The organism is Lysinibacillus sp. NPDC092081 (assembly GCF_044755845.1).
Classification (GTDB): Bacteria; Bacillota; Bacilli; order Bacillales_A; family Planococcaceae; genus Lysinibacillus.
The window spans coordinates 1-57,671 of sequence record NZ_JBIVRU010000020.1 but is presented as its reverse complement, the minus strand read 5'-3'; the positions used below and the strand labels follow the sequence as shown (position 1 = coordinate 57,671).

Sequence of the window (57,671 nt, the reverse complement as noted above, 5' to 3'; positions counted from 1 at the left end):
CGGAAAATACGCTTTTATGTGCGCGATTGCTAATCTACGAAACTGGGTAACTTGCTTTTTAGCTTGCCATTGCATTACTTCAATTAGTTTTCCTTTAACAGCATTGGCTGGACGATTACCGACTCCTGCAATTTGAGCCTCATAGCCCATTGCTCCAACCACCTTAATAAATGCTTGATTTTTAATATATTCGAGGAATGGTGTAAGTGTCTCAAGTGAATGGAGCGAAGAGCGTTTTGTTCCAAAATAAAGTAGCTTAAAATCATTGGATACATTAATATCAATACATACTTGCACACGAACACCTAGCTCTTGCCCTAGGTCCGCCAAAAATTTGACATGTTCCCGCTTATCCACCATAAAAGTAACAGTTTTTCCCGCCTTTACGAAGTGTAATATCTGACGAACAGCAGCTTCTTCCATCACCGGATATCCTAACAGTAAATCATCAATATGCTGTTGCAGTAAAAATATTGTTTCTGCCGCTGTGAACGTCATATATCCCATCACATTGGGTAGATTTTTTTGTAAATAACGTAATATCTCCACTGAACGAACTGATTTCGTCGCGATACGTATATTTTTCTCTCCACAAGAGTTGTGTACTGCTAAAATATTGTGATCCAATGCATCAAAGTCTAACCAAGCAAATGGACGTTCTAGTTCATGAAACAAGTGATCAAATCTAGTGGTCATGCTATCATTCCTTTGTCTTTGATATTCATTATAAAAATTCCTTTTAGTAAAAAAATATTTAGACAATAAAAAACAACCGTGGACATAAAATCAAATTTGCCTTCACGGTTGTTTTAATAATGGACAAGCATTTAACTCACCTTTCTATTATTTTAAGAGATTACGAGGAAAATATGAAATCCGCTGCTAAATTTAACAATACTAGCAGATGTAAGCCTGCAATCAGTAATCCTTGGCGATTTAAACGTTTCATAGATGTTTTATTCATATAGACCACTCTCCTTTTTTTCACATTATACTCTCAGAAAAATCAATTTTCAAACTATTCGTAATATTAAAATCGAATCATTTTTCTGACAAACTGGCCCAAATATGGCATGATAAAAGTGAAATTATACCTATAGGGAGAGTGAAAAGGTTGAAAAAGGCTTTATTAGTAATTGATTATACGTATGATTTTGTCGCTTCTGATGGAAAACTAACTTGTGGAGAGCCCGGTCAAGCATTAGATAAAAAAATTTCATCCTTAATTCAAAAATTTATTATTGAAAACGAATTTGTCGTTTTTGCGAATGATCTACATGAGGAAGATGATCCGTTCCATCCTGAAACAAAGCTATTTCCCCCTCATAATATTCGTGACACTAAAGGACGTCATTTATACGGGCAAGTTGGCAAAATTTATAACCTTCACAAGGATAAAGTTTTGTGGCTCGATAAAACTCGCTATAGCGCATTTGCCGGAACCAATTTATCGATTTTATTGAATGAGCGAGGTATCAAAGAAATTCATTTAGTTGGCGTTTGTACTGATATTTGTATTTTACATACAGCAGTTGATGCTTATAATTTGGGTATTTCAACGGTTGTTTATACAGATGGTGTTGCAAGTTTTGATGCTGCAGGTCATGAATGGGCATTACGTCATTTTGAACATACATTAGGCGCAACAGTTGTTAAGTAATTAATTTCGCCTTCCACCTTCAGAGGCGGGAATCTTCTGTACGTGTCGCTACGCATTCGGTAAAAAAATAATGCTGAATGAAAAACATTATCGTGAATTTGTAATAATTACTAAAGAAGCGAGACGCGTTTAAACTACTCCATTCAGGGCATAACTAAGCAATCGCCATTATATCTTAATTTTAAGGAGATGAAAAAAATGATTAGCTTCATTTGGTATTTAATCATCGGCGGAGTATTAGGTTGGTTAGCTGGCGTAATTTTAGGTAAAGATGTACCTGGCGGCATTATTGGAAATATTGTTGCAGGGGTTGTCGGTTCGTGGATCGGTAGTATGGTTCTTGGCAACTGGGGTTGGAGAGTTAGTAACTTTTACGTATTCCCAGCATTAATCGGTGCTGTCGTGCTGATATTCATCGTAAGCCTTATTTTAAAAAGTATGCGTAAAGCGACCTAAATATGTAATAAAGAGCCATCAATTTTGATGGCTCTTTACTTATATTTTTGAAAATAAAATGATCAAGGGAATATTTTAATGTGAACGCTTTACATGAGTGTGTCGAGTCCTTTTCGCACGTAAAAATCTATTACTTTATTTTTAAAGAGCATCTTTGTGATGGTACTTTACTTTTCTTTATTTAAAACAACTGCTTCCTTTAGCTCATCATGATGCTCATTATACACATTGAAATAATGTAACACTTTTTTAACATATTCATCACTATGATTGTACTTAAAAATAGCTTCCTCTATATGACCATCTGCTGCGCCATTTTTCGATAAATAATTCGCGGCACTAAAAATAGCGTCCTCAATATCAAATGGGTCTGCTATGCCGTCCCCATTAGCATCTACGCCATATCCACCATATTTTTTTATGATTTCTGGATCCATTAACTCAGCCTTCGGTATATCCCCTTTTCCTAACCCCGAGCAGGAAGAATGTTTCCAACCGACAAATGTACAAGGCATAAATTGCATAGGACCTTCTGCGCCAACTGGTGAAACGAGCGATTTCATTGAGGAGAATCGTGTTTCAACTCGATGATGGGCTGCAAGCAAAGTCCAAGGTACGCCGTATTTCTCTTCTGCTGCTACATAGATAGGAATATATTGCTCAGGAATTTTCATATCGAAATATTGCTGAATTTCTTCCAGTGCTTTTACCCGAGCTAATTTTTCAAATATAGGTGATGTTTGTAGCTCCTTCCATGCAAAAAATACGAAAACACAAACAGTTATCGCTATTGGTATTAATAAAGCGATCATGCCTAATTGAGTGGAAGGCGATAGCTTCGGCTTTTTCTTCTTTTTTTCCGTCATAAGTCACACCTAATCTTTTATTTTATTTCTATATTACCAAAATTTTAGATGATAGAGCAGATAGATTTTTCAGTATATATTTACCACTACTTTAATAGTTGAAAAGAAAGAGAAAAATATAGTAAAATATAATTCGATTATTTTATATGGATAAAAATAGGGAGGAATTTGTTTTGTGGAAAGACTTTAAAGAGTTTGCTATGAAAGGCAATATTGTCGATTTAGCAGTGGCAGTAGTAATTGGTGGTGCTTTCGGTAAAATTGTTACCTCCTTAGTTGCAAATATCATAATGCCATTAGTCGGTGTCTTAACTGGTGGTATTGATTTAACAGAGAGCTTTGTGTTTGGCTCAGGAGATGCGAAAGTTAAATTAGGTGAATTTTTACAGTCGATCATTGACTTTTTAATAATTGCATTTGCAATTTTCATGGCATTACGAATTATGACCAAGCTATCTCGAAAAAAAGAAGAGGCTGTTGTGGAAGAACCAGCACCAGAATTGGATGCTAAAGAAGAGCTTCTAAAAGAAATTCGAGATTTATTAAAAAAAGAACAAGCTTAAATTAAAGTTAAAAAGAATCTGTCTAATTACTTCGACTTATCCGAGGTAATAGGCAGATTCTTTTTCCTTTAAGGACGTAAATTCCATTGTTCAAATACTCCCACATGTTTTTCCGGTATTTCTTGTTCTATTGCATCAATAATTCCTTGTGCAATTTCACTATTCGTTAGCCATCTTGAAGAGTTGTTGTCTTCTATGATAAATCCAAGTTTCACCTCTCGATAAATTATATTAGAAGGGATATAACATTTTGTACGGTCATTGTTTAAGTAAGAGCTACTTCCTTTTATATGGTAAATAATTATATTTTTTGTAGTAGGGATTGCTTCTAAAAGCGACTCCCAAACTTTTTTATCAGAGCCATGAATCCAAGAAATAATACAATCAAACGACCCATTAGTTTGTTGAGACTCTATTAATGCCGTTTTAAAGCTGTTGTAATTCGTATAATCAACTAATAAAGGCGTCAAATTTGAAGCATTTTTTGCTTCATTTATCAATCTTTGCATTTTATTTTGCTGTCTCCCAATAACGGTTACATGATTACCTCCCTGTATAAGCCATACAGAAACTTCCTTTAGCATTCCTGTTCCACCTATTACTAGCCAATGTTTCATTTACTTTTCTCCCTTCTTTATCTCCTACTATTCCTAGATGATTTAATATAAATAATCTCGCTAATTTTCTGAAATTATCTTGTTCTTCTTTAGTATACATGTTAAATTGGTAACAATTATTGAGAATATGGGGAAAACAAGGTCTAATAGACTCCCCCTTTATTAAGATGAAGAAAAGAGTGACGACATGACAAACAGCAGAAGTATTGAAACAAAACTTGTACAACTTGGGAATTTAAGTGATCCGATAACAGGTGCTGTCAGCCCACCAATCCATTTATCGACAGCTTACAAACATACAGGTATCGGTGAATCCACTGGTTTTGATTATGCACGTACAAAAAATCCAACTCGTGCTCTATTAGAAGCAGGAATTGCAGATTTAGAGGGCGGAGATGAGGGCTTTGCCTGTAGCTCTGGGATGGCTGCTATTCAACTAGTTCTATCATTGTTTAAGCCTGGTGATGAATTAGTGGTGCCTGATGATTTATATGGTGGTACATATCGACTTTTTAATTTCTTTAAAGAAACATATAATATTAAGCCTGTCTACTCAAAATTTGAATCAGTTGAACAGGTAGAAGCATTAATCAACGACAATACGCGTGCTCTATTTATTGAAACACCAACAAATCCGCTTATGCAGGAATTTGATTTGCAAGTATATGCAGAATTAGCTCACAAGCATGGGGCATGGTTAATTGTCGATAATACGTTCTATACACCATATTTCCAACGTCCAATCGAATTAGGTGCAGACATTGTCATTCATTCGGCAACTAAATATATTGGCGGACATAATGATGTGTTAGCTGGTTTAGTTGTCGCAAAGGGTGCTGAATTAGCCGAACGCATTGGCTTTATTCATAATGGTAGCGGTATGGTATTAGGTGCGATGGATTCCTGGTTACTTATTCGCGGATTAAAAACAATGCATCTTCGATTAAAGCAGCACGATGCGAACGCCAAAGCAATTGCCGCATATTTAGAGGAAGAAGAGCTTGTAACAGACGTGCTATACACAGGAAAAGGTGGCATGCTTTCATTCCGCTTGGAAAAGGCTGAGTGGATTGACCCATTCCTTCGAAACTTAAAGCTAATTACTTTTGCTGAAAGCCTTGGTGGTGTTGAAAGCTTCATTACGTATCCTGCTACTCAAACTCACGCAGATATGCCTTATGAGGAGCGTATTGAACGTGGTGTTTGTGACCGACTACTCCGCTTCTCTATTGGTGTTGAAGAGGCTGAAGATTTAATTGCAGACTTAAAACAAGTATTCGATATCCTTAGAAAAGAGGTTAAAAATGAAGCAGCATATTGAAACAAGCCTAATTCACGCAGGTGTCCGTGACGGCTATGAAAATAAAAAAGGTGCAGTCAATGTGCCTATGTATTTATCATCTACTTTTCATCAGGAAAGTATCGATGAATTCGGCGAATATGATTATGCACGTTCTGGCAACCCTACGCGGGATGCATTAGAAAAAGCAATAGCTGAGCTTGAAGGCGGAGTACGAGCTCATGCATTTTCTTCTGGGATTGCCGCTGTATCTGCAGCATTAATGCTATTATCTCAGGGTGATCATATTGTCATTACAGAGGATGTTTATGGAGGAACATACCGCTTCGTCTCCAAGGTTTTACCACGCTTCGGTATTTCCCATACTTTCGTTGATTACACAGATTTAGCGGCAGTAGAAGCAGCCATTACACCAGCTACAAAGTTACTCTATATGGAAACACCGTCAAATCCAACACTTGGCATCACAGATATTCGTGGAGTAGCAGCACTTGCCAAGCAGCATAATTGCTTAACGTTTTTAGACAATACGTTTATGACACCTTTACACCAACGTCCACTTGAACTAGGTGTCGATGTTGTCATTCATAGTGCTACAAAGTTTTTATCTGGGCACTCTGATATTATCGCGGGATTGACAGTGACTGCTGACGAAAAGCTTGGTCAGGAGCTATACTTTATCCAAAATTCATTCGGCAATATATTAGGTGTACAGGACTGCTTTACTTTATTGCAAAATATTAAAACAACAGATGTACGTTTTACTCGTTCTACAGAATCGGCACAAAAGATTGCGGAGTTTTTAGCTACAAATTCCCTTGTCGAGCAAGTATATTACCCTGGGCTTGCAGCACATCCTGGCTACGAGATTCATCATAGCCAGTCCACGAGTGCAGGTGCAGTACTATCCTTCCGCCTACCAAGCTATGAAGCTGCAAAAGCGCTAGTAGAAGCGATGAAAATTCCAGTTTTCGCTGTCTCACTTGGTGGCGTTGAATCGATTTTATCCTACCCTGCTAAAATGAGCCATGCAGCAATGGAGCCTGAGGAGCGTGCAAAACGTGGTATTACTGATGGGCTATTACGATTCTCAGTGGGACTAGAGCATGTTGACGATCTGATCGCCGATTTCGCTCAGGCATTAGAGATGGTTGCTGCAAAGGCTATATAGCAAGACAAGGCTGGGGCATAAACTGGTCAAAACCTTAAAAGCGCGAGAAATCAATTTTAAAAACGTTGATTTCTCGCGCTTTTCTGATGTGACCCAGCCTCTTGTTCTTAAATGTACACTCAAAATGTTTAAAAATCAGTTGTTCACACGAGCTAACACTCTATATAAATAATCTCCATGTCCCTTTGCCAAAGTTACTTCTTGTTCATCTGTTATCCAGTAATATGAAAATTCTAAGCCTGCCTCATTTACACCTGTCGGACAATGCTTCCATGAATCTGATTTTTCATTTGTTGTTAAATGATAAAAATAGCGTTTTTGTAATAGCCCTGAATGATGATTAAAATAATCCTGGGCAATTAAACCCTTCACTACTAAACAGGATAAACCTGTCTCCTCAAACATCTCCCGTCTTACTGCCTCTAGCGGTGTTTCCCCTTCCTCTACTGTGCCTTTAGGAATTTGAATTCCTGCTCCTTCTGTATTTTGCTCAAATACTAGCACTTGTAACTGACCCTCATGCTCCCTCGTAATATAACCAAATGCCTTTCCAACAACTTGCATGAAGTCATCCCCTTTCGCGCGATTTGATGTTACAATAAATAGAAAAATTTGGATTTTCGAGTGAAAAGTATTGAGTTCAATTATACGACACATGCAAAAGAATGACATCATTTTTGTGTAAGAAATTGCTAAAAATAGTTGGCATCAAACATACAAAGGAATTATCCCAAATGACATTCAAAACCGTTTTTTACAAACTGATTATAGTAGTGATCGATTACTAAGTCGTTTAGAAAATAGTTTGTTTTTAGTTGCTATACTTGAAAAATCAATAGTAGGCTTTGCAAATTTTTCAAATGTTGTGATGGTGAGGCAGAACTTTACTCCATATATTTACTTTATGTAGAAAAGGAAAATACGATTGGCATGAACTTTTATCAAGCGAAGGGCTTCAAGAAAATGGAGGAGTTTGATGAGTTATTTGATGGTCACTTATTGAAAACAGTTAAACTAGGCCTAAAGATAACTTAGTGTAACGGAGTTATAGCTTACTCCGTTACACATTTTATATGTAATCTATGCAAGATTGATTTGCTCGGATTGAATAACAAGTGCTGTTAAGCCTGAATCACTTCCAGATTCATGTGCCTCTCCAGTTTGCCAAAGAACACCTTCCCCTGTCTTTATGATTACTTTTTCTTGATCTTCACCGCAAACCCTGAATCACAATAAATAACTGTGGGACAGGCGCCTCATGCATCCCAACAACACCACCAGGCTCTATATAAATAAAGCCAATATTTGCAGGCTCAACCGTTTTCATGATTTTCGTATAAAAAGCATCTATCGATTGATAATTATTAATTTGATTGGCCAATTCTTGTGTGAAATTATATTTTTTCATGTAAGCATATTTCCTTTCAAATTTTTACTACCATCTTATACATTAGAACATCATCTATATATTCATTGTCATGTAACTTAACTTCATTGATTTTTCTTCCTTCTTCAATAAATCCCATCTTTTTATAGAGCGCAATAGCCCTTTCGTTTGTTGAAAATACGCCAAGACTAATTTTTTCAATATAAGGGTTGTGCTCTGCCCATTCTAGTAGCTTTTCAATTAAGAGTTTGCCAATTCCTAGACCACGATATTCATTAAGCACCATCATGCCAAAGGTACCTGTATGTGCTAATCGTTTTCTTTGTGGTGATTGAAATACAAGCCAGCCAACTATTTTCCCTTGATATTGTGCGATAAAAATTGTTTCACGTTCATTTGTTATTTTCGCTTGTATCCATTCTCTTTGCTCATCAATTGTTCTCTGAAATTCATCTATTGTAGTGATTAAATAATCTTTTTCTGCTAAAACTCCTTTCTGGATTTCCAACAAGGTTTTAGCATCCTCTTCATTGGCAACTCTAATTTTGATTTTTTCTGTCAAAATCCTCACTCCTTTCAACTATTCATTAAGTCTCCTTGATGATTATCTTTAGTTAAGTATTCGTAGATTGAAGAAAATTTATCGTATGAGTATAGGACGTTATCTTCAAAATAAAATTGTCTCCATCTTTAATTTGCGTTATAGACTATATCGGATTTTACAAATAATTGAAGATAAAATAATAATTGGTCAATTTTACAATTCCGTAAAATAAAAAAACCCAGAATAATTTCTGGGCTTGATGACACTTACTTTTCTAGCATGATTAAAACTGTCGGGCTTTTGCTTCACTTCTCAAGATACGGTTATGGAGAGTAATCTCCGTTTCACCATTTACTTGAGATTTTGAACGCTTAATCCTTGACCAGTTGCGGTGGATTTTTTGAGATTTTGGGTCTAGTTGTTCGAACCTACTCATTCGTGCCATCCTCCTCATCAATATAGATTTCATAAGTGAAACCTTTTTTAGTATAACCTTACAATGAAAAATTATTCAGTTTTCTATCTCCATTAACCCCACACTTCTTGCAATGTATGTCTAAATAACGCATCTAATTTTTGTGTAGGATCATCGACTTTAACATGAAGATTTTTGCAATATGTCTCAATATGCACTATTTCTTTATCTAAATACTCATTAATACTTTCAATTTGCGACTCCATATTAAGTTCATCACCAGCCATCTTTCTCTGCAAAAGTTGCTGAATTTCCGTTTTTAAAGGACCCTCAGAAATGATTTCATTTAACAATTCCTGAAAATCAATTGGTGGAACCGTATTTTTTTGTTCTATCCATTTACATGCTAAGATTGGTCTGAGGACATAGAAATATTTTTTTATTTTTACTTCTGAGCCCTGTAAATACTCACGATAATTGTTTTTTGCCATATTTAAATAATGATATAAGCTTGCATTTGGATAAAATACTTCTTTTTCTAATGATCGTACATTGTCAATAAATGAATATTGTTGGTCATAAATAATATTGCTTCGTAACCATTCTAAAAGAGGTGGATTACTTTTGCGAAAAAGCCTTAATGCTTTTGTTATTTCCCAACCACTAATATCTAATAAATCATTAATAGGCACTTCAATAACATCCCTCTTCGCACCAATTCCTTGAGGGTCAATTGAAAGATACCATTGAGGTTGATGAATATATATGAAACGAACATCATAATCACTATCCTTAGAAGGAAATCCCCAAGCACGACTACCCGATTCTACAGCGTATAAAATTTTTACTTGATACTCACTTTCAATTTCTTTTAATTTACTAAGTATTATTTCTTTCATATAAAAAACCACTTTCCAAATTTATTCTTATCAACTATGCCTCGGCATAATTGATTAGTTCATAAAATTTATTGCAATAAAATTTGGAGAATTGTAATAAATACAGCCGCGACAATAGGCACTATTTTCAAAGAGGTGTAGCCGATTGAAGATGTACATATTGGCTCTAACGGATCCTTTGTTGGTGAGGCTAAATACTGAAGAAAACGTTGCCAGCGACTTTTCTTGTATGTCATTAGTTGCTGGGGAATCTCCACTTTATCATCATCTAAGCGGTCTTTCAGCCATTGCTCCTTTTGAAATTCATCCTTAAGCATCGAAATCCTCCTTTAGCTCTTCCTTCAAAGCCTTTATCGCATTATGTAGCCTCGATTTAACGGTACCAAGGGGAATGGACAAAATTTGTGCAATATCCTCCAGTGGCAAATCATGATAGTAAACAAGCAAAATAACAGCTCGTTGCTTTTCGGGTAATTGAAGTATCGCTTCTTGTATCGTTAATTTCTCGTCAGCAGATATGCGATGACTTGACGTCGGTACTAAAAACGGGAACAGTGTGCGCCATTTTTTCCGCCGATTCAATTTATTAATCATTAAGCGATACGCAATTTGAAATAAAAATGCTTTCACCGTTCCTTTTTGTTGATCAAAATCCTCTTTAATATATTGTAAACGCTCAAAGGTATCTTGCACAATATCAATGCTTAGCTGATCTTCCCGAGTATAGCGAAATAAAAAGCAGTACAATGGCTCATACAAACGACTATAGAGCTGTTCAAAGCCCTCGACATCGCCGTTTTTATAGGCCTCCATCCACTCTTCATTACTCATCATCTAGCTCATCCCCCAAATGAGCCTTAATAGCCTTCAAGGTCATAGAAAGACGAGATACCAAATAGCCTACTATTACAATGACCCATGCTTGCGATTGATTTGTAAAAAACTGTACATATGGATTTTCGATTGTTTGACTGCAAAATAAGAGTATGTTTAATGTCTGTACACAAAGTATTGTATATATGGCTAAAACGAGCGTTAACGTATCAAATACATTCCAACGTAAATAAATTGTTGTTTTTTTATAATTAATTTTTCCATTTTCGCGAACAACATATTTTTTATCCATCGGGATTGTAATTCCCAAAATAATAATAGTCCAAACTCCAATTGCAATTAAAGATACAATAAATCCAATTCCCATAAAATCACCTACTGACTGATATATACTTTTTTAGCGATGGCTGCTAACACCAAGCTAACAACTGCTAAAATTATACAATATTGATATTGCGGAAGCCATGTTTCATTGATTAAATTTAAGTACATTTGCAAGCTATCATTTAAATAAAGCATTGGATTCCAGCTTAGAAAAATATAATAATCATGTGGGTTTTTCTCCGCAAGCGTTAAAAACATCGTTGTCATCGTTACTGAAAACATGAATAAAATCATAATTGGCACTAACATGCTTTGAGCAACTTTCTCGTTTTTAAATAGACCCGCCAATATAAAACTCAATGGATATAATGCCAGTAAAACAAAATTACTAATCAAAATAATCATAAAATAAGATGAAAGTGAAATATCAATGCTGAAGGAATAACCAATGAGTAGTAGCACTAAAAATACATTTAATAATGTAAAGACACCTATTCCCATACCAATATAGTAAGTGTGTGGCTTAACGCCTGTTCGTTGTACCCATTGGAGGGTTTTATTGGCCTTCATATCTGCCAAATATATAGTAGCGCTAGAAAATGCAAATGAGAAAATTAACATTAAAATTGAAAATGGTAAAAACTGACCTTTAATCATAAAATCTATCACATCTTCAGTCACTATATTTTTACAAATCACTGAAGTAATCATAAATATAAAGGATGGTAGTAAATTTCCAATAGTCATTCCTGGATTGCGAATACTTTCTAACATATACATTTTTGCAATTTGTTTAATCATCCCGCTTTTCCTCCTAAAATTTGACCTGTTACTTCATAGTAGAGACCTTCGATTCCTGGCAATTTCGCGTCTGTGTATTTTCTATAGAGCTCATCCTGTGTGCTATTTTCAATGAGCTTCCCGTCTTTTAAGATCACTACATAATCAAATAAAGGTTCTAACCCTGCCACTTCATGACTAATAATAATAATCATTTTGTTACGTTGATGAATTTCATCTCGTAAGTAAAACATCAATTGCTTTTTCTTTGTTAAATCTAAATCAGCAAACGGCTCATCTAAAATGATGATCGGTTTATTTAATAAAAATGAAAGGAAGATGGATATTGCTTTTCGTTGACCGCCTGATGCATTTTTCAACAATATATGGTCATAAGTCGGTAATCCTAATATTTCATATAGCTCTCCCAAATCATTCTTATTGTTCGTCAATGTAGTAAAAAGAGCCATCACTTCACGAATTTTAAGATGTTGATAACTCGAGAAAAATTGGTACTGCAATGCAACTTGCTCTTGTACATATTGGGATGAATCATTGAATAGAATGGAACCACCATCAGGTTTTACATCTCCAGCTATGCATTTTGATAATGTAGATTTACCCGCTCCATTCTGACCTAATAATAAATAACAGTACCCCATTTTAAATGTGGCCGACACACCATCTAAAACGTTCACACCATTATATTTTTTCACAATATCCTTCACAATAAGCTCCAAAATAAGCCCTCCCTTTTTATATGTTCACTGACTATACAAACGGGGATTGCAAAAGGTTCATTTTATTTTAAAAAAATGAAATAAAAATATATGTTTCTATAAAATGTTTTTTTATGTAAAATAAATAATTGTTGGTAATTAAGTAAAAATAAAGGGATTTCATCCTGACACGATGAGTGGTTAGGCCAAATTTTTTATTGTTTTTACTTCACAATTAATAGAATACTAATTTAAAGGGAGTTACCGAAGTGAGCGATTTTGAAGAACTTAAGTATTTTTTAGGACCACATTTTGGTCCAGAGATAGACTGGGAGCTAATCGAATACGCTGTTATTGATCATCGACAATTAAGTAAAAAAGTACGATCCAAATTCAAAGAAGAGCTCCTTTATATGAAGCAACTGTTAGAACAAAATCAATATGAAAAAATACAGCAGATTATCAAGAAGCATGATTTAGAAGATACAAAGCTATACGATATTGAAAAAATACAAAGATTTATTGATGAGGTTTTACCTATTATTGAGAAATATGAGTATAAGAAAGGAATCCCTTATGTCCCTTTTAAAGCTTTAAACTATTTGTTTGATAAAATTATTATACCTACTAAAACATTTTTATCTTTTGACTTTATTGCTTTAGATATCAAAAGAGAAGGGGATACATTTATACATCATATCTTGCAAGATTTACAATATGTAGAAAAAGCCTTTATGGAGCACGATGAAGCAAAGATTCAAAAGTTACAACATCTTTCCAGAGAAAAAGGGGTTACTATTTTTGAATCACAATATCGAGATGAATTTATCCAAGTAGTAACGAACGAATTAAGTTAATAAACAAGATAAAGAGAATTAACTACGAATAATAGCCACTAAATAGCCCGTTCAGTCCTCATAATATATTTCACCCATAAAGTAAATTTTTTCTACTTATTAAAAATTGAACCAATCAGACTTTTACGCTTTTGTTAATGTCAACACCGAGCGATCGGTGCGAATTTAGCGAGTGCGTGTTCGTTATCTTTCTCTTTTTAACTGTCGGACACCGTGATTGCTGTACATACAAAAAGACCTCTCAAATACTTATCTTAGGGTGACAACCTTCAAACGTATATAAATAAATGAGGTTGGGACATAACTAAATGGTTCCTTCATAAAGCCGAATAATCTCTAAATTAACAAAACACGATAAAAAGAAAAACCGAACTATTCCGAAACACTTCATGAGCGTTTCATTGGATAGTTCGGTATTTTTGTTTGCTGAAACACTTTTGTCCCAGCCTCATTTTTATGATTTTATCTTGTCTTACTCAACTAACGGAGCAGGTTAGTTGAATAAAAGAATTGTTAGAATTTGTTATAAATACAAAGATATATAGGGGGTATAAATTTGAATTTAAAGTCATTGGCGTCAGAAATTTCTAAAATTTATATGCAAAATTCTAAGGTTGAGGCTGTACTGCTTGGGGGGTCTATTTCACGTAATTGGCACGATGAATATTCTGATATAGAGTTATTTATATTTTGGAAAGATAGTCCAACGGAAGAGGTTAGACAAGCTTCTATTAAAACTGTTAATGGAAGCAGTAAGTAAATGAAAGAAAGCCAACTAAAAATAAAGTGTACCCTTTTGTAAAGGACATTTTGAAAAAAAGCTAAGCAACCTTTTGAAGCTGCTGTCTGTATTTTGCGAGAGCACTGAAAAACTTGAGCTTTTTAAGGGTTCAGTAGTTTTTCAAATAAAATTAAGACACTTTCTGTACATTTTGAACAGAAAGTGTCTTATTTTATTGTCTATTACTTAATCTTTTTCGTTTAGCAGTTTCAATATTCGTTTGAGATTTACCGCAAATATCGTTGTGGCCCCTTGTATTTCCATGCCAAATAAACCCGCTGATTTGGCCGTATGGAACCCGTGCGGATTTTTAATTTCATTATTTTTGGCTTCGATTTTATATCTTTTTTTTGAAAGCTCTTTGAAAATTTCAGTTTCTTGAAAGGCTTCTTGCTCTTTGTGGTCGGTGGATTTTATTGAAATACTATAAGTTTTCATTTTTCCACCTTCTTTATAACAGCCTTCACGCAATGGACATACCTTACACTTTTCTATATCGAAATAAAACTTTAATCGCTGACTTTTTTTGTCATTCTTCTTTCCTGTGCGTGCTTTCCGGATAGCCATATGCCCAGCTGGACAAACAAACATACCTGCATCTTTATTAAAATCAAATTCCGTTTTTCGTTGACCGTTACCGTTTGTAATTGATGGATTCAACTTTGAAATTAATTGAAGGTTCTCTGAATTTGCATATTGTAAATTATCTTTTCCTGAATAAGCTGTATCACCAATCACTGTATTAATTACCATACTTGTATCTTTACTTTTTTCAATTAGCTCTTGAAGATAATTCCCATCACTTTTTTCACCTGTAGTCACAATCGCTGCTGTAATAATTCGTTCATCACTCATCGCAACATGCGTTTTGAAACCAAAGAAAGAAGAGTCCGCAGATTTATGTCCGACACGTGCGTCCGGATCAGTTGAATAGCTCAGTTGTAAATCGTAATCATCAATGACTTCTTTTAACACATTTAACTTTTCTTTCACAACGGGGATTTGAGAAATTTTTGTCTGTGTTTCCACAATTTTGACCACTTGACGGCAGTAATCCAATTCCTCTGCAACTTCATTTGACGTTGATTTTGCAGGGAATTTCCCTTTCATATTTTCATCGAATTGATAGACAGCTTTACGAACATTTTTAGATTTTTCCTGTAAAAATTCTTTCGGTGATTTTTGATTATAACGTGCTTTTGTATGAGTCGCATCGACGATAATCGTTTTACTTGTAATAATGCCTCTTTCTAATGCAATTTCAACCGTCTTTCCGATAAGTAAATCTAATAAATTCATGTCTTGTAGGCGTAGACGGCGAAACTTAGTAAGAGAACTCGAATCAATCACATCATCTTCAGGTGCCATATCTAAAAAATATTTAAAGGACATATCGTATTTAGAACGCTCGACAAGGTCAGCATCGGATAAGTCATGAATCGCTTTTAAGAGTAAATATTTGAACATACGAATTGGTGGGATCGCATTACGACCATTATCCAAACAATATTTTGATTTTAGTTCGTCTAAGATAAATAAAAAATCAACGACCTCATTTATTTGGCGAAGCATATTATCTTTTGGAATAATTAAATCGTACAACGCCATATAAGGACTTAAATTGAAAGTTTCTTGTTTGGAAATCATGGTCGCACCACCTCTAGTTAGTTTTATTTATTATACTATGGTAAGAGAATGGAAAGAAAAGAAAAAACGATTGTGGGAACGGATTTCCGTTCCCACAATCACTTTCGATATTTATTGGACTTTTTCAGTGCCCTCGTATTTTGCAGGCGGCAGCTTTTTCAAGTTCCATTGCCCTCGATAATGGTTGTAATACATCATATAACTTTTCACTTCTCGTTTTACTTCTTCCAATGTTTCGCACGCTTTCAGATTGGTTTCATCTTTAAAATGACCGAAGAAGGATTCTTGAGGGGCGTTATCCCAACAGTTTCCTCGACGTGACATAGATTGCCCTAGTCCCATTTCCTTCACAAGTTTCTGGAATTTTGGATTCGTATAATGGAATCCTTGATCTGAATGAATAAATGCATCTTTCGTTAAATGGTGGTGATTTCGCTTCAATTTACGAAGAGTATTAAGCGCGATATCCATACTTAATGAAGCAGATACTTCATACGCTAAAATTTCGTTTGTCTCAGCGCCCTTAATCGTTGATAAATAAGCACGTTTGCCGTTTCCATACGTCAAATACGTGATATCTGTTAATAATACTTTTCCTGCTACACCTTGTTTAAAGTTACACTGTAATTCATTTGGACATGTACGATGTTCTTTTGTTGCTTTGGCCATTCTACGTGCCGGATTCGCTTTTCGAATTGGGCATATAATCTCAAATTTCTCATAATGCGGCGAATACGTTTTAAGTTATATGTAATTCCATATTGATTTTCTAACGTCATTTTAATTTGACGTGCACCTTTTCTACGTCCTCGGAAATGATACGCTTTTAAAATGATTTCTTTGGTTGCTTCATCTGCTAATTCATATGCTGCACGCTTTTGCATTGATTTCTCTGTGAAATAATTATAGTAACCTGAACGTGATACGCCCATGATTTCACTTAGATAGCTTACTAAACGTTTTAGTTTATATTTTTGAATCGTTTTACTGATTAATTCAAACTTTAGTTCCGTTGCGATTGTTATTTCTTCTTTAACATCTGCCTTTCGAGTAGATCGAGCTTTTTTAAAAGTTCATTCTCCGCTTGTAATAATCTATTTTTCGCTTCTAATCGTGCAATTTTTTCTTCTAAACTTAATTCCCGTTCTGATGGACGACCTGAATTCGTTTTACGTGTATCTTGTAGACCAGCTACTCCAGTTGTACGATAAGCTGCACGCCAACGCTTTCCCGCTGAACTAATGCGCTTCAAACCAATAAGTTCAACATCTAAACCAGCCTCTTCAAAAATCGTTCTTGGGAGTTTTCCTTTTTCATTTTCTGCAATAAAATGGCGTTTAAATTCCTCAGTATAAGTAATCGCTTTATCACTAATAGCCTGGACATTAGGATTACATTTTAGTTGTTCTTGCTCTTTTTTAGTAAATAATCTTTTCGTCATTTATTCCGCTCCGACATCTTTTTTCTCATTATAAACAAAAGTACCCTATAGGATAGACTTTTTTCAAAGTGTCTATCTTATAGGGTACAGTTTAAAAGTCGAAACCGAATCAATATTAAACAATATATGTTAGGGCTACCATTTATCACTCAATCCTGTTAAATGAAAGAAACATTGAATATTACCACTATCCCAAATATTGGGTTTATGATAACATATATCTGAATCTTTTAACTTTAGAAAATATGAAAGGAAGTGTAATATTCAGATATGAAAAAGATATTGAAACCATTGATTAGTGTTATTGCCATTGGTGCCCTCTCTCTATCTATAAATATAGATAAAAATGTATTAGCTAGTAATATTGCAAATACATGTGATTATAATTCGGCATCGAAAGTAAACCCTGATTTTTCCACAATGAACTGTTTGTTAACCGAAACAGCACTGATTTATGATGTTCCTCCTGAAATTGTGAAGGCAATTGCGGAAGGTGAAAGTGGAAATTGGCGTCATTTCGATGTGAATGGTGAAGCGATTGTGACAGCTGATAAGGGGATTGGCATTATGCAAATTACAAATCAAGCCGGCTACAATCAAGATAGACTAAAAAGCGATATTGTCTATAATATTCAAGCTGGTGTAGAGACTCTAGATAATATGTTTAAGCGGAAGGATTTACCTAGCATCAACGGTGGGGAAAGAGATGTACTGGAACATTGGTACTTCGCTATCATGGCTTATAACGGTACTAAGCCAGTAAATAGTCCTTTTGTCCAAGCAACTGGTGAAAGAAATGCAAATGCCTATCAAGAAAGAATTCTCCAAATTATCAAGAAATTGGAATTAATAGACTTAACAGAGCTGCCTTTTTCACGTGAACATTTTCAATATGACTCTAACAGCAGGGAAAATATTAAATTTTCAACGATGAACTATGATTTTGATTTACCATTAACAAAATCTAAGTATTTTTTTGAAACAAATCAAAAAGTTAGTGCAATAACTAATGTAACATTTAGGACAAGACCTACTACGGATAGTCCTTCTTTGGGTACTTTACGTGAAGGTGAAATTATTACCATTACGGGTCCTTTTGAATATGAAAAAGTATCAACGAAGAAAAACCATTTTGTTTGGTATCCTGTGAAAAGAAGTGACGGGACAGAGGGGTATGTAGCATCAAGTTATTTAAACTACTCAGCTTCAACACCTCCAGTAACACCGCCCACAACGGGCAACGTTGATGTATCAAAGTTTGCTGATTACAATGCAAACCAATACTGGGCTGAGGATTTTAAGTGGGCAGTCAACATCGGTATCATCAGTGGATACCCAAACGTGAAAAACCCATCAACAGGTAAGTACGAAAACTTACTTAAACCGTACACTAACTTAACGGAAAACCAAATGTTATCTATCCTATTACGTTACTTCAAACCATCAGAACTAGCTTCAACGATAGCTAATACTTCATGGTATGGAGACGTAAACTACCAACTGGCTACAAAATACTCTCTACCAGTTCTAGGTGCAAACACAGCATCCAAACAAGCCATTGCAGGTAAGGATATCACACGGGGTAACTTCGCTCGTATCTTAGCTTCAATGCATTATGGTAAGACTGTATCTCAGTCAGAAGCTATTAAATTCCTTCGTGATAATGGTTTAACAACTACTAAAACAAATGAAGAGTTTAAACCAAATGATTCTCTAGCAAGAGCGCACACAGTGGCATTCTTCCACCGTTACGAACAAATATTCAATAACTAAATTGCTACTTACAAGTGAAAAGGTAACTATAAAAGTCATCTTTTCTTTTTTATGTTTAATAAATCCTTTCTTGACACTCCTCGAACCTTTCATAACTAAATTCATTGACACAGATTGCTTGATGGGAGCTACAAAGTCTTGTGTTAAGCTACTGGAGTGATTGAGAAAGCATAACAAAAGGACTTGCATATATGAGATTCAATCATACACGCAAGCCCTTTTCTTATTAACCTACCGCTCTCGTTAGTTAAACAACCCTTGCTCTTTCCACTTGTTAAAATATTTGATAACTCATTTCCTCTGCTGTCATAGTGTTTGCGTATCTTCCCATTTAAAAGTATGAGAACCCGACAATGCCTCGTAGCTTGGATTCCCTTTTACATCCCCAAAAAGCGTTTCAAATGTATTTACATCCACTGAATTTGTTGTTCCATTCTCGTCAGTTTCAAGATGAATGAAATCAACCTCTCCCTGTTATGAATTCCCCTTAAACATCAAACCTGCTTTATTTAAAGATAAATATAATTGATTCATACTCAATTTCTACTCTCCTTTAAAATTCGTTAGCTTAATCAACTAAACTGCCCCGTTAGTTAAATAACAACAGTTTTTAAAACAGCAGAGTCACTCAAATATATTCTTTTCATAAGATTTAGTGAACGGCATAAAATTTTGAAAACCCCACAAAATAAAACATAGTTAAAATCAAAAATGGAGGAGGTGTTATTTTGAAGCTCCTTATAAAAACAGTTTTATCCTTGTTTTTAATTTCTATTTGTTCGAATTCCCCCAAAATTGCTCAAGCAAAAGATAGTCATTTAGATGAAATAGCTACAAGTGAAGGTGAAGTGGTTTACCAATTTCAATATAAATATGATGAAATTTATAAACTATTGGGTTTAACTGCTAAAGAGTATGACGTATATTGGAAAAAAGGTCTTTCTATTGCAGAGATGGCTGAAAAACAAGGAATTGGAAGGGAAAAATTGTATGAGTATTTTGTAACTTTACATTATAATGAAATGGAGAAATGGAAATCTAAAGGTATTTTGGTAGGTCATCTTTACTTCACTCAGGTTTATACCTTGAAGGAAGAAATAGATGATTTTCTTGACAGGAATCCTGTATACAAAAAATAATCTTTCTCTTGTAAATCAGAACGTTGGTGTACTTTTAATATAGTTTGATTAAAAATTTATATAAGCCTACTTTTTATCAAGGGCTGTTTTCTCTAAAACAAAAAGGCAGATTTACTCAAAACGTGTAGAATAAATTCTGTCTTTTTATTTTTGATATTTCGCGAATCGAAAATTTAACTAAAGCCCTCGTTACTTTAAGTGCAATATTTCACAAAGTTAGTAAAGAAAAATTAATAAAAGTAATCCTATTCTACTGTTGATAATGGTACTTTTTGTATATTATACTGGAGGTGAATTACTATTTAATAATGAAGGGAGATTTACCATGGAGGTAACATTTACAGTAAGCAGATGGGATGAAAAGCCAGTAGATGACACTAGAAAAGAATTCCCTATTAATATTGCCCATGTCGAATATGATTTAGAGGGTGAATTAACAGGAAAAGCTTTTGTTGAATATTTGTTATATTATGTTGAATCTAATATAGATGATAGTCACTTAGCCACTGCTAAAATTTCCGGATTTCTGCATTTTGAAGGAACTTACAAGGGAAAACAGGGGACATTTACAGCTATAGAGCAAGGAATATTTGATAAAGGAAATCTAGATTCTCCAGCAACAATCATCAAAGCTACCGGTGACTTAGAAAGCTTGAAAGGGTCTTATAACTATAAGTTTACAGGTGAAACCAGTAAGATGATTCTAGATTTTAAATTCTAACAAAACAGTAAAAAAGGGCATTTCTGTACTACCAGGAATGCCCTTTTCGTCGAAAGATCTTCTTCAACTATCCTGCTCCGTTAGTTGAAGAAGAAAAAGAGGCACTTATTCCATAATCGCGCCCGATAATGGAATAAGTCTTCATAAGAATAACGATAATTTTCTCTATTTACTAAATAACTTAATTCCAGAGTTTAAATTAATAATTGCAAGTAGAGCTATACGTAACCATGCCATATAAAGCCAGAAGTCGCTACCATATTACAGCAGTTGGAGAGGTACCAAAATCATCAACATAAATCGCAATGTTCAAAAATAGTTTAAAAGTAATGACTATGGCTTAATTTTACTTGATGTAATTCTTTCTACAATAACCATATCCAACCACTAATCCAACCTTCTTCTTTTATTTTATTGAAAAAGGGACAATTCCTCTTAAGAATTGTCCCCTTTAATTGAATTACTATTAACTGGTGGTGTTCAATACTTTAAAATAACCTTCATCGCTTTATCAATGCAGATAATTCGCCCTCAAAAACTTTTTCTTCCTTATCATTGAAAGTAGATAACAATACCGTTAGGATACCCGTTTCATTCATTGTTGCTTTCTTATCTATAACCTTTACAATGATATGTAGTTCATCATCTGGATACACCGGCTTTATAAATCTAATATTATTCATTCTTGTTCCTGCAATAACATCCTCACCATATTTACCTTCTTCAACCCATAGCTTAAATGAAATAGCTAGTGTATGTATCCCAGAAGCAATAATTCCATTAAATATTCCCTGATTTGCTTTTTCCTCATCTAAATGCATATATTGGGGGTCGAACTCACCTGCAAACCTCATAATATCCTCTTTTGTTAATTTGTATGGTTTAGTTTCGAACACATCTCCAATTGTAAATTCATCTAACTTCATAAAAACACCTCTTAAATATTAATTAACGCGATTACTTAATTTATTCTAACACCTACTATTAATGGTTAGTATTACTTTTTCCTACTTCAAGAAACCTGATCGTTGACTTAAGTACATCTTCACAAGCTTTCATAAATCTACTTAAACATCTATTTTCTTTTAATGTGTTATTCAATTAAATGGCCCGATTATTGAACACAAGTTAAACAACACTCTTAAACTATCCTGCTCCGTAACTTCAATAAGAAAAAGCCAATCCTCTTCTTGGAGAATAGCACCCGTTTAATAAGATTTTCTTACTTACATTAAAAATCTTGTTAGCTAAATAGTCCATTCTATAAGTAATCCTGCCTGTGCCAAGCCACCACCAAAACCAAATAATAAAATCTTATTTCCATTTTTTATTTTACCTTCTCGTACCGCTATATCTAAAGATAAAGCGATTGAAGCTGCAGATGTATTTCCGTAATTGACTAAGCTATATAGAGTTCGCTCTATTGGAAAACCACTTTTTTCGCATATAGACTCAATCATCCTTAAATTTGCACTGTGAGGAACAAACCAATCGACATTTTTCAACTCAATTGAAGTGTTTTTCATAACGGATTGTATTCCTTTTGGCACAGTTGTAACCGCCCACTTATAAACCTCCCGCCCATTTTGAACAATGCAACCATTTCCGACCAAATCTTTTCCATTCATTGTGTTAGATAAATTGGTACTATATAAACTATTTCCTTTCTCGCCTTCTGAACATAAATGTGATGAAATAAAACTCGGTTGTTTTTCATCATATTCAACAAGAACTGCCCCTCCACCATCTCCAAAAAGGATGCAGGTTGTTCTATCTGTATAATCGGTTACTTTAGATAGCGTTTCAGCTCCAATAACCAAAACCTTCTTGTTTAAGCCCGAAGTAATTAATCCGTTTGCCACATATAATCCATATGTAAATCCTGCACAAGCAACGTTTAAATCCATCGCTCCAGTATTCCTAATACCTAATTTTGCTTGGATATACGAAGCAACACTTGGAGTTTTAAAATCAGGAGTAAGTGTGCAAACGATAATCATATCAACATCATCAACTGATTTGTCATAACGTTCCATCAAATTCTTTACAGCTTTATAACTTATATCGCTTGTAAATTCATTTTCATTTGCAACACTTCGTTCTTTAATACCCGTACGTTGGACAATCCATTCGTCATTCGTTTCGACCATTTTTTCTAAATCATCATTTGTTAATCTTCTTTCAGGAACATAAGAGCCTATTGCAGTAATACGTGCTTTAGATTTAATCATAAAAGTTCACCCTCATTTCTATAGTTTTTAAAATTATATCACTTATTACTATGACTTGGTACTAATATGAAGTAAAAAATCCCTTTCTTTAACTATCCTGCACCGTTAGTTCAATAAAGAAAAAAAGAGCTGCATATGCAACTCAATGATCTTCAAGAAAAGCACCCGTTAGTTCAATAAGGACGCTTCTTCAACAATCGCGCCCGATTGTTGAATACCTATAAAATTATTTCAACTATTTACTTTACTTTGTCACCTACGCATCGGTTAGTTTAATAAAAACTAAGTGCTGCTTTTTATAACTTTACCAACACCAAAAGTGACTAATAGGATTAACATTACAGAAAAGACTAAAGCCCATATATTTCCTTTTCCGAATAATGCAGTTAATACCACATCACCCGAAGGAACTCCCAACGTATACAGTAATGGTAATCCGAAAATTACTGAAGCAAAACTGATTACGAAAGTTAATATAAGATTCCTTTTCTTTCTTTCCACAATTTTCACCCCCTCCCTAACTACCTTAACATAAATTTCAGAATTATCAGTAAAATCAAGCGGTTAATATAGACTTATTTTTAAACAGGAGGTAAGTCGAATAATATTGTTACCGAAGCGAAGTTTGGTACTTTTCTAAAAAAACTGTTATTCCACAATATGGCCCGATTGTTGAATAAGCTAATAATTTTTTCTTCAACTAAACTGCTCCGTTAGTGGAAGAATAAAGTTTGATTTCAATTTTATATCATCTTCACTTCATCTTTACATGCTGCGTTTATATTAGTACTTGTAACACCCAATAAAACAATGAAAAGAGGTTTTAAAATGTTAAATCCTAAGACAAAATTATTCACTGCACTTGGAATGTCAACAGCATTATTAGTAGGTGTTGGCAGTGCCTATGCTACTCAAAAAAAAGAAATAAATGAGTCGGTAGAAACTGTAAATTCTATTAAAGCACCAACCCCTGAAGAAATCCAAAAAGTATTAGAAGGTGAACCTACACCTTCTAATATTAAAGTCGAAGGTTTATTTTCTTTAAATGGTAAACCTGATTATACTGCAGACTTTTATTTGAACGATAAAAATTTATTGTCTTTATTAAAAATAAACGCACAAGAATTAAAACAAGAATTGGCAACAGGAAAATCTGTAGTGGAGATTGCAGCTTCTAAAAACGTTACTAAACAACAAGTAATTGACGTCATTGCAAAAACACAGACTGATGTACAATTTAAGGGTGAAAATAATGTCGATAGTAAACAATACGAGGAAATGTTAAAAAATATTGAACCAATAGTAATACAAGTCATCGAGCATAAAACTGAAACTCAATGGTAGAAATAAATTAACCAATCAGTAATAAAACAATGGTTCTTTCCTTTTAATCTTTCCTCTTACAATTTCATGATTTTCTTAACTAACTTGCGCCGTTCGTATTATAAGGTCAACCGGAGAAATCTGGTTGACTATTTTTTATTCAATTTATAGATTGATAGTAGCCGGAGTAGAACGGACCTGCCCGTGGGACTTGATCCCGACAACTAAACTGTTCGCCCTCTACTTGTTAACACATGATTAGGCTGGTTGGGACAAAGGGATCCCGTATAACAAGCGAACGGCTATGTCCTTTATTAAACTATCCTGCACCGTTAGTTGAGTAAGGCAAGATAAAATCATAAAAATAGACCAAACATATTTTAAATATATAATATGTTTAGTCTATTTATTTATATACGTTTGAAGGTTGTCACCCTAAGATAAGTATTTGAAAGGTCTTTTTGTTGTTTAAGATTTCATTATTCTTCCGCGGGTATTTCCCCTGCTTCACACGGGTATCTACCTATTTCGCTCGATTCACCTTATATAGAAACTTATTTTTTAAAGCGATTACGTGTGTTGGCATAGACAACTACGAAAATTGTAAGACCTATAAAGAGAACGAGCCCGATGATAAATAGCCATCTCGTTTTGAATAGCTCGTTCAGTCCCCATAATAGTAAACAAAAACAATAGCCGTACATCACTTTGCCCACAAATTTAGCGAGTGCTTTTTCGTTATATTTCTCTTTCTCACTGTCAGACATCGTATTGTAGCCCGCTATTAAAAATGCGCCTTTGCCTTGTGATAAAACAATCGCAAAGATTAGGAACGGAATCATAATGATCAACCAAACAATGGCATCCATGTTGCTTAGTCTTTACTTTCATTCATAATAAACTGCTGAATGGCTGGCAGTAATTCTTTATGAAGTGGTAATGATGGGTCTGAATATGTTGCTAAATTCTTCGTACGATCTGCCGGAGCATTTTTTAACACATGATTCATTCCGTCCATATATACCAGCTTGGCATCTGGTTTACCTTTCTTTAACACTTCCGCATCAGTCGCAACTACTTGTAAGTCAGTTGTACCTTGAAGAATTAAAACTCGGCTATTCACTTTTGCTAACTCACTTGCAGGGTTATATTTTAACCATGAAATCATATACGGTTGAACGGAAGAACGGAAGAGTGATTGTAAATCTGGAGAAACGTTTTTCACTAGCTCTCCTTTTTTCAAGGTTGCAAGAGCATCTGTTGATTCTTTTAGAAGCTCTGGCGATAATTGACCTTTTAATTGCTCTAACAAAATTTCATCTGCTGGTCTTCCAGCACCTGCTATGGAAACAAAGGACTCTACATTTGCTTTTTGTGCTGCTAGCAAACCAATCAGTGAGCCTTCGCTATGTCCAATAATATGAACACTCGAATACGCTTTATCGGCTAAAAGAGCATTAATCACTTGTACTGTGTCATCTACGTATTGGTCAATCGTGATATCCTCTTCCTTAGTTAAAAGGGATTGATTATCGCCAAGTCCACGTTTATCATAGCGAACAGTTGCAATACCCTCATTAGCTAACCCTTCCGCAATCATTTTTAAGCTATTATTTTTACCAGCTATTGCTGAATTTCCATCCTTATCAGTTGGTCCAGAGCCTGCTATAATAAGTGCCACTGGAGATGGCTCCTTGCTAGCCTTTTGAAGAGCGATTGTTAACTCACCATCTTTAACAGGAATCTTTAACGTTTCATACGTAACTGGTTGTTCTGGTTGTTCTGGTTGTTCTTTGAATGGTTTTAAGACAAGTGGGAATTTACCACCATTTTGTTGAAACGTTGCTTCAATTTGCCCATCTTTTAATGTTCCGTTAATTTCAACTGCCGAGCCATTTAAATTGATCGAAACACTCACTTGATCACCATTGTATTTAATGCTTTTAAATGGATAATTGGATAATCCTTGTGCCGGTACTGATAATGTCCCACTATCTTTCTGCAAATCAACGATAATTGGAAGTGCTCCGTTTGGCGTTTCAATATTCCCTTCCCATTTACCTACTAACTGTTCATTCATTTTATTGTCCTCCTTTGTCTCTTTACCTTTTGTATTGTCTTCCTTTTGGGCGCATGCTGCTAATAATAAGAGCGCACAACATAAAAACAAAAGTTTTTTCATAAAATCTCTCCTTCTATATGAAGATGACTAATAAGATTGGCAAAAATATTACAAGTAAAATGATATAACTCCATTTATTCGCTAAATTCACAGTCCAACCAACACCGTATTTCTTTTGTACTAATAGTGAAGGATCATTTTTATTGATGTAAACAATACCCCATTTCCAATATCGATCATCGGCTGCAGCTGTTTCGTTTGTATGTAAATCATCAAAGCGCTCATTACTTTTACTTAACTTCCAAATTAAGAGGATAAGTCCCCCTAAAGAAACGATCATAAAAACGATAAAAAGTGGAAAGAAGTAAGGAGCAGTTTGATTTTCTAAAATCACTGTCGTGTAATGTAAAACAACAAGAAGAATGGTCAGACTATAATTAATTGCTGCGAGGTACCAGCTGCCATATTTACGCTGTGTAAGCTCTCTATTGGCTGAAGCTTCTTTCGCCTGTGCACTCAATTGTATTTTGGCACTTTTCATACCTATGCTCATGATGAAAAAGCTAATTTGTGTCCCTAGTAAAATAAGCGGCATTACAATAACTGATAGCCAAGTTTTTTCTGTCCAACCGTCTACCTCACCTGCTGCATTCCAATGGGTAGCAAATACATCCGGGATGGCATTGTAATTCATATAAGTAAAGGTAATCAATGCTAACGTGATAATAATTGGTAATGTAAAAAATGTAGGTGAAAGTACTTCATCTCGATCTCGAATAGATAAATCCATCACATAAACAGTTTTTACATGCACTTCCCAATTTTCTTGCTTTTTTAGTTTTTTTGTTTTTATATGATAAAACATATAAAGTCCAGCTGATATAAGAAGCACGACATAAAGCAAGATAAAGGATAATAAAACAAATTGCTCTTCTTGAATGGACGTAAACAGTAGCAAAATTTGGCCTAAAAGAAAGGCAACTGCTATGCTCCCGACCATCATGCTGTAGTGCTTTTTAAATATACGTAATTGCTGATGTTTCACATAAGGTTCTGGAATTGAAACACCAAACACAGTTGTTTTTCTCGCAAAATATGGTGTTAAAGTTTCCAGTACTCCTACAAAGATAAAGATGCTTAATATAAAAAGCATATTTCCCCTACTTCCATTGTTTTAAAATTCGATGAAACAAACTTGTCATCTGATCTTTTTCGAGACCACGTGCAATGGCCTCTGCCATAATTGGTTTTAATGCATTTTCTACTTTTTCAACTTCCGTCTCTTCCAGTTCTTTTTTTTGACCACCGATAATGATAGCCTTTGCTTTCGGCTTTAATTCGATTAACCCTTTTTCTTCAAGTTCATGATAGCTCCTACTAACTGTACTGACATTGATACCTAAATCCGAAGCCATTGAACGAACTGAAGGTAATGTATCACCATTTTTTAGCTTTCCCTTAGCAATTAACTCAATCAATTGATTCGCTAACTGCTTATAGAGCTGTAATTCATTGCTTGGATCTAAATGAATATGCATCTTACCCCTCCCATCTGTACCGCTCTTCACCAAACAGAAATCTGTCGCACTTAGAGTAATACAGTATTCTAAAAATGTAAAATTCTATATAAAGCGGAAAATAATCAATTGGGATCTTCTTCCCTCTGAGGTTTTTAGGTCAATTAATGCGAAATAAAAAAGGACCCAGAAAGATTCTGGGTCCAAGAACACTTATTTCTATTTGATTTGATCTGTATCGGTTATTGCTTCTTCTTAAGATACAGCAAAACAGACTATCCTCTGCCTCACCGATTCCTTAAGATTTTAGAAGCTCACCCTATACAGTTGTGGCGGACTTTCCTGAGATTCCTGGTCTTTGGGTGTTTGACTACTCATTCTACATCCTCCTCATCATATAAGATTAATAAGTGATTCCTCTCTTAATATGAACCGTTTCACAAGTGTTTATTCATGTGATGAGCATTTTTATTAAAAGTGCCTTGATGTAGAATAAAACTCCACGGAAATGCAGAGTTTTCATTTTAGGCGTCTTCTTTAAAGACCTGTTGTGTAATGGATCAATTATGCCTCGGCATAATTGCGTCCGGAATCGGCTTTGTGATTGCACAAAGAACTCCTTTCCGATTCCGTGAGTGGAAAACCTATGTAAGGCACTAATTGTAATAGTGCTTCCACAATTTCTGTCTGTGTCAAACCTGCATGCAAACCACATTTAATATGTGTTTTTGTTTGTGAGGCAGCACCTTGAGTTACTACTGCTGTGATGACAACAAGTGCACGGCTTTTTGCATCTAGCCCTGGTCGTGAATACACATCACCATAGGCAAATTCAATAATCATTTTGCGTAAATCTGGTGCTACATCAGCTAGTGCATCTGCCTCAGAGGACTGATGGATACATCCGCAGGTGTGTTTTTACCTTACTGCACTAACGTAGTTCATCGTGCTATTTCTGTTGCCAGAAACTACACTCACCATAGCTTGAAAGCACATCAACAATTACGAAAAATTAATAAATATCACACAATTTTATTAGATTTTTTTAACTGTTTCAGAGCTCCCATTGTTATTTCTTTTCACAAAAACCCCAATTCCGCGTCTCCAGAATTGGGGATTGTCCTTCACTTATGTAAGGGTCTCATTTTCGTTTCACCCACTGGCTCTAACGAAAAAGGAAATGGTTTTTCATAGTGCCTCTCTGGACAGCTTTAATGAATATCTATGCAAAAGTCACAAGGACATGCACGCTAAGGAAATTGATCAATTATGCCTCGGCATAATTGCGTCCGGATTCGGCTTTGTGCTTAGGCCTGCGTGAGGGCCGATACGATGTCGGTCATTTCGGTAATGCCACAGGACGTGGCGTTCTTAGACTGAGTTCCTCTATTTCAGCGGATGTTTGTACACCCGCTGAAATAAGTTAAACAAGACAAGCTTTTGCCTTTTCGATTTGGATGGTTACTTGATCAAATCCTGTACCACCTAAAGAATGGCGACGACGAACGGCTGCTTCAGGCGCTAATACATCGTAAATATCCGCTTCGATAAGCTCACTTTCTTTTTTCATGTCTTCAAGCGGTAAATCTAATAAGTAGATACCCTGTTGAATACATGTGAATACAAGTTTTCCTGTGACTTCATGTGCTTCACGGAAAGGCATGCCTTTTGTTGCTAGATAATCTGCAAGTTCCGTAGCATTGGAGAAGTCAGAGTGTACTGCCTGATGCAAACGCTCTGTATTGACAGTCATCGTGCGAATCATACCTTCAAAGATTTTTAGTGAACCAAGAATTGTATGGACTGTATCGAACATACCTTCTTTATCTTCCTGCATATCTTTGTTGTATGTTAACGGTGTTCCTTTTAAAACTGTTAATAAGCCCATTAAGTTACCGTAAACACGCCCCGTTTTTCCACGGATTAACTCCGCCATATCAGGATTTTTCTTTTGTGGCATAATAGATGAGCCCGTTGAGAAGGCATCATCTAATTCGATAAATTTGAATTCATCTGTCGACCACAATATAATTTCTTCTGCAAAACGAGATAAATGCGCCATTAATAATGATGAATTGCTTAAAAATTCAACGATAAAATCACGGTCACTTACTGCATCCATAGAGTTTGCATAAACCTCGCTGAAGCCTAAAAGCTCAGCGGATTTTAAGCGGTCGATTGGGAAAGTTGTACCTGCCATGGCACCTGCACCTAAAGGCAGAATATCGATACGCTTAAGCGATTCCGTAAAACGTTGTTTATCACGCTCTAACATCCAGAAATAGGCCATTAAGTGATGGGCAAATGAGATTGGTTGAGCACGTTGTAAATGTGTATAGCCAGGAGCAATTGTTTCTACATGCTCCTCAGCCTTTTCTAGCAATGTCTTTTGGAATGTCTCAATTAAACCGATTGCTTCCTTCACACGTTTTTTCAAGAAAATATGCATATCCGTTGCTACTTGATCATTTCGGCTACGGCCTGTGTGAAGCTTACCTCCTACAGGACCAATTAAATCAATCAGCATTTTTTCCAGATTTAAGTGAATATCTTCATTGGCAACTGTAAATTCAAGCTCACCTGTAATTGCTTTTTCTTGTAATTGTGCAAGTCCACCGAGAATTATCTCTACGTCAGCTGCTGGTAAAATTCCTGTTGCGCCAAGCATCGTAACATGTGCTACGCTACCTTCAAGGTCTTCCAGAACAAGCTGTTGGTCAAAGCCAATCGATGCGCCGAACTCGTCCACCCATGCTTCTGCTGATTTTTGGAAACGTCCGCCCCAAAGTTTTGTCATAACAGCTCACCTTTTCCTTCGTATCTTTTCGAAAAGATGCAGCATAGCGCAATGCTACACTACACCTCGCTTGTCAAATTAGTTTTTATTTACTGAAGAGTTAACCACTGTTGGTAGACCCCATAATTCGATGAAACCTACTGCTGAAGCATGGTTGAATTGGTCTTCTTTAGAATATGTTGCTAGCTTTTCGCTATAAAGTGAATTTGGAGATTTACGTCCTTCCACAATTGCATGACCTTTGTAAAGCTTCACGCGCACAGTTCCGTTCACAAACTTTTGTGATTCAGCAAGGAATGACTCCAGTGCTACACGTAATGGAGAGAACCATAAACCATCATAAATTAATTCAGATAATTTTTTCTCAATGACTGGCTTGAAGTGTGCTAACTCTTTTACAAGCGTTAAGTCTTCAAGCTCTTTATGAGCCGTTAATAGCACTTTTGCTCCTGGAATTTCATACACTTCACGAGATTTAATACCAACTAATCGATTTTCTACGTGATCGATACGACCAACACCGTGTGCTCCAGCTACTGCATTTAGCTCTTGGATTAAATCAGCAAGCTTCATTTCTTTACCATTTAAAGATACTGGCTTACCAGCTACAAATTCAATTTCTACGTATTCCGCTTCATCTGGAGCATTTTCCACGGAAACTGTTAAACCGTATGCTTCTTCTGGTGGAGATACCCATGGATCTTCCATTATGCCCGCTTCATTTGCACGGCCCCATAAGTTTTGGTCGATTGAGAATGGTGAATCTAACGTTGCAGGAATCGGTACATCATGTTTCATTGCATATTCGATTTCCTCATCACGGCTCCAGCCCCACTCACGTACAGGTGCTAATACCTCTAAATCTGGATTTAACGCTTTGATTGAAACTTCGAAACGAACTTGGTCATTACCTTTACCTGTGCAACCGTGAGCTACTGCATCCGCACCTACTTGGTTTGCAATTTCCACTAATTTTTTAGAAATTAATGGACGAGAAAGTGCCGATACTAGTGGGTATTTTTGTTCGTACCAAGTATGAGCTTGTAATGAAATTAATGCATATCCTTCAGCGAATTCATCCTTCGCATCTACCATATAGGATTCAATTGCTCCTACTTGAAGAGCTTTATTTTTTACAAATTCAAGATCCTTACCTTCACCAACGTCAAGACACACTGCAATAACATCCCAACCTTGTTCTTTTAACCATGGAATTGCTACAGAAGTATCAAGACCTCCTGAATATGCTAATACTACTTTTTTATTCGCCATAAAAAATGCGCCTCCAATTAATCTATAAGATATGTATGTTTATACATTCATTTAAAAGTTTATACACGAATAGTATCATGTTATAAAAATTAAAACAAGTGTATTTTTATAAATTTCTAGACTTTTATGTTTATTGTAAAAAGTGAGTCATTACAATACTTTAAGCCTTTGTACCAACTATGAATATTTTCACTCGGATAAACAAATTATTACTAACTACATGAATGTATATTATATAAATGCCAGGAAAGTAAATGGCTCTTCGGCAAAACGAGGGGTTGATTTCCGTTCCGGATGGGGGTGTCTGATGAGAAAATGACATGTGTTTTAACAATTGGTGATGAGCCGTAAAAAAACTGTAGACACACTCAATTTTCACTTGAGTATGTTTACAGTTTTTTTTCTTTCAGCGGGTGTCCAAACACCCACTAAAAGAAATTAAAGGCTCCGCCGGATGTCACAGAATCGGAAAGGAGTTCTTTGTGCAAGCACAAAGCCGATTCCGGACGTAATTATGCCAAGGCATAATTGATTGACTATTTTTTATTAAAAAATGATTTGCCTAAAATTTCAACGGTTGCAGGTGCCATTGCATACAGCTTGCTTGTTAATCCCATGATCCTTGGTAAATTAACCTCTCGAACAGGGCGCCCGATTGTTTTTACAGTAGCTTGTGCAACTTCTTCAGCTGTTAATAAAAATCTTCCTAAAGACTCGCGATAGCCACTTTCATCACTAGCCTTATCTAAAAATGGTGTATCGATTGGACCTGGATGTATTGCAGTGACTTTCACATTATACGGAGCCAGTTCCATGCGAAGCCCATTCGTAAAGCCAACAATCGCATGCTTTGTAGCAGCATAAACACTAGCCTTAGGTGTCGCTACCTTTCCTGCCTGTGAGCCGATGAAGATTAGCTGACCTTGCTGACGTTGTATCATAGGTGCTGCTAGACGTTTTGCTAAATATATCGGTACACTGACATTTAGCTCTACCATTTGTCTAATAGCTTCATCTGATAATTCAGGTGCAATGCCAAATTTACCTACCCCGGCAGATAAAATAGCTACATCAAGAGGCGGTAGCTGTGCGCATACTTCATCGATTGTAGTTAAATTAGTTAAATCTGCTTGGATCACGTGTGCGCCTGCTCGATCTAATGCTTTCAATGCCACCGCATTACGTCCTGTTGCATAAACCGTATGACCTTGTGCTACTAATAATTCTGTAATTTTCAGTCCAACACCACTTGTTGCACCTGTCACGAAGATAGTCTTTTTATTCACGCTCATGCTTAAACCTACTTCCTTTGAAATAAATAGATGCCTTCTTCCGTTTTAGTAGATGTAATCAAATTGTTGGCCTCTAAGTAATCTAAATAACCGAGCGTTTTGGACAACGTCAGACCAAGCTGACGCTGAAAAATTGCTGGGTAAAAGCGCTTCGTTACTTGTACAGCAGTTAATGCTTCGTCCCCAAATAATTCGCAAACCTTCAAAGATTGCTGATGCTGGCGTTCTAGCCGTTTATCAATTAAATCAGGAATATTCTCTAGCTCAGCACCATGTCCTGTATACATCTTTTTTACGGGTAATCGACGTAAAATTTCTAGCGATTCATTATATTGTAGTAACGATTTAGTACGTCCTAATGTACGGTCTAGTGGTGGCTCAATTAATGGGTTTGGTGTTATTTTTTCAAGCAATAAATCTCCACCTATTACATGATGAGTTTTTTCATCCCAGTAGATTAAATGGCTTTGTGCGTGTCCTAATGTTTCAATAGCCTTTAATCCAGGATGTCCTGGTACTTCATCCCCATCATTAAGAATTTGTGTTAATGGTCGTTCACCTACAAGCTCTATTTCACGGCGGACATGTACACTCGGCTGGATATATTGTTGAGGAACTCCGTGCTCAAATAAGCGTTCACTGTAAAACTGCACATGGTAACGTAAAAATTCCTCGTCATGACGAAGCCATTTATCGTTATAGGCATGCCCTAAAATTTCTGCGTTTGGAAAGGCATCCACCCAACCTGCATGATCTGGATGATGATGGGTTAACACAACCTGTTCAATATCTTGCATGTCAAAGCCCGCTGCTCGAATACCCCATTTTAGAGCATCATAGGCTTCCATTGTTTTTGGACCAACATCAAAAATTGTCAATGCATCACCTTTTACAACAAATGCATTCACATCTCCTACTTCATAGGGTGTTGGTATTTCTATTTTGTATATAGACAAAAGCTGTTTCCCCCTTTTATGCAACTAGTGAATACCTATTCATTCTATTTTACAAGTTTTTCTTCTTTTCGTCACCCTCCTGTTGACAGGTTGAAGTATTATCAATATAATTTTGAATAATCTAATTATTAATGTGCGTTGATGAAGCCAAGTACGTAATTGGTGAAGGTGTCTTAGAGAGTGTTACATTTGCTGAAAGTGACATCACCCGCTCCCATTACCGAACCTACTTCTGAGCAGTTATGAAAACATAACCGTTTCCCTTGCGTTAAAAGGGCTATGAGTTGTGCCAATTGGCAAACAAAGGTGGTACCGCGGAAACAACAGCGTTTTCGTCCTTCTTTATAAGGACGAGAGCGCTTTTTTATCTGCATTCAGCAAATGTCTTTTGTTTGAATGCAGGTGTGGTTCCTTTTCAGTGGGTGTCCAAACACAAACTGAAATAGAGGAACTCAGTCTAAGAACGCCACGTCCTGTGGCAACAACTGAGTGACCAACATCACGTTGGCCCAAAGTCTCCGGCGGATGTCACGGATTTTCAAAGGAATGAATTGAGCTAGCACAATTCAAAATCCGGACGCAATTACGCCAAGGCGAAATTGATTTTGATTTTGAACTGGAGGTTTTATCATGAAAAAAATATTATTTATTGGTGCAGGCTCGATGGCAGAGGCATTGATTCAGGGCTGGATTAAACAAAAGGTATTTACAGCACAAGAAATTTACGTCACCAATCGCTCCGACAAAGAACGCTTACATTTTTTACACGACACATATGGTGTAAATGGCCATTTTGATGATAGAATTTATCAGCAGGCTGATTTAATCATTTTAGCGATGAAACCTAAGGATGCCGTTGCAGCGATGCGTGAGCTAAAGCCTAAAATTACAGAGCATTCAGCTGTTCTTTCTATTTTAGCTGGTATCGCCATTTCTACTATTATAGAACATTTAGGTGCTCGTCCAGTTGCACGCGTTATGCCAAACACTTCTGCCACTATTGGGATGTCTGCAAGTGGGATTGCATTTAATGAAAAAGTGACAGCAGAACAGCGCTCCATTTTCTTACAGCTTTTAGAGGCGGTTGGTTCAGTTATTGAGGTGGGTGAGGATCAATTACATGCTGTAACGGCTCTTTCTGGGAGTGGGCCGGCTTATATTTATTATTTAATGGAGGCATTTGAACGTGTTGGTACAAAGGTTGGTCTCTCGAAGGATACAGTACGACTATTAATGACGCAAACACTTGCTGGTACTGCGGAAATGCTGAAGCAATCAGTCGATGAACCTGATGTCTTACGCCGTAAAGTAACAAGTCCAGGCGGTACAACAGAAGCTGGAATTAAAGCTCTTGAACAATATCAATTTAATGAAGCCATTGAAGCATGTATTAAAGAAGCTGAAGCTCGATCTCGTTCGCTTGCAAATAGTAAATAATGGGTGCAAAATAGAGTGTATCACTAGGGATTAGGGGGCTTTATATTGGCTAAATTATTTGAACCTTATCAATTACAAAATATCTCTTTAAAAAATCGTGTTGTGATGGCACCGATGTGTATGTACTCGGCGCAGGATGATGGGCTTGTCACACCATTCCATCAAGTACATTATGCAACGCGGGCTGCTGGGCAAGTTGGTTTAATCATCGTCGAAGCTACTGGAGTTGTACCTGAAGGTCGTATATCTAGTAACGACCTCGGAATTTGGGATGATGCTCATATCGAAGGTTTACGTCAATTAGTTCAAGGAATGAAGGCATACGGGGCAAAAACCGGCATACAACTTGCACACGCTGGACGTAAAGCAACTGTAGATGGAGAAATATTTGCTCCATCTGCCATTGCATTTAGCGATGCTTATAAAACGCCAACTGAGATGACATTAGAAGACATTGAATATGTTGTAGAAGCATTTAAACAAGCAGCTGTACGGGCGACTAAAGCGGGCTTTGATGTTCTTGAAATCCATGGAGCACACGGCTATTTAATTAGTGAGTTTTTATCACCTGCAACGAATAAACGCAATGACCAATACGGTGGTTCTCAAGAAAATCGTTATCGATTATTACGTCAAGTCATTGATGCTATTCGTAGTGTTTGGGAAGGTCCTTTGCTTGTGCGTGTTTCCGCTGAAGACTATGCAGAAGATGGTACAACGATGGATGACTTTATCATCTTCAGTCGTTGGATGAAATCACAGGGTATCGATTTAGTGGATGTTTCTACGGGTGGTGTCGTGCAAGCACATATCAATGTTTTTCCAGGCTACCAAGTAAGTCATGCTGAAGCGATTAAGCATGGTGCTAATATTCCAACTGGAGCAGTCGGCCTTATTACGACAGCCATTCAAGCAGAGGAAATTTTACAAAACAATCGTGCTGACTTAATTTTCCTAGCACGCGTTCTTCTGCGCGAGCCATATTGGCCACTTCATGCTGCTAAGGATTTAGGAGAAGAAATTAAACCTCCAGTGCAGTATGTACGCGGTTGGTAGAAAATAGCGGTATATAGACTTTTCATTTCAATAAATAGGGTTTTGTGCTCATCCCTCTATTGAAGAAGTTTTGGATCGTGCTTGTGCTGTTCGGCGGAGCGATTTGGGGCTTTATTCGCAAAAAACTCGGATTGAAGAAAGAGCAGTCGGAGCAACAACCGACACAATCGGAGCAACCGGCACAGGACCAGGCGAGTGACAGCAGCAAGGTTAATTTGTAAGAGCAATAACCACATCCGCTAAACGTTTCGCGGATATGGTTATTGAATTGATCCAAATGAGATAATCAAAGCCCCTCCTAATCACCCGCTAGCCAAAGTGTTAGGAGGGGCTTTTCATGTCGTTTATTCATTTAATGAAGCGCTTTATAAAATATGCTACGCAAGCACGGTTGCGATTACAAGAAACACAATATCAAACTCATTTTGAAGAAATGCCCGGTGACCTTCTATACCATCCATCACACTTGTCACCTGATCATCTACTTGGCTCAAACAATTCTGTTAACATTGCATTTACATCTTCATGATCCTCAGCCATTAAAATACTCAAAACTTATATTATTCAGCCCCATCACCATAACGTAAATCAACTTACAAAGCATAGGTTTTACAAATAACTTCCCTACTTTTGATATGAACCATTAATAAAGTTATGAGATCGATAAGTAATTGTCGAAATGGTTAACAATAGTTTTACAGATAATCCCTCGTCTGAAATAAACATAATAACTCTTCAGGAACCTTTACCGAACCCTTATAAAAAAGATATACAGGAACATTTGGCAAAGCTATTTCATCGAAGGGAACGATGTTAAACCTCCCTTCCATCCGCTCTCTTCTTACAATCATCCGTGGCAAAAATGACATGCCTAATCCGTCTTTTATTAAGCGCTTTACCACATAGGATTGAGATATGGACACTTGCTTGGTCACTACATATTTTTCCTGAAGTTTATGTAATAAATCCTCCCAAATAGTTGGATGATGGTGTGTAAATAAAGTGTAGGTTTGAAATAATTCCTCATAATCAATATAAGCCCCTGTCTCATCATCGAAAGCATCCAGGGGAATAACCAATTCTAAAGGACTCTCTACAAGGAGCTCTTGATGCCAATGGCGGTAACGCGTTGGCAATAAGGAAATACCAATATGCGCCTTATCACTATTGATTAAATCTTCAATTTTTGCTGAATCCTCCACTAGAATCGATATTTCAATGGCAGGATTTTCATTGATAAACTGATAGATAACATGGGGTAATATTGTTTCCACCATTAACGGGGTCATTGCAATCACTAGCTTTTCTTCAATACCTTTAGTGGCTAACTGAAAACGTTCAATACTTTTTTCCCATTGATGGATGATTTGCTGAGCTTCTATTAGAAAGAGCTGCCCTGCCTCCGTTAATTGCACTCGATTTTTTTCACGTTTGAACAATTTTACATTCAAGAAATGTTCCAACTGATGAATATGAACTGTGATACTTGGTTGCGATAAATGTAATTCCTCTGCGGCTACTCGAAAATTACAAGATTTAGCGGCTACTACAAAAGACTGTATCCATTTATAATCCATAATCTCACCTCTTTCATTAATGTTAATAATCAACTTCATTAACTATATTTAATTTACTAAATTATCCAACAATAATAAACTAAAATTAGATCGATTACTTTTACACAAAGGGGAGAATCGTATGTTAGCTAGATTAAGTAAACAATTTCGTACTTTTGCAAAAGATGAATGTGAAAACTCAAGTCCACTGTATGAACATTTAGCCAATAAGATTGCCGATGATGATGAAATATTAAAAGTTGTCGCATTTATACCTCAAGGACAACCTGTACCTAATTTATTATTAGCTGGTGTTCAGTATTTGCTGTCATCATCCAAAGACGAATTAGTTAATTTTTATCCATCTTTAACGACAACACCCAAAGCAATTGATGAAGTGTATCCTGTTTTTAAAGCATTCGTCTTATCCCATTCAGAAGAATTGAAGATTTTATTTCAAGAAAAACTTGTTCAGACTAATGAAATTCGCCGTTGTTCTTACCTTTATCCAATGATGACAGAAATTTATAAAAGCCACCAAAAACCAATAGCTTTAATAGAAATCGGTGCGAGTGCAGGACTTCAACTTGGAATGGATCAATACAATTACTGCTATAATCAACAGGTTCACGTAAACAATTGTCATAGCGCTTTCGTTTTGTCCTCAGAAAATCGAGGAGAACCGCTTCCAGCTTCTATTACAAATGCTCCAGTTGTTTGTAAACGAGTTGGCATCGATTTAAATCCTATTGATATTCATAATGAGGAAGAACTCCAATGGCTCCAAGCATTAATTTGGCCTGAGCATGAAGAGCGAAGACTTTTGTTAAATCAAGCACTTCCTATTTTAAAAGAACTCGATTTAGAGCTGATAAAAGGAGATGCTATTAAACTTATAAAAGAAATTAGTAGAGATATTAATCAAGATGCGATGTTAGTTGTTTATCATACGCATGTGGCAAATCAAATCCCAATGGAATTACGCCTTGAACTAATTGAACAATTAAAAGTGATCAGCATGGAAAGACCTCTCTACCATTGTTATAACAATTTATTTGATATGCAACTACATCAAGATTTTATTGATCAAGGAGAGATAGAATCTATACGAATAATGGAACGCCCTGATGGTCATGCTCGATGGTTCAAGTGGTCCAACAATCAATAAAAAGCACGAAAAAACGCTGAGTAAGATTACCTTCTTACTGCAGCGTTATGTTGTCGATAAACTATTATATAATGAATTTAAGGTTTCTATTTATAAAGTATGGCTCATGGACAAAACGAGGGGTTGATTTCCGTTCCGACTGAGCGCTTTCCTGGGGACGTCCGATGAGCCGCTTCGCTTAGCATGAACTTCTGGCATATCACTCTAATTTTTTACTGTATATTTTTTGATTGCAGGTAGAATATCGTTCCCTATAATTTCAATATTTTTCATTAATTTATCGAACGGCACACCGCCAAAATCAATTTGTGCCATAAATCGTTGCATGCCATAGAGCTCGTATTGATATAGTAATTTTTCAATAATTTGTTCCTTACTTCCGACCATTAAGGCGTCTCGTGTATCTGTCGCTTCCGCAAATTGTTGCTTTGGATAACCGGCGCCGCGAATTGCTTGGAATCCACCATTTAAATGTGGGTGCATCCCTTCTAGTGCCTCTTTCGTCGTATCAGCAACGTAAAATAGGCTTGCTGTAGCAATCGGTAACTCTTTCAGATCAAAACCACTTCGCTCCGCAGCTTCTCTGTAGGCATCAACTGATGGCTTAAAGTTAACGGCAGGACCACCTAATGTCGTTAGCATCATCGGAATGCCCATAGAGCCTGCTTTAATAGCACTAGCGGGTGGTCCACCGACAGCACGCCAAATTGGCAACGAGCCATTTTTAGGTTGTGGCAAAATTTGCGCATTGTGAAGTGGCGCACGGAATTGTCCTTCCCAAGTGACAAGCTCATTGTCATTTATTTTTTTCAGTAGCTCTAATTTTTCTTCAAAAATGTCTTCATAATCCTTTAAATCAATGCCTAGTAATTGATATGCACCTACTCGAGAGCCACGACCAGCAACTATTTCTGCACGTCCATCTGAAATTAAATCAATCGTTGCAAAATCTTCATATACACGTACTGGATCAGAGACACTTAGTACCGTCGCAGAGCTTGTTAATTTAATTTTTGATGTAGCTTGTGCGATCGCTCCTAAAACAACCGTGTGTGCCTGTGTAGTAAAGTACGATTGGTGACTTTCTCCCACACCAAACACATCGATACCTGCTTGTTCTGCAAGCTGACTTGCTTCAACTAGCTCTTGGATTCGTTGCTGAGCTGAAATTCGTCCACCTGTTAATGGGTTTGGAATATGATCCCCTAATGAATAGAGGCCAAATTCGATGCCTTTCGATTGATCAATGCGGTATTTTTCCATAATTAAACCTCTCCTTAATCTAGTGGTTCTAAATTAGCTTCGATTTCTGCACGTCTTTCTTCTAAAAATGGAGGGAGATCAAGTTCTTTACCAAGATCCTCTACTGCCGAATCAACTGTAAATCCTGGGCCATCTGTTGCCATTTCAAATAAAATTCCATTACGATCTCTGAAATAAAGACTTTGGAAATAATAACGATCCACAATGCCAGTACTATCAAAGCCCTGTTCCTTAATTTTGATATCCCACTGTTGTAATTCCTCCACTGTTCCGACACGTAGTGCTAGATGATGAATACTACCACGACCAGGTTTCTCACTTGGCCCTTCTAATTCTTTAACGACGATTTCTCCAAGTACTTCACCAGGAATGGATTGCAATATTGCTTCTTTTTCACTTTCTTCAACAGCTGTGTAGTTAAATAATTCTTTTAATAAATTTACTGTCCGTTGCAAGTAACGCACTGTCATTTCAACTGTACCCATCCCTAAAATGCGATGTTCTGCAGGGATATCAGAGCCGTCCCATGGTTGCCAATGAGCTGGTGTTGCGTGATCATGATTGTTTAAAAGCACCATTCGTAACCCTTCATGATCCTCGAAAAATAAAGCATCTTTCCCTGCATAAGTTGTAATTCCACTATGTTCAACCTCGAATTCTTGAAAACGATTTTTCCAATATTGCAGACTGTCATAGCTTGGCACTAGTAGTCCAATACGTGTAATGGCATTTGTTCCTCGAACTGTCCGTCCTGCTACAGGCATTTCAAAAAATGTTAATTCTGTACCCGGTGCTCCTGTTAAGTCTCCATAAAACAAGTGATACATGGAAGGCGAATCTTGGTTTACTGATTTCTTTACTCGACGTAAGCCGAGAATTTTTGTATAAAAATCATTATTACGTTTGCCGTTTTTTGTTAGCATTGATATATGATGATGTCCACTTAATTTGTTCACGAATGTTTCCTCCTTATTTTCACTTGACTAAGCAAGTGATAGTGTAAAAAAATCACGCTGGTGGTAATTTTTTATCACGACTATGCTTCTCTATTTTCGACATTAGTGTATTTAAAGTTTTGATTTCTTCTTCTGTTAATACTTCTTCAAAAAATGAAGATTGAAATTGTAGCTGACTTGGTGTTGCCGCATCAATCATCTGCTCGCCTTTAGCTGTTAGTGAGATTGTTTTAGTCTTCCAATTTTGCTTACGTTCAATAAGTCCATCTTTTTCAAGACGAGCAAGCATCCGAGACATACCACCTTGCGTCACTATCACTTTCTCTGCTAATTGGGATTGCGTTAACGGTGCATATGTCTTAATTTGGATTAGGACATCAAATTGTGCAGTCGTTAAGTCAAAGCGCTTTAAAAACTCATTGGATAGTTGATTACTTTGATTTGTAAAGCGCATCATCCGAATCCACGTCAGTGTTCCGAGCGTGTGTTTTCGCATCGCTTCCTCCCCCTCTCATTCATCACTTTACAACGCAAATGATAAATAAGCAAGAAAAATATCTCGAATTCAAGATATTTTTCAGTGTGAAGCTCACACTATATAATGCCATGCGTCGTAATTGGATATAAGTTTCCTTTAAAGGCAAACGAAATTCTCCCTGTTTCTTCAGACACTACCAGGACAAGCGCATCACTTACTTCACTTAACCCTAATGCTGCTCGATGTCTTGTGCCTAATTTCTTTTCCCCCGTATATATCTCTGACAGAGGCAGTACATTTGCTGCTGACTCAATTAGATTTTGGCTTACCAAAACTGCGCCATCATGAAGTGGGTTTCCAGGATAAAAAATAGATTCTAATAAGGAATGCGTTACTTCTGCACCAATATGAATACCAGGCTGTATAATCGATGCCACAGAATCCTCCCGTTCGATCACGATTAGTCCCCCGTGTCTTCTTCTAGACATATTTTGTACGCAATGCGAAAGCTCAGGATATTTTTCAGTAAACGGGGAAAGATAGCAATTTAAATAAAAGGTTGCAGCTTTCATTTCAATCGTTACAAATTTCTCTTTAATTTTTTCAAAATTCCCCAGAAGACAGTTTGCCTCAGTATCCATTGCTTCTACATTTTGCTGTAATGAATGAATGACCTGCAGAAGCTCTTCCTTTAATGTTTGTTTCATTGGTGAAAAATCGCAATTTGTTGGATCCACAAAAAACACCCCGCTTTTCAAATTTATTATGAAAAAACTCGTATTTATTTTTAGTTTCTCTAGATGGAATTATTTTATTCATCTTGGATTTGTTTATTAAACTAATACCCCCTGCTTATAATGATGTTTTGTTGTTGATCAAATATAAAAAGAGTAATTGTGGAATTAACTTTACGTTTCACGGTTTTTTTAGATTAATTTAACATTTCCAATTTTTTCTTTTATAATAAAATAAAATGGTTACCTATTGGAGGTGCTTTATGAAAAGAATACCGTTGTTATCGGTATTACTTATATTTATAATTTCATCCTCTGTTCAAGCACTCTCTTGGGCTTATCCTTTTGTCGTTTGGAAAGGAAAGGTTTATGAAATTAAACAAGACGAATTTATTGAAGATAGTGAAATTGTTAAAATGATAGGGGAAGTAAAAACCAAGCCAAATGATATGACAGGAAATTATTACGGAGATGCCTCAAACTATTACCCAAAAGGAACAAAATATTATGCAATAAAAGGGACATCGACTTCCATTGCAATTGCAGTAAAAGAAAATAACCAGTGGGTAAAGGCTGTCTTTGTTCATAAAGCACCTTTTCACATAATGAATGTCATTTCTAACATTTACTTCATATCAGTTGTTGTAATCATAGCACTACTTGTAATTGGAGTTTTATTATTCAGAACTAAAAAGTCCAAAAAGTGTATCCATTAGTTTATCTAATGAATACACTTTTTGTTTTAGCTTACATTTGTCCAGCGCGAATTTTTTTGACAATGCTGAAAGTCGTGTAGGCAGCGGCTGGTGCAAGTATTACAATAAAAATAAGCCAAACAGTTAAGTTGTCCGTCGCTTTTAATGTATCATAATTTGAGATAACAAAAAGAATTAGTCCAAATAGTAATAAATAGCTTAGCACATTTGGAAAAATAACGATTAAACGCAATAGTGCTGGTGGCATCTTTTGCTGATTCATATAAACCACTCCCCTTTACTAAATTATACAAAAATATACTATTAACCGCATTATAATTCTTTTATATTCCAAATTTCCGTTCTACTACTATTATTACATTGTATTTGATTTCTTTTCGCTTGATAGGTTGAGACAATTTCCTATAAAGATATTTAATTTTGAGGTAAAAATAAGAACCTTGCTACATTTTATTGTAGTAAGGCTCTTAAAAGTTGTTCTTTAATGCTTAATCATTATGCTTGTTGTTTAAACTTATTTTTAGATGGAACAAATAGAGTTAAAACAAATGCAATTATAGCTAGAATTGTCATGAAATAATAGGCATCACTTGAACCTAAGATAGAAGCAAGTGTACGAATACCTTCAGCCGTAGCATTTGGTGTTGCTGCAAGCAATGTTTTCGCATGGTTTGTCGTTTGTGCTGTAAAAATTGTAATAACGACAGCAGATCCAATTGCACCCGCAATTTGGCGTAATGTATTATTCACTGCTGTACCATGTGTGACAAGTGTCTTAGGTAAGGCATTCAAACCAGCTGTGTTCAATGGCATTGTGATAAAACTCAACCCTATACGTAGAAAAATGGTACGTATCATTAAAAAGCTATAGGTTGTTGTTTCTGTTAAATCTGTTACAACCCACATTGAAGGAATGACAAAAATCAAACCGATAATAAATAACGGCTTTGCACCAAAGCGGTCATACATTTTTCCTGTCACTGGAGACATAAAGGCATTTACAAGTGCACCAGGTAATAATAATAAACCAGCGTCTAATGCCGTAAACCCTCTTCCATTTTGCAAATATATTGGTAATAAAATCATATCCGCATACATCATCATTGTGACGATAATGTTGATGATGGATGTTAGCGTAAATAATTTATTGTTAAAAACGGATAAGTTAAGAAGTGGATCAGAAGATTTAATTTGTCGAAGACAGAATATTGCCGTAGTCATTATCCCCACAAGGATAGTAACTATTACTACTTTATCATCCCAACCATGGCTTCCTGCATTACTAAAACCATACAAAATAAGACCAAAGCCAGTTGTTGATAAAATAACACTGATTAAATCTAACTTCGTTTTTGCTGTTTCTGAAACATTAATTAAATATTTCATTGCCATAAATATAATGATCACGACAAATGGGATTATTCCGATAAATAACCAACGCCATGAATAATAATCTATAACGAAACCTGCTAATGTTGGTGCAATAGCTGGAGCGAAAATCATAGCTAGCCCAATTAAGCCCATCATACTGCCTCTTTTTTCAGGAGGAAAAATAAACATCACGATGCTCATTAACAACGGCATAATAATTCCTGCTCCTATTGCTTGAATCATTCGACCTATTAGTAAAGTCGTGAAGTTCGGAGCTACTGCACAAAAAATAGAGCCTAGTAATAAAAACAGCATTGAACTTATAAATAATTGGCGTGTTGAAAAACGTTTCATTAAGTATGCTGTAATAGGGACTAGCACCCCATTTACCAACATAAAGCCAGTAGATAACCACTGAACAGTTGTAGCAGAAACGGAAAATACGCCCATTAAATTACTTAATGCAACGTTTAAAAGTGTTTGATTTAGTGTAGACAAAAAACACCCTAAAATTAATACTGTTAATAGTACTTTTTTATTTATTGATTCCGACATTACATTATTCCTCTTTCTGCTTGTTTTATTAACACTATGTCAATAAAATAGATAATAACATTTTTATTTTTTGATTCCTATTTACAATTTTTCAAGAAGTGTCGATTAAACAACAAAATTTAAAATACTATTAATTAAATGTGTATTTAATAGATAAAGGAGAATTAAATTTTGACTACACAAAAAAAACAAGACCCACGAGCTATTCGGTCTAAACGGGTATTTAAAGAAGCCGTCGTAGATATATTAATTGAAAACCCAGATATTTCGAAACTTACAGTACAAAAAATAGCCCAACGTGCAGAACTAAACCGAGCAACTTTTTATTTACATTTTTTAGATATTAATGATTTATTAAAGCAGGTAGTTTACGATATTTTCGACGACTTGTTGTCTAAAATGTCTCCAACTTTACAAATTGATAATTTAAATAATCAAGAACAACTAATTACGTTTTTAGATTACTTTTATAAGCATAGGAAAATTTTAGCGGTTCTATTTGAGCATCCTGGTTTCAATAAAAAAATGCATATGACATTAAAGGACTTGATTGTTATACAACGTAAAAGTGAATCCGCTGATACCACTCTATCAATGGATATTCTCGCATCTTCAATACTTGGGATTATCATGTGGTGGCTTAGAAACGGGGTTCACTTTAGCTCCGAATATATTGCTGGTCAAATTATTGAATTGTATCGATAATTATTGCTTACTACCTTATAAAATACTCTTTCTTAGGGTCTCAAAATGTGGGTGTATTTCGCTATGGAAACGATTGTAGCTGTCGCTTCGCTTTCGCACAGAAAATATTCGCTAAATAAAGTTAAAAGTACCTCTTAAATGAAACGTCATCTAAAAGGTACTTTATGTTTTTGATTAAATTAATTGATTGTTATTCCAAGAGAATACGGATTGATCAGATGTCAGGAAGGTTTGTGGGAAAACCTCCTGTGCATCTGCTAAAAATTTCGGTAAATCATGTGGTAAAAAGCGGGCACTTAAATGGTTAAGCAGCAAATAGTTTGCTCCTGCTTGTTGTGCCACCTTTGCCGCTTCGACATTGGTAGAGTGTCCATAGTTCGCTGCTAAATCTGTCGTAGTACCATCAAAAGTCGCTTCATGAATAATAATATCTGCTCCATTAGCTAATGAAACAGCCTCAGGACAGTATTTAGTATCTCCTAAAATAGTGAGCGTAAAGCCTTTTTTGGGTGGAGCGACAACATCTTTCGCATAAACAATGGTGCCATCCGCGAGCTCAATATCTTTCCCAGCTTTTAATTGTCCTAGCAAAGGACCTTTTGGAACACCAAGAGCCAGTGCTTTTTCCATTAACAGTTCGCCAGGCAAATCCTTCTGCTCAATACGGTAACCGAAGCATGGAACTACATGTCGCAATTCACTGGCACTTACTGTAAAATGTTCATCCTCGTAAATAATACCTTCATGGACTTCAACAAATTGTAATGGATATGTTAAATGCGTTTTTGACAAGGCTAAAGTTTGCTCTATCCATTGCTGTAAACCTTGTGGACCAAATATTGTTATTGGCTCTTCACCGCCTTGAAATGAACGGGAGCTTAAAAAGCCAGGTAAGCCAAAAATATGGTCACCATGTAAATGTGTAATGAATATTTTCGTTACTTTACGTGGCTTTAACGATGTATGCAAAATTTGATGTTGGGTCGCCTCCCCGCAATCAAAAAGCCACATTTCCCCCACTTCATCTAAAAGCTTTACCATTAAAGCACTTGTATTTCGTTCCTTTGAAGGCATTCCTGCGCCTGTTCCTAAAAAATGTAGTTGCACATATGCCACCTCACTTCAATATCTATATCGCTTTATTGTACCCTATCGCTCCCAATAAAAAAAACCTTTGGTCACTAGTTTTTATCTAGGGTGAAATATTTATAATTAAACTATTAAAAGGTATTACATTTTAATGATGTAGTACCTTTTTTATTGTAGTTATATATAAATATATATGGTATTATATGTAATATAATTTTATGTTTGATATTTCGTAAATCGAATATTTAACTAAAGCTACCAGTTAGTTGAATAAGAAAAATGCCCTGCTCCCTTATTGAAGCAAAGCACAGGTAGTTAAATAACTTATATCTGTTCTTGATAAATATTTAATCGTAAAGGTTCTAATTTTAATGCTATTTTAAACTCTTCAAGATTTTCAACCAAATGATAAAAAACATCCACATCACCATCGGTATCAAAATACCATTCTGACGCTTCCAAACTTCTAAGTTCATTAGTTGGGGTAAATACAAATTCACAATGGAGTTGTTCCATCCCAGAATATTCGTCATCTTCATAGACAGTAAATTGTCTAACGAAATCAAAATAAAATAATTCTTCTCCTGTAAAATCGTATACTCCACATTGGAAGAGTAAAGCTATTTCCTCTTCTCCTTCAACTGGTTGTCTTCCAAACGATATAAATTCATTCCAAACATTTGCTATAGTTGTATTTTCACCAATCTTCTCATTGAGGAAACCTTCAGCATTTTGGGCAGTAATCATATTGTCACTCCTTTAATCAACTTAGTTTATTGTCGCTTATTATACCAAATCTTTATTCAACTAAACTGCTTCGTTAGTAAAAAACGTCCTCACTTGTTGGAGAAACGCCACCGTTCCAATTTCATTCCATAGAATACTTTACCTATCAAATCTTAACAATATATTACCTTATTTTATATATGTAATTTTTTCCTCTTTCAACTAACCTGCACCGTTAGTTGAATAAGAAAAAGATGGGATCTATAAGGAATCCCATCTTGAAGTAAAGCACTACGTTAGTTACACATCCTCATACCTTAAAAGTTCATTCAAATCATTAATAAAAGATTTTAAAGTCCTAGTATTTGATTCAAATTCAATGTACAAATACTCTTCATGAGTTCCACCAATTTGTGCTTTTACAACAACCTCCTCTTTATTTTTTATAATCTCAATATATCCATCAGAGTCATTATCTGCGAGTTCTACACAAGCGTATTCATTTCCCAAGTCTGTACAAAAATTTTTGATTTGTTCTTTTCTGATACAAAAATGAGAGGTAAGTGAATTATATTTTGATTGCCCAAATAATGCGAAAGTATAATTTATTTCAACAAGATACCTTGTCTTTAAGATTAAAGAATGTTTACTATTTATCGAATATATTTTAATCTCGTTTTGAAGTTCCAGCATTTATCAGCACCTCTACCCTAAAACTTTCCCAAAATCCCTTAATTGATTGATTTTCTGCATCGTGTTTTCGTCCCCATTCAAGTAAGATTTTAGCGTTCAAATCAACCACCTCTTTTTATTATCAAGTTATTTTTTTCATAGAATATTTGACCTATCAAATCTTAACATTGAACTTCCTAATTTTACGTATGTAATTTTTTCCTTTTTCAACTTATCTGCTCCGTTAGTTGAATAAGAAAAAGATGGGATCTCTGTGGAATCCCATCTTGAAGTAAAGCCCCCGTTTGTAAAAAAGCGTTTCAACTTATTATAGAAACGCCGCCATTAGTGGGATGATTCAATTGTTCATTTTTCGATTTAGAACTACTCTAGTTAAGAAGTATAATGCTACACCTCCCATTAAAATGATATGTGCCCAACCTCCATCACCTTTGGAAGTGATTTGATTATATATAGACCAAATAAGCAACGTTATTGTGTAAAATATAAAACCATATTTTGCAGCCTTATCACTTTGGTATTTTTCCATTTCATCTTGCTTTCTCATTTTTATTCCCTCTCCCTCTCATAAATAAATATTTCATCTACCGATGTTTTTAGGGTTGCAGATAACTTGAATGCCAATTGTAAGGTAGGATCATATTTGTCATTTTCAATTGCATTAATTGTCTGCCTTGTAACATTACATCTTGTTGCTAATTCCTCTTGAGAAATCTTCATATTTTTTCTTAAAACTCTTATGTGATTTTCCATCAATTTCACCTACGTTCGAAACGTCAAATACTTTTTACATTTTTAATTATAAAGGAATCAGAAAAAACGTCAAATACTTTTTACATTTCTTCTGATCTCCTTCTTAAACTATCCTGCCCCGTTAGCTTAAGTACATTGTTTCCCAAACTTACATCAATATTAATATAAAATTCCATTTTTAATTTAGAAGTGTTATTCAATTAAATGGCCCGATTGTTGAATAAGAAAAAATCCTGCTTTGATACAAAACTTTATTAAAATAATCAATTTTTATTTTAAATTATCGAACTTTGTTTTAAATGATCAATCTCTTCATAATAATTAGTTCTTTTTTAATTTGAATTGTAAATCAAACAATGTAATAAAGGCTATTCAATTGTATATATTTTGTGTTCCATAATAAATAACCGTAAAAAAACCCTGATACAGCAACACACTGTACCAAGGTTTGTATTTCATGCTAAATCATCTTATTTACAAGATAATGTGATTATAAAGTATAACGAGATTAGTTATAATCACTCATGTATTCTGTTTAAGTAATCAGTATACAACTTTTTTGTCTAGTATACATCTTTATTGTAACTCAACATATTTTGTAGCTTTTGAATAAAGTTCGATTAAAAGTAAGTCGCAAACACTGATTTTATACAGAAAGAAACCAACTGTTTTGAAACAAAGTTTGATCAAAACAGTTGGTTCTTTATTTATCTAGTTTGGTTTTTATTGATTATTTCTGGATGCGAATCTTCAATTAAAGTGCCCGTTAAAATTAGCACTTCACCACAGAAAATGAAAGATGATTTAGTTCTTTCATGGGAGTTCAATAAGAAAAAAAGAGCTGCCTATGCAACTCAATGATCTTCAAGTAAACCCCATTAGTTTAAGAAGTTCTAAAGTAAAAAGGGAACAATTTCATTCCCTTTCACTTTAATTTATGCTTTCAGCTATTGTCATAAAGCTTTTAGTATTTTAAGACAAACACCATTAACAGATTATTACCATGATTGTTTATGGGGAAATGATAAGAGTTCAGTAAGCCCCTTCGTAAAGAGAATGCGTAAATACAAACAAAACCAGCAAAACACCTTTTCGGTGTCATACTGGTTTTGTTGAAGTACATCTTAAATTGTAGTTAGTTCAACTTGATTGCAAATTCCGAATTCGGCGCACCAGCAAATACAACTATTCCGTTCTTTGGCAGTTTTACTTTGTTATTGTCGCTTACAACGGTAAAATTGATACATAATCCCTTCTCATCATACACCGCGAACGAACTATTCGATGGCAACGCCACGGTCATCGTTTTCCCCGCTACCGCTTGCGGGATCGTAAACCATCTCGCATGAGCATTTGCTTGTAGTGTAACTTTGGATGATTGGCTTGCGTCAAGCGGTTTTACGTTAGATTCACTTACGTATAAAGATCCGGACATCTCCAAATATTCATCGCCGCCTTCTGTATAGAAACTGGCTACCTTCGTATCACGGCCACCTATTCCAGGTATTTGAAGCTGATGCATCGCCGTGTTAGGGCCTGTAATTTTTCTGCTTTCCCAATAGCCCTCTAGACCTTCAGTGCGATTAATTTGTGTTGTAAGCGGCATCATTGGTACGAGATATTGAGTAGAACTATATTTCTCGTTTACAATATAGAACTTGACGCCTTCCCGCTTTGCCCATGCGGCAGCGGTTTCCTTCGATAGCACATTGTCTTCAAGTTTCTCGGCTACATATTGAGTCATCGCTACTTGCCCTAAACCTGGCATCGATATAAATGTGCTCTCCCTCAAATATGTTCGTCTATTCTTCTCTGTGACGAAGTTGAGCTTGGAGGTACCTGTCTCATTAATAAAGCTTCCATTCGCAGTATAGACATATTTTTCTTCTGGATATAATGGTAAGAACAGTTCTCCATTCTTCTTAATTTCTATTTTAAAATGACCGCCACTAAGGCCGTAAAGACCCGCTTTCTTCACTACGTCTTGAGGCATTTTGGCTTTGACCGGCTTGCCAAAGGATTTGTTCGGCTTGATATCCTTAATTGTGCCCTTCTCTTTAAGCGCAGCGAGCAGTAATTCAGTCGCCATCAGTTGATTTACAGTGCTGCCGCCGCCGGATGACAACACAGCCACTGCCATCTTCTGTTCAGGAAGTACGACCAGTGAAGCATGTTGTAGTGCCGTGTCGCCGCCTTTAGCCAAGCCCTTTATCCCATATTCACTAAATGGATATAGTTTTACACTATCCCAGCCAAGACCATAGTTGAAACTGTTTTCTCCATCCCCCGGCCACATTCCTTTTTTATATTCCTCTTGCTCCATCGCCTTGACTGCCTTATTAGAGAGGATCCCTTTTCCCTGTCCCATAAATAATTGTGAGAAACGAACCATGTCTTCTGCTGTGGAAGAGATCCCTCCCGTACCAATCACATTCACTGATTCAGTAGGAAGCTGCCCTTGGTACATTGGGGAATAAAGTCCAGCCCGCTTATCGTCTTCCAATTTGTCCTGCGACGTTTTCGTATGATTTAGCTTTAAGGGTTTTGTAAACTGTTGATGTATAAATTCGGTAAAGCTCATACCGCTGACTCTTTCCACCATAATCTCGGCTAGCGTAAAACCATCGTTGCAGTATACCGAGAACGCACCAGGATCCGCATTCAAGTGCTGGTTGGACAATCGCTGCAACAAGTTATCATGGGCAGAGGTATCATTATCTTTAAATAATAATGTATTCCTAAACTCAGTACCTTGCAAACCAGAGGAGTGGTTCAACAGCATACGCGGCGTAATGCTTTTGTAACGCTCGTCTTTCATTTTGAAATCAGGCACATAGTGGACGACAGGTGCATCCAAATCAACTTTTCCTTCGTCGACCAATTTCATCACAGCCGCCGTTGCATACATTTTACTGACTGACGCAATCCCGTATAGGGTATCTTTGGTCAGCGGCTGTTTCCCTCTCATATCGTTCTTGCCTGCCTGACCCGACAAAATAATTTGGCCATTATCAATTAGCGCATACTGCACGCTATTCGTCTGATACGACTTCGTGAGTAGCGCAGCCTTCTCTGCCGCAATCTTCTTCAGTTCTTGGCTAGCTATTTCTTGGCTTGCTACAACCGTAGTCTGACTGCTAGAAAACGCCATCGCTCCTGTTGGTAGGCTCATCGTTAACGCTAATGTAGCAGCTAACACCCCAGATAGTTTATTTTTCATAAAAGAATTGCCTCCTTAGATAAGTGATTGATTTCATTGCTGTTATTTCGAACAAAGGTATCTCCTTGTTGTCTTTATTTAACAGATGGTAAAAATTTATAGAAGCTGCCTTCCATAAGATATTTATCAAGTAATTTCTCAAAATTGCTTACAAGAGATTCAATTTTTTCATTTCTAATACAACCAAACTAATGCGGTAATCATTGTAAGACAAGAATTTGCGCAATCCTTTCCCATAGGATTCCATTTACTAGTTCATTCATTTTTTTCTCCTCCAAATTGTTTATTTACCCTTAATACGATTACGTTCGTCTAATCGTTCACTCACGAAAAAATAAATAAAAAAAATCTCAGGAATTTGATCCTGAGACCTTTCTTTTAAATATTTTTCTTGCAAAAATAAGATAGATAATAAGATACGCTGGAAATTGAATAAGGCCTAAAAAGCCCCATAGCCAAGCATTGTGTCCCCTCTTCCGTGCATCCCAAAACATCCATGAGCTCTGACAAATCAGAATGAATGCAATCACGATGCATAACCAAAGCGGTGTGCTACTTAGTTCATTTGAGATCATTCATTACTGACCTTCTTTCTAGTTTTTTTAAGCGCTAAGGGCAATAAGATAATCCCCACAAGCTGAAAATAAAGAAAAAGAATTGGCTGACGATAAACGACAGCAATCCCAACCGAAAGCACAGATACTGCAACAGAGATAAACGTGAGGAGGTCTTTCCATTGTTTTTTTCGTATTCTTTTTTTCTCTAATTCAACATTCTGTTGAAACCATTGTAAGCTTGGAGTAGATACTGGATTCCATTGATCCAGTTTTTCTAAACCATCTATTAATTGCTTAACCGTTAATTCATTTTCATCATCCAACATAGAATTACTTTTTTTAGAATCATACTCTTTCAAGTTCAGCCAACTCCTTTCGTACACTTTTTAGACCATTTGAAACTCGAGATTTTACTGTTCCTTCTGCAATACCCATCATTTTTCCAATTTCCTTATATGAATATCCGTAATAATGCTTTAACACGATTGGCATACGTATTTCTTCATTAATTTGAGCAAGTACATCAAGTACATCATTCCATTCTTCGTTCATAATGGCTGCATTCCATTTCATTTTTCGGAGCGCTTGTTCCTGCTCTAGCCAGTTTTTCTCCCGCTTCTTTCTGCGCTGTTGATCGATAAAAAGGTTCGTTGCGATTGTGATGAGCCATGATGAAAACTTGGATTCACCATTATACAGTTGGATTTTTTCAATACACTTCATCATCGTCTCTTGTGTTAAATCTTCTGCGATTTGTGGATGAAGAGTAACTTTCATTAAATACTTTACGAGGAACGAATAATTCTGTTGTAGCAGTTTCGAAAGAGCCAATGTATCTCCTTTTTTCGCTTTTCGAATTAAATCCTTTTCATCCATGAGATCTACTCCATACAATAATGATTTATATGTAATACGATTTACTGGGAAAAATCGTTCATTTTCAAAATAAAGAATCACAACAAAAATCCATCTATTAGTATTTATTAAGTAGTTTACTTGAAAGTTATATATTTGACCAAAAACCAAAGTATTGTTGCTCATTCAACGAGTTCCGAATGCTTGTCTAATTATTATCGTATTATCAAACTACTCACATGTTTTGTTTAAGTATGTCTTCTTTAACTAACTGGCCCGATTGTTGAATACAAGTTAAACATCACTCTTCAACAAACCTGCCTCGTTAGTTGAAGAAGAAAAAGATGGGATTACTGTGGAAACCCATCTTAAAGTAAAGCACCCCGTTACTTGAATAAGGATTGAACTTTTATAGCAACTTCTTTCGGTTTAACATCAATCGATGATAATCTTTTTATATCTACCCACATAGGCAAATAAGTTCCTCTATCTCTCTCTTTGTCTGTGTACTCTTCACCTTGTCCAGTTCCGAACATTCCATTAATGATTTCAGATAAGAAAAAGTATTGAGTTCCTTTATATTCAACTTTTGCTATACACTCATTAACCTTTACTTCTACTCCCAATTCTTCAAATGCTTCTCTTTTCGCTCCTTCTTCTGGTGTTTCCCCATTTTCTATTCCACCACCAGGAAAAACATAATAAACAGAGCCATCTCTAATTCTTTGAATTAACCCAACCTTATCATTTTCTACTATTACTACCGAACCTCTATTTCGCATAGCCGTAACCTCTTTTTCATTCAAATCTTTTTAAAGTATTCTGCACCTTTAGTTCAATAAAAATAGAGCTGCACATGCAACTCAATGTTCTCCTAGTAAAGCACCCCGTTAGCTTAATAAGGATTATCCATTTATTTTGTAGACGGAAACTTTTAAAGGGTTACTACGATATCTACAAAATTACGAAAAGCCTTTGACATGAGAAGATAGAAACAACGATTATTTATATGGAGAAGGTTTTGGCTACTGATCAACATGCTATTCATGAGTGGGAAGCAGCTAATTTTGAGGATTATATCTAAATATTATTCTTTAGTTCTTTAGCTACGGGTCCTGTAGCAGGATTTTTAAGTTCAAATCCATTGGTGAAAAAAATTGAAATAAAAAAGCACGTATAAATTTGAATAAGTAACAAATTTATACGTGTTTTTTCTATACATAATTGGGATTTATACTTACTGCTATAAGGCTTTCAATAACAAAATCACCATCCGTAAACTGCCATTAAAACAACAATAATTGTACCGATTATAAGAAAAATAGACAATGCTTTCATTAGGGTAACTAAACAGCCTTTGCTATTTCTGTAAATATATAATCCTCCGATATTCATTGTTATTAAAAGTACTGCATTTATTATAAATTTTATATCCAATTTATATCACCTTTCAATTACCACCATTTCCATGATACCCATTTCATACCGTATGTTTTATATATCATTCTCCCAAAATTAAAATATCACAAATTCTTGTATTTATCGTAAGAATAAGTATTGTATTTCCCTAGGTTTATTCTTACGATTTCTTGAAACTTTGAAAAAGCGTAACTAAAAACGTAATCATATTGATAAAGACAATATCCAAACATTAATATAACTGCCTTTATAGAAAAAGTGTTTTATTTTACCATAAGATACCACAAAGCTTACTGTTTAACTAACCTGCCTCGTTAGTTGAAGAAGAAAAAGATGGGCTCTCTATGGAATCCCATCTTGAAGTAAAGCACCCGTTAGCCATCCATGTAGCGCAAAATCAACACTACACCACAGAAAATGAAAGATTTTTACGTTCTTTCATGGGAGTTGAATAAATTTACTTAAGAATGTTTATACAAAGAGAGTTACCATATCATTTAGTTCTCTTTGCCGTGATTTCTGATTGTGATGATTTTATAAATGATGACAGATATGTACGCGATAATAAGAACAACAATGTATTCAACAGGTAAATTATTTTTAATATCGATATAGATAAAAAATATTAGAAAAAAAGAATACATGATAATGTCAATTATATTTTTTTTAACCATTAGATTACTCCCCTCCTAAAATTCATTTTAACATAAATACCCAAATAACCTGTCGGATATCATTCCAGATATGTCCAATGATTATTGAACGAAAGATTAACAAAATTCTTCAACTAAACTGCCTCGTTAGTTGAATAAGAAAAAGATGGGGTCTCTGTGGAATCCCATCTTGAAGTAAAGCACCCTTAGTTCATTAAGACGAAATTAAAAATGTCCGTTTCTATGGTCCATTTTAAACGTCTTATCCATTCCTCCTGTACTTCTTGTGGTGCTTTTTTGACCTTATGTAATACTTTCCATACCTTATATACACAGTAAGACCTTAATACTTCAGGAGATAAGTGTATTGGATTATTAATTTTATATTCTTTAATAAATAAGAGATTTAATGAGTCCGCATATTCAGGGTAATGAAGTTTTGTAAACCAGCAGACCCATCCTATATCGGTTAAAGGATTTGCCCATTCAGACCATTCCCAATCTAAGACTGTAAGAGTATTAGTATCTGTGTAGTCTGTGTATAAAACATTGTGAATCCCATAGTCACCGTGCGTTAAAACCCATTCCTCCTTAGTATCGTTTATGTTTTGTAATATCTCCATAGAATTTGCAATAAGAAATTCAGGTACAAAATCTAAACTTAAGTTAAATTCATTAAAAGTACATTCTTTAATTCCACTTGAAGTATAGTTATATTTTATTGAATGAATTCTTTTAGCAAGAGATGCTCCTAAGTTTTTATATAATTCCTTTGTTCTTTCTAATTCATTGTTATCTAAAATGGATTGTCCATTTATTCCTTTTCTGTACTCCATTACAATTATTTGAAGGGCATCTGTTTCTATTAACTCATAAATTTTTGGTGTTACTCCTGTTTCTTGAATTAAATTTAAACAATTTATTTCATTTTCAATGTCTTCGTTAAATTTATTTGCAACTTTAACAACTAACGGAGGAAGTGTACCATTTAACAAAAAAGTGTCATTTGTGTACCCTCCAGTTAATCGAACAAGTGAAAAATCACCGTATTTTTCTTTCAAATGTTTTTTTAATACTTTTTCAGTCAAAGTTATCCATCCAATCATTCTTTTGTATCTATTAATTTTACTATAAAGCAATAACAGATCCCCTTTAAACCATTCAATATATATTATTTCTTATTCAACTAACCTGCCCGTTAGTTGAAGAGCAACATGGATGTATTATAGATGAGTGGACATACCTCGGTTAAATCAATAGAATTGAGCATAAGAGAGGACGTGTCCGACCATGAGTCAAAAAAAGTA

The 57,671-nt window shown here is 35.6% G+C and carries 60 protein-coding genes and 2 pseudogenes (1 of these 62 running past the window's edge); 17 read left to right on the top strand and 45 right to left on the bottom strand.

What is annotated here, in order from left to right:
- Positions 1-696, bottom strand: partial view of an amino acid deaminase/aldolase gene (locus ACIQLB_RS20790; protein WP_400730256.1) — the 5' portion only. Its footprint begins 480 nt before the window's first position; only the first 696 of its 1,176 coding nucleotides appear in the window; it begins with the start codon at positions 694-696; its stop codon lies beyond the left edge, outside the window.
- A 418-nt stretch (positions 697-1,114) separates the two neighbouring features.
- On the opposite strand from ACIQLB_RS20790, the gene ACIQLB_RS20785 reads away from it, so the two are divergent.
- Both ACIQLB_RS20785 and ACIQLB_RS20780 read left to right on the top strand, forming a co-directional pair.
- On the top strand, positions 1,115-1,660 hold the full coding sequence (locus tag ACIQLB_RS20785) for a cysteine hydrolase family protein (RefSeq protein WP_400730253.1): 546 nt from the start codon (positions 1,115-1,117) through the stop codon (positions 1,658-1,660).
- Positions 1,661-1,858: 198 nt separating this feature from the next.
- The gene (locus ACIQLB_RS20780) at positions 1,859-2,116 is read left to right on the top strand and encodes a GlsB/YeaQ/YmgE family stress response membrane protein (protein WP_400730251.1); all 258 of its coding nucleotides are present in this window, start codon (positions 1,859-1,861) and stop codon (positions 2,114-2,116) included.
- Between the two features lie 167 nt (positions 2,117-2,283).
- On the opposite strand, the gene ACIQLB_RS20775 is transcribed toward ACIQLB_RS20780, so the two are convergent.
- On the bottom strand, positions 2,284-2,982 hold the full coding sequence (locus ACIQLB_RS20775) for a lytic transglycosylase domain-containing protein (RefSeq protein WP_400730248.1): 699 nt from the start codon (positions 2,980-2,982) through the stop codon (positions 2,284-2,286).
- Positions 2,983-3,155: 173 nt separating this feature from the next.
- Here ACIQLB_RS20775 and mscL point away from each other — a divergent pair, with 173 nt between their 5' ends.
- A complete protein-coding gene (gene mscL, locus ACIQLB_RS20770; protein ID WP_370044391.1) occupies positions 3,156-3,545 on the top strand; it encodes a large conductance mechanosensitive channel protein MscL in 390 nt (129 codons plus the stop codon).
- 68 nt (positions 3,546-3,613) lie between these two features.
- Here the strand turns inward: mscL and ACIQLB_RS20765 are convergent, their stop codons facing one another.
- Positions 3,614-4,162 (bottom strand): Rossmann-fold NAD(P)-binding domain-containing protein, encoded by a 549-nt coding sequence (locus ACIQLB_RS20765; RefSeq protein WP_400730245.1) that lies wholly within the window; start codon positions 4,160-4,162, stop codon positions 3,614-3,616.
- Between the two features lie 187 nt (positions 4,163-4,349).
- Between ACIQLB_RS20765 and ACIQLB_RS20760 the strand changes: the two genes are divergently transcribed.
- Both ACIQLB_RS20760 and metC read left to right on the top strand, forming a co-directional pair.
- Positions 4,350-5,483 (top strand): methionine biosynthesis PLP-dependent protein, encoded by a 1,134-nt coding sequence (locus ACIQLB_RS20760; RefSeq protein ID WP_400730242.1) that lies wholly within the window; start codon positions 4,350-4,352, stop codon positions 5,481-5,483.
- Positions 5,467-6,633, top strand: a complete 1,167-nt coding sequence (gene metC / locus ACIQLB_RS20755) for a cystathionine beta-lyase (protein ID WP_400730239.1) — start codon at positions 5,467-5,469, stop codon at positions 6,631-6,633. Before ACIQLB_RS20760 ends, metC begins: the two co-directional genes overlap by 17 nt.
- A gap of 135 nt (positions 6,634-6,768) precedes the next feature.
- Here metC and ACIQLB_RS20750 read toward each other — a convergent pair whose 3' ends face one another.
- From ACIQLB_RS20750 to ACIQLB_RS20705, 10 genes are all read right to left on the bottom strand, one after another.
- Positions 6,769-7,197: an NUDIX hydrolase gene (locus ACIQLB_RS20750; protein ID WP_400730236.1), complete on the bottom strand. Its 429-nt coding sequence runs from the start codon at positions 7,195-7,197 to the stop codon at positions 6,769-6,771.
- 646 nt (positions 7,198-7,843) lie between these two features.
- Positions 7,844-8,041: a hypothetical protein gene (locus tag ACIQLB_RS20745; RefSeq protein ID WP_400730234.1), complete on the bottom strand. Its 198-nt coding sequence runs from the start codon at positions 8,039-8,041 to the stop codon at positions 7,844-7,846.
- A 16-nt stretch (positions 8,042-8,057) separates the two neighbouring features.
- A complete protein-coding gene (locus ACIQLB_RS20740) occupies positions 8,058-8,582 on the bottom strand; it encodes a GNAT family N-acetyltransferase (protein WP_400730231.1) in 525 nt (174 codons plus the stop codon).
- Between the two features lie 265 nt (positions 8,583-8,847).
- Entirely contained in the window at positions 8,848-9,000 is a 153-nt protein-coding gene (locus ACIQLB_RS20735) for a YpzG family protein (protein ID WP_082172689.1), read from the bottom strand.
- Positions 9,001-9,092: 92 nt separating this feature from the next.
- Entirely contained in the window at positions 9,093-9,878 is a 786-nt protein-coding gene (locus ACIQLB_RS20730; RefSeq protein ID WP_400730227.1) for a nucleotidyltransferase domain-containing protein, read from the bottom strand.
- A gap of 68 nt (positions 9,879-9,946) precedes the next feature.
- Positions 9,947-10,195 carry a hypothetical protein gene (locus tag ACIQLB_RS20725; RefSeq protein WP_400730224.1) on the bottom strand — a complete coding sequence of 83 codons (249 nt, stop codon included), beginning with the start codon at positions 10,193-10,195 and terminating at the stop codon, positions 9,947-9,949.
- Positions 10,188-10,691, bottom strand: a complete 504-nt coding sequence (locus ACIQLB_RS20720) for an RNA polymerase sigma factor (protein ID WP_400730305.1) — start codon at positions 10,689-10,691, stop codon at positions 10,188-10,190. The genes ACIQLB_RS20725 and ACIQLB_RS20720 overlap by 8 nt, the downstream gene beginning before the upstream one ends.
- Before the next feature lie 10 nt (positions 10,692-10,701).
- Positions 10,702-11,079 (bottom strand): group-specific protein, encoded by a 378-nt coding sequence (locus ACIQLB_RS20715; RefSeq protein ID WP_400730222.1) that lies wholly within the window; start codon positions 11,077-11,079, stop codon positions 10,702-10,704.
- A gap of 8 nt (positions 11,080-11,087) precedes the next feature.
- Entirely contained in the window at positions 11,088-11,837 is a 750-nt protein-coding gene (locus ACIQLB_RS20710) for an ABC transporter permease (RefSeq protein WP_400730219.1), read from the bottom strand.
- Entirely contained in the window at positions 11,834-12,556 is a 723-nt protein-coding gene (locus ACIQLB_RS20705; protein ID WP_400730216.1) for an ATP-binding cassette domain-containing protein, read from the bottom strand. Before ACIQLB_RS20705 ends, ACIQLB_RS20710 begins: the two co-directional genes overlap by 4 nt.
- A gap of 248 nt (positions 12,557-12,804) precedes the next feature.
- Between ACIQLB_RS20705 and ACIQLB_RS20700 the strand changes: the two genes are divergently transcribed.
- Positions 12,805-13,392, top strand: a complete 588-nt coding sequence (locus tag ACIQLB_RS20700; protein ID WP_400730214.1) for a hypothetical protein — start codon at positions 12,805-12,807, stop codon at positions 13,390-13,392.
- A gap of 556 nt (positions 13,393-13,948) precedes the next feature.
- Positions 13,949-14,152: a nucleotidyltransferase domain-containing protein gene (locus tag ACIQLB_RS20695; RefSeq protein ID WP_400730211.1), complete on the top strand. Its 204-nt coding sequence runs from the start codon at positions 13,949-13,951 to the stop codon at positions 14,150-14,152.
- A 207-nt stretch (positions 14,153-14,359) separates the two neighbouring features.
- Here ACIQLB_RS20695 and ACIQLB_RS20690 read toward each other — a convergent pair whose 3' ends face one another.
- Both ACIQLB_RS20690 and ACIQLB_RS20685 read right to left on the bottom strand, forming a co-directional pair.
- A complete protein-coding gene (locus tag ACIQLB_RS20690) occupies positions 14,360-15,820 on the bottom strand; it encodes an IS1182 family transposase (protein ID WP_400730209.1) in 1,461 nt (486 codons plus the stop codon).
- A gap of 111 nt (positions 15,821-15,931) precedes the next feature.
- Positions 15,932-17,261: pseudogene (locus ACIQLB_RS20685) on the bottom strand (IS3 family transposase).
- Between the two features lie 270 nt (positions 17,262-17,531).
- Here ACIQLB_RS20685 and ACIQLB_RS20680 point away from each other — a divergent pair.
- The 3 genes from ACIQLB_RS20680 to ACIQLB_RS20670 all read left to right on the top strand — a co-directional run bounded on the left by ACIQLB_RS20680 (position 17,532) and on the right by ACIQLB_RS20670 (position 20,894).
- A complete protein-coding gene (locus ACIQLB_RS20680) occupies positions 17,532-19,034 on the top strand; it encodes an SH3 domain-containing protein (RefSeq protein ID WP_400730207.1) in 1,503 nt (500 codons plus the stop codon).
- A 728-nt stretch (positions 19,035-19,762) separates the two neighbouring features.
- Positions 19,763-20,173, top strand: coding sequence for a hypothetical protein (locus ACIQLB_RS20675; RefSeq protein WP_400730205.1), 411 nt, complete (start codon positions 19,763-19,765; stop codon positions 20,171-20,173).
- A 325-nt stretch (positions 20,174-20,498) separates the two neighbouring features.
- Positions 20,499-20,894: a DUF3224 domain-containing protein gene (locus tag ACIQLB_RS20670; protein ID WP_400730202.1), complete on the top strand. Its 396-nt coding sequence runs from the start codon at positions 20,499-20,501 to the stop codon at positions 20,892-20,894.
- Between the two features lie 500 nt (positions 20,895-21,394).
- Here the strand turns inward: ACIQLB_RS20670 and ACIQLB_RS20665 are convergent, their stop codons facing one another.
- The 3 genes from ACIQLB_RS20665 to ACIQLB_RS20655 all read right to left on the bottom strand — a co-directional run bounded on the left by ACIQLB_RS20665 (position 21,395) and on the right by ACIQLB_RS20655 (position 23,626).
- On the bottom strand, positions 21,395-21,820 hold the full coding sequence (locus ACIQLB_RS20665; RefSeq protein WP_400730199.1) for a MaoC family dehydratase: 426 nt from the start codon (positions 21,818-21,820) through the stop codon (positions 21,395-21,397).
- A gap of 321 nt (positions 21,821-22,141) precedes the next feature.
- Positions 22,142-23,125 (bottom strand): ketoacyl-ACP synthase III, encoded by a 984-nt coding sequence (locus ACIQLB_RS20660; RefSeq protein WP_400730197.1) that lies wholly within the window; start codon positions 23,123-23,125, stop codon positions 22,142-22,144.
- Between the two features lie 282 nt (positions 23,126-23,407).
- The gene (locus ACIQLB_RS20655; protein WP_400730194.1) at positions 23,408-23,626 is read right to left on the bottom strand and encodes a hypothetical protein; all 219 of its coding nucleotides are present in this window, start codon (positions 23,624-23,626) and stop codon (positions 23,408-23,410) included.
- A gap of 501 nt (positions 23,627-24,127) precedes the next feature.
- Between ACIQLB_RS20655 and ACIQLB_RS20650 the strand changes: the two are divergent.
- Positions 24,128-24,469 (top strand): annotated as a pseudogene (locus ACIQLB_RS20650) (hypothetical protein); the annotation flags it as partial.
- Between the two features lie 533 nt (positions 24,470-25,002).
- Here ACIQLB_RS20650 and ACIQLB_RS20645 read toward each other — a convergent pair.
- From ACIQLB_RS20645 to ACIQLB_RS20605, 9 genes are all read right to left on the bottom strand, one after another.
- Complete coding sequence (locus ACIQLB_RS20645) at positions 25,003-25,317, bottom strand: DUF3784 domain-containing protein (protein ID WP_400730191.1); 315 nt, start codon at positions 25,315-25,317, stop codon at positions 25,003-25,005.
- Positions 25,318-25,322: 5 nt separating this feature from the next.
- On the bottom strand, positions 25,323-26,630 hold the full coding sequence (locus ACIQLB_RS20640) for an alpha/beta hydrolase (protein WP_400730188.1): 1,308 nt from the start codon (positions 26,628-26,630) through the stop codon (positions 25,323-25,325).
- A 13-nt stretch (positions 26,631-26,643) separates the two neighbouring features.
- Positions 26,644-27,723 carry a DUF1648 domain-containing protein gene (locus ACIQLB_RS20635; RefSeq protein ID WP_400730185.1) on the bottom strand — a complete coding sequence of 360 codons (1,080 nt, stop codon included), beginning with the start codon at positions 27,721-27,723 and terminating at the stop codon, positions 26,644-26,646.
- A gap of 7 nt (positions 27,724-27,730) precedes the next feature.
- Complete coding sequence (locus ACIQLB_RS20630) at positions 27,731-28,108, bottom strand: GntR family transcriptional regulator (RefSeq protein WP_400730182.1); 378 nt, start codon at positions 28,106-28,108, stop codon at positions 27,731-27,733.
- A gap of 543 nt (positions 28,109-28,651) precedes the next feature.
- Positions 28,652-28,987, bottom strand: a complete 336-nt coding sequence (locus ACIQLB_RS20625) for a carboxymuconolactone decarboxylase family protein (protein ID WP_400730303.1) — start codon at positions 28,985-28,987, stop codon at positions 28,652-28,654.
- Positions 28,988-29,510: 523 nt separating this feature from the next.
- Positions 29,511-30,884, bottom strand: a complete 1,374-nt coding sequence (gene argH / locus ACIQLB_RS20620) for an argininosuccinate lyase (protein WP_400730179.1) — start codon at positions 30,882-30,884, stop codon at positions 29,511-29,513.
- A gap of 78 nt (positions 30,885-30,962) precedes the next feature.
- On the bottom strand, positions 30,963-32,156 hold the full coding sequence (locus ACIQLB_RS20615) for an argininosuccinate synthase (RefSeq protein WP_400730177.1): 1,194 nt from the start codon (positions 32,154-32,156) through the stop codon (positions 30,963-30,965).
- Between the two features lie 536 nt (positions 32,157-32,692).
- Positions 32,693-33,448 (bottom strand): SDR family NAD(P)-dependent oxidoreductase, encoded by a 756-nt coding sequence (locus tag ACIQLB_RS20610; protein ID WP_400730174.1) that lies wholly within the window; start codon positions 33,446-33,448, stop codon positions 32,693-32,695.
- A gap of 8 nt (positions 33,449-33,456) precedes the next feature.
- The gene (locus ACIQLB_RS20605) at positions 33,457-34,404 is read right to left on the bottom strand and encodes an MBL fold metallo-hydrolase (RefSeq protein ID WP_400730171.1); all 948 of its coding nucleotides are present in this window, start codon (positions 34,402-34,404) and stop codon (positions 33,457-33,459) included.
- Between the two features lie 630 nt (positions 34,405-35,034).
- Here ACIQLB_RS20605 and proC point away from each other — a divergent pair.
- From proC to ACIQLB_RS20590, 3 genes are all read left to right on the top strand, one after another.
- Positions 35,035-35,841: a pyrroline-5-carboxylate reductase gene (proC, locus tag ACIQLB_RS20600; protein ID WP_400730168.1), complete on the top strand. Its 807-nt coding sequence runs from the start codon at positions 35,035-35,037 to the stop codon at positions 35,839-35,841.
- Between the two features lie 45 nt (positions 35,842-35,886).
- Positions 35,887-36,897: an NADPH dehydrogenase NamA gene (namA, locus tag ACIQLB_RS20595; protein ID WP_400730166.1), complete on the top strand. Its 1,011-nt coding sequence runs from the start codon at positions 35,887-35,889 to the stop codon at positions 36,895-36,897.
- A 337-nt stretch (positions 36,898-37,234) separates the two neighbouring features.
- Positions 37,235-37,426, top strand: coding sequence for a hypothetical protein (locus ACIQLB_RS20590; RefSeq protein WP_400730163.1), 192 nt, complete (start codon positions 37,235-37,237; stop codon positions 37,424-37,426).
- Between the two features lie 166 nt (positions 37,427-37,592).
- Here ACIQLB_RS20590 and ACIQLB_RS20585 read toward each other — a convergent pair whose 3' ends face one another.
- Positions 37,593-38,474: a LysR family transcriptional regulator gene (locus ACIQLB_RS20585; RefSeq protein WP_400730160.1), complete on the bottom strand. Its 882-nt coding sequence runs from the start codon at positions 38,472-38,474 to the stop codon at positions 37,593-37,595.
- 121 nt (positions 38,475-38,595) lie between these two features.
- On the opposite strand from ACIQLB_RS20585, the gene ACIQLB_RS20580 reads away from it, so the two are divergent.
- Positions 38,596-39,621 carry a DUF2332 domain-containing protein gene (locus tag ACIQLB_RS20580; protein ID WP_400730157.1) on the top strand — a complete coding sequence of 342 codons (1,026 nt, stop codon included), beginning with the start codon at positions 38,596-38,598 and terminating at the stop codon, positions 39,619-39,621.
- A gap of 204 nt (positions 39,622-39,825) precedes the next feature.
- Here ACIQLB_RS20580 and ACIQLB_RS20575 read toward each other — a convergent pair whose 3' ends face one another.
- The 4 genes from ACIQLB_RS20575 to cdaS form a co-directional block, all read right to left on the bottom strand.
- On the bottom strand, positions 39,826-40,884 hold the full coding sequence (locus tag ACIQLB_RS20575; RefSeq protein WP_400730154.1) for an LLM class flavin-dependent oxidoreductase: 1,059 nt from the start codon (positions 40,882-40,884) through the stop codon (positions 39,826-39,828).
- Between the two features lie 14 nt (positions 40,885-40,898).
- Positions 40,899-41,840 carry a ring-cleaving dioxygenase gene (locus tag ACIQLB_RS20570; protein WP_400730151.1) on the bottom strand — a complete coding sequence of 314 codons (942 nt, stop codon included), beginning with the start codon at positions 41,838-41,840 and terminating at the stop codon, positions 40,899-40,901.
- A 52-nt stretch (positions 41,841-41,892) separates the two neighbouring features.
- Complete coding sequence (locus ACIQLB_RS20565; RefSeq protein WP_400730149.1) at positions 41,893-42,336, bottom strand: MarR family winged helix-turn-helix transcriptional regulator; 444 nt, start codon at positions 42,334-42,336, stop codon at positions 41,893-41,895.
- 98 nt (positions 42,337-42,434) lie between these two features.
- Positions 42,435-43,055 carry a sporulation-specific diadenylate cyclase CdaS gene (gene cdaS / locus ACIQLB_RS20560; protein WP_400730146.1) on the bottom strand — a complete coding sequence of 207 codons (621 nt, stop codon included), beginning with the start codon at positions 43,053-43,055 and terminating at the stop codon, positions 42,435-42,437.
- A gap of 260 nt (positions 43,056-43,315) precedes the next feature.
- Between cdaS and ACIQLB_RS20555 the strand changes: the two genes are divergently transcribed.
- On the top strand, positions 43,316-43,768 hold the full coding sequence (locus tag ACIQLB_RS20555; protein ID WP_400730143.1) for a hypothetical protein: 453 nt from the start codon (positions 43,316-43,318) through the stop codon (positions 43,766-43,768).
- Between the two features lie 31 nt (positions 43,769-43,799).
- Here ACIQLB_RS20555 and ACIQLB_RS20550 read toward each other — a convergent pair whose 3' ends face one another.
- Both ACIQLB_RS20550 and ACIQLB_RS20545 read right to left on the bottom strand, forming a co-directional pair.
- Positions 43,800-44,030, bottom strand: coding sequence for an acyl-phosphate glycerol 3-phosphate acyltransferase (locus ACIQLB_RS20550; protein ID WP_400730140.1), 231 nt, complete (start codon positions 44,028-44,030; stop codon positions 43,800-43,802).
- Between the two features lie 233 nt (positions 44,031-44,263).
- Positions 44,264-45,694 carry a DHA2 family efflux MFS transporter permease subunit gene (locus ACIQLB_RS20545; RefSeq protein ID WP_400730137.1) on the bottom strand — a complete coding sequence of 477 codons (1,431 nt, stop codon included), beginning with the start codon at positions 45,692-45,694 and terminating at the stop codon, positions 44,264-44,266.
- A 171-nt stretch (positions 45,695-45,865) separates the two neighbouring features.
- On the opposite strand from ACIQLB_RS20545, the gene ACIQLB_RS20540 reads away from it, so the two are divergent.
- Positions 45,866-46,399 carry a TetR/AcrR family transcriptional regulator gene (locus tag ACIQLB_RS20540; protein ID WP_400730134.1) on the top strand — a complete coding sequence of 178 codons (534 nt, stop codon included), beginning with the start codon at positions 45,866-45,868 and terminating at the stop codon, positions 46,397-46,399.
- 174 nt (positions 46,400-46,573) lie between these two features.
- On the opposite strand, the gene rnz is transcribed toward ACIQLB_RS20540, so the two are convergent.
- The 11 genes from rnz to ACIQLB_RS20485 form a co-directional block, all read right to left on the bottom strand.
- A complete protein-coding gene (gene rnz, locus ACIQLB_RS20535) occupies positions 46,574-47,506 on the bottom strand; it encodes a ribonuclease Z (RefSeq protein ID WP_400730131.1) in 933 nt (310 codons plus the stop codon).
- A 306-nt stretch (positions 47,507-47,812) separates the two neighbouring features.
- Complete coding sequence (locus ACIQLB_RS20530) at positions 47,813-48,235, bottom strand: hypothetical protein (protein ID WP_400730128.1); 423 nt, start codon at positions 48,233-48,235, stop codon at positions 47,813-47,815.
- 279 nt (positions 48,236-48,514) lie between these two features.
- A complete protein-coding gene (locus tag ACIQLB_RS20525; protein WP_400730125.1) occupies positions 48,515-48,907 on the bottom strand; it encodes a hypothetical protein in 393 nt (130 codons plus the stop codon).
- The gene (locus tag ACIQLB_RS20520) at positions 48,882-49,007 is read right to left on the bottom strand and encodes a hypothetical protein (RefSeq protein ID WP_400730123.1); all 126 of its coding nucleotides are present in this window, start codon (positions 49,005-49,007) and stop codon (positions 48,882-48,884) included. The genes ACIQLB_RS20525 and ACIQLB_RS20520 overlap by 26 nt, the downstream gene beginning before the upstream one ends.
- Positions 49,008-49,244: 237 nt before the next feature.
- Positions 49,245-49,454, bottom strand: coding sequence for a hypothetical protein (locus ACIQLB_RS20515; protein ID WP_400730120.1), 210 nt, complete (start codon positions 49,452-49,454; stop codon positions 49,245-49,247).
- A 2-nt stretch (positions 49,455-49,456) separates the two neighbouring features.
- Positions 49,457-49,660, bottom strand: coding sequence for a helix-turn-helix transcriptional regulator (locus ACIQLB_RS20510; RefSeq protein ID WP_400730117.1), 204 nt, complete (start codon positions 49,658-49,660; stop codon positions 49,457-49,459).
- Between the two features lie 1,135 nt (positions 49,661-50,795).
- Positions 50,796-52,880 carry a serine hydrolase domain-containing protein gene (locus ACIQLB_RS20505; RefSeq protein WP_400730114.1) on the bottom strand — a complete coding sequence of 695 codons (2,085 nt, stop codon included), beginning with the start codon at positions 52,878-52,880 and terminating at the stop codon, positions 50,796-50,798.
- Positions 52,881-53,451: 571 nt separating this feature from the next.
- Complete coding sequence (locus tag ACIQLB_RS20500; RefSeq protein ID WP_400730111.1) at positions 53,452-53,796, bottom strand: YxlC family protein; 345 nt, start codon at positions 53,794-53,796, stop codon at positions 53,452-53,454.
- Positions 53,783-54,313, bottom strand: coding sequence for an RNA polymerase sigma factor SigY (gene sigY / locus ACIQLB_RS20495; RefSeq protein WP_143999272.1), 531 nt, complete (start codon positions 54,311-54,313; stop codon positions 53,783-53,785). Before sigY ends, ACIQLB_RS20500 begins: the two co-directional genes overlap by 14 nt.
- Before the next feature lie 365 nt (positions 54,314-54,678).
- Positions 54,679-55,074, bottom strand: coding sequence for an NUDIX hydrolase (locus tag ACIQLB_RS20490; protein ID WP_400730109.1), 396 nt, complete (start codon positions 55,072-55,074; stop codon positions 54,679-54,681).
- Positions 55,075-56,570: 1,496 nt separating this feature from the next.
- On the bottom strand, positions 56,571-57,452 hold the full coding sequence (locus ACIQLB_RS20485) for a phosphotransferase family protein (RefSeq protein ID WP_400730106.1): 882 nt from the start codon (positions 57,450-57,452) through the stop codon (positions 56,571-56,573).
- Between the last annotated feature and the right edge of the window lie 219 nt (positions 57,453-57,671).

Coding starts and splice junctions, on each gene's coding strand:
- ACIQLB_RS20550 (WP_400730140.1), bottom strand. CDS start 44,030: ATGAATCAGCAAAAGATGCCACCAGCACTATTGCGTTTAATCGTTATT.
- ACIQLB_RS20565 (WP_400730149.1), bottom strand. CDS start 42,336: ATGCGAAAACACACGCTCGGAACACTGACGTGGATTCGGATGATGCGC.
- ACIQLB_RS20615 (WP_400730177.1), bottom strand. CDS start 32,156: ATGGCGAATAAAAAAGTAGTATTAGCATATTCAGGAGGTCTTGATACT.
- ACIQLB_RS20760 (WP_400730242.1), top strand. CDS start 4,350: ATGACAAACAGCAGAAGTATTGAAACAAAACTTGTACAACTTGGGAAT.
- ACIQLB_RS20645 (WP_400730191.1), bottom strand. CDS start 25,317: ATGGATGCCATTGTTTGGTTGATCATTATGATTCCGTTCCTAATCTTT.
- ACIQLB_RS20665 (WP_400730199.1), bottom strand. CDS start 21,820: ATGAAGTTAGATGAATTTACAATTGGAGATGTGTTCGAAACTAAACCA.
- ACIQLB_RS20680 (WP_400730207.1), top strand. CDS start 17,532: ATGAAAAAGATATTGAAACCATTGATTAGTGTTATTGCCATTGGTGCC.
- ACIQLB_RS20545 (WP_400730137.1), bottom strand. CDS start 45,694: ATGTCGGAATCAATAAATAAAAAAGTACTATTAACAGTATTAATTTTA.
- argH (WP_400730179.1), bottom strand. CDS start 30,884: ATGACAAAACTTTGGGGCGGACGTTTCCAAAAATCAGCAGAAGCATGG.
- ACIQLB_RS20725 (WP_400730224.1), bottom strand. CDS start 10,195: ATGCTTAAGGATGAATTTCAAAAGGAGCAATGGCTGAAAGACCGCTTA.
- ACIQLB_RS20730 (WP_400730227.1), bottom strand. CDS start 9,878: ATGAAAGAAATAATACTTAGTAAATTAAAAGAAATTGAAAGTGAGTAT.
- ACIQLB_RS20530 (WP_400730128.1), bottom strand. CDS start 48,235: ATGATTACTGCCCAAAATGCTGAAGGTTTCCTCAATGAGAAGATTGGT.
- ACIQLB_RS20780 (WP_400730251.1), top strand. CDS start 1,859: ATGATTAGCTTCATTTGGTATTTAATCATCGGCGGAGTATTAGGTTGG.
- metC (WP_400730239.1), top strand. CDS start 5,467: ATGAAGCAGCATATTGAAACAAGCCTAATTCACGCAGGTGTCCGTGAC.
- ACIQLB_RS20660 (WP_400730197.1), bottom strand. CDS start 23,125: ATGATTAAATCTAAAGCACGTATTACTGCAATAGGCTCTTATGTTCCT.
- ACIQLB_RS20720 (WP_400730305.1), bottom strand. CDS start 10,691: ATGGAGGCCTATAAAAACGGCGATGTCGAGGGCTTTGAACAGCTCTAT.
- ACIQLB_RS20555 (WP_400730143.1), top strand. CDS start 43,316: ATGAAAAGAATACCGTTGTTATCGGTATTACTTATATTTATAATTTCA.
- ACIQLB_RS20745 (WP_400730234.1), bottom strand. CDS start 8,041: ATGAAAAAATATAATTTCACACAAGAATTGGCCAATCAAATTAATAAT.
- ACIQLB_RS20750 (WP_400730236.1), bottom strand. CDS start 7,197: ATGCAAGTTGTTGGAAAGGCATTTGGTTATATTACGAGGGAGCATGAG.
- ACIQLB_RS20590 (WP_400730163.1), top strand. CDS start 37,235: ATGTCGTTTATTCATTTAATGAAGCGCTTTATAAAATATGCTACGCAA.
- ACIQLB_RS20775 (WP_400730248.1), bottom strand. CDS start 2,982: ATGACGGAAAAAAAGAAGAAAAAGCCGAAGCTATCGCCTTCCACTCAA.
- ACIQLB_RS20580 (WP_400730157.1), top strand. CDS start 38,596: ATGTTAGCTAGATTAAGTAAACAATTTCGTACTTTTGCAAAAGATGAA.
- ACIQLB_RS20670 (WP_400730202.1), top strand. CDS start 20,499: ATGGAGGTAACATTTACAGTAAGCAGATGGGATGAAAAGCCAGTAGAT.
- ACIQLB_RS20515 (WP_400730120.1), bottom strand. CDS start 49,454: ATGAGAAAGCAAGATGAAATGGAAAAATACCAAAGTGATAAGGCTGCA.
- ACIQLB_RS20490 (WP_400730109.1), bottom strand. CDS start 55,074: ATGCGAAATAGAGGTTCGGTAGTAATAGTAGAAAATGATAAGGTTGGG.
- ACIQLB_RS20690 (WP_400730209.1), bottom strand. CDS start 15,820: ATGATTTCCAAACAAGAAACTTTCAATTTAAGTCCTTATATGGCGTTG.
- ACIQLB_RS20610 (WP_400730174.1), bottom strand. CDS start 33,448: ATGAGCGTGAATAAAAAGACTATCTTCGTGACAGGTGCAACAAGTGGT.
- ACIQLB_RS20735 (WP_082172689.1), bottom strand. CDS start 9,000: ATGAGTAGGTTCGAACAACTAGACCCAAAATCTCAAAAAATCCACCGC.
- ACIQLB_RS20585 (WP_400730160.1), bottom strand. CDS start 38,474: ATGGATTATAAATGGATACAGTCTTTTGTAGTAGCCGCTAAATCTTGT.
- sigY (WP_143999272.1), bottom strand. CDS start 54,313: ATGGATGAAAAGGATTTAATTCGAAAAGCGAAAAAAGGAGATACATTG.
- ACIQLB_RS20510 (WP_400730117.1), bottom strand. CDS start 49,660: ATGGAAAATCACATAAGAGTTTTAAGAAAAAATATGAAGATTTCTCAA.
- ACIQLB_RS20710 (WP_400730219.1), bottom strand. CDS start 11,837: ATGATTAAACAAATTGCAAAAATGTATATGTTAGAAAGTATTCGCAAT.
- ACIQLB_RS20715 (WP_400730222.1), bottom strand. CDS start 11,079: ATGGGAATTGGATTTATTGTATCTTTAATTGCAATTGGAGTTTGGACT.
- ACIQLB_RS20505 (WP_400730114.1), bottom strand. CDS start 52,880: ATGAAAAATAAACTATCTGGGGTGTTAGCTGCTACATTAGCGTTAACG.
- proC (WP_400730168.1), top strand. CDS start 35,035: ATGAAAAAAATATTATTTATTGGTGCAGGCTCGATGGCAGAGGCATTG.
- ACIQLB_RS20630 (WP_400730182.1), bottom strand. CDS start 28,108: ATGCATATTCATTTAGATCCAAGCAATGAATTACAGCTCTATAAGCAG.
- ACIQLB_RS20765 (WP_400730245.1), bottom strand. CDS start 4,162: ATGAAACATTGGCTAGTAATAGGTGGAACAGGAATGCTAAAGGAAGTT.
- ACIQLB_RS20525 (WP_400730125.1), bottom strand. CDS start 48,907: ATGCTGGAACTTCAAAACGAGATTAAAATATATTCGATAAATAGTAAA.
- ACIQLB_RS20575 (WP_400730154.1), bottom strand. CDS start 40,884: ATGGAAAAATACCGCATTGATCAATCGAAAGGCATCGAATTTGGCCTC.
- ACIQLB_RS20635 (WP_400730185.1), bottom strand. CDS start 27,723: ATGCTTTTTATATTAAGCATCTTTATCTTTGTAGGAGTACTGGAAACT.
- ACIQLB_RS20640 (WP_400730188.1), bottom strand. CDS start 26,630: ATGAAAAAACTTTTGTTTTTATGTTGTGCGCTCTTATTATTAGCAGCA.